The sequence below is a fragment of the Ruegeria sp. YTSB088 genome, assembly GCF_059609825.1.
In genome coordinates, this window is sequence record NZ_JBXWMM010000004.1 from 230,686 (window position 1) to 286,050 (window position 55,365).

At 55.4% G+C, this 55,365-nt stretch carries 59 protein-coding genes and 8 pseudogenes (2 of these 67 cut by a window edge); 52 read left to right on the plus strand and 15 right to left on the minus strand.

Annotation, left to right across the window (positions count from 1 at the left end; all coding sequences use genetic code 11):
• Positions 1-213: the final stretch of a ParB/RepB/Spo0J family partition protein gene (locus AC2FFA_RS08510; protein ID WP_496851149.1), read on the plus strand. Its footprint begins 897 nt before the window's first position; only the last 213 of its 1,110 coding nucleotides appear in the window; its start codon lies beyond the left edge, outside the window; its stop codon occupies positions 211-213.
• 190 nt (positions 214-403) lie between these two features.
• Here AC2FFA_RS08510 and AC2FFA_RS08515 read toward each other — a convergent pair whose 3' ends face one another.
• On the minus strand, positions 404-577 hold the full coding sequence (locus tag AC2FFA_RS08515) for a hypothetical protein (protein WP_496851151.1): 174 nt from the start codon (positions 575-577) through the stop codon (positions 404-406).
• A gap of 204 nt (positions 578-781) precedes the next feature.
• Between AC2FFA_RS08515 and AC2FFA_RS08520 the strand changes: the two are divergent.
• Both AC2FFA_RS08520 and AC2FFA_RS08525 read left to right on the plus strand, forming a co-directional pair.
• Positions 782-1,465, plus strand: a pseudogene (locus AC2FFA_RS08520) (IS6 family transposase).
• 23 nt (positions 1,466-1,488) lie between these two features.
• Positions 1,489-1,935 (plus strand): annotated as a pseudogene (locus AC2FFA_RS08525) (hypothetical protein); the annotation flags it as partial.
• Positions 1,936-2,296: 361 nt separating this feature from the next.
• Here AC2FFA_RS08525 and AC2FFA_RS08530 read toward each other — a convergent pair.
• Positions 2,297-3,051 (minus strand): annotated as a pseudogene (locus AC2FFA_RS08530) (IS5 family transposase).
• A gap of 148 nt (positions 3,052-3,199) precedes the next feature.
• Positions 3,200-4,093 carry a LysR family transcriptional regulator gene (locus AC2FFA_RS08535; RefSeq protein WP_496851153.1) on the minus strand — a complete coding sequence of 298 codons (894 nt, stop codon included), beginning with the start codon at positions 4,091-4,093 and terminating at the stop codon, positions 3,200-3,202.
• A 116-nt stretch (positions 4,094-4,209) separates the two neighbouring features.
• Here AC2FFA_RS08535 and AC2FFA_RS08540 point away from each other — a divergent pair, with 116 nt between their 5' ends.
• The 10 genes and pseudogenes from AC2FFA_RS08540 (at position 4,210) to AC2FFA_RS08585 (ending at position 12,297) form a co-directional block, all read left to right on the plus strand.
• Positions 4,210-5,226, plus strand: coding sequence for an ABC transporter permease subunit (locus tag AC2FFA_RS08540; protein WP_496851154.1), 1,017 nt, complete (start codon positions 4,210-4,212; stop codon positions 5,224-5,226).
• Positions 5,227-5,274: 48 nt separating this feature from the next.
• On the plus strand, positions 5,275-5,910 hold the full coding sequence (locus tag AC2FFA_RS08545; protein ID WP_117873969.1) for a cysteine hydrolase family protein: 636 nt from the start codon (positions 5,275-5,277) through the stop codon (positions 5,908-5,910).
• Positions 5,911-5,936: 26 nt separating this feature from the next.
• Positions 5,937-6,323: pseudogene (locus AC2FFA_RS08550) on the plus strand (IS6 family transposase); the annotation flags it as partial.
• Positions 6,299-6,532, plus strand: a pseudogene (locus tag AC2FFA_RS08555) (hypothetical protein); the annotation flags it as partial. The pseudogenes AC2FFA_RS08550 and AC2FFA_RS08555, both read left to right, overlap by 25 nt.
• Positions 6,533-7,091: 559 nt before the next feature.
• Complete coding sequence (locus AC2FFA_RS08560; RefSeq protein WP_496719340.1) at positions 7,092-7,892, plus strand: DeoR/GlpR family DNA-binding transcription regulator; 801 nt, start codon at positions 7,092-7,094, stop codon at positions 7,890-7,892.
• Between the two features lie 52 nt (positions 7,893-7,944).
• On the plus strand, positions 7,945-8,919 hold the full coding sequence (phnD, locus tag AC2FFA_RS08565; RefSeq protein ID WP_299897604.1) for a phosphate/phosphite/phosphonate ABC transporter substrate-binding protein: 975 nt from the start codon (positions 7,945-7,947) through the stop codon (positions 8,917-8,919).
• A gap of 60 nt (positions 8,920-8,979) precedes the next feature.
• Positions 8,980-9,768 carry a phosphonate ABC transporter ATP-binding protein gene (gene phnC, locus AC2FFA_RS08570; RefSeq protein ID WP_117873977.1) on the plus strand — a complete coding sequence of 263 codons (789 nt, stop codon included), beginning with the start codon at positions 8,980-8,982 and terminating at the stop codon, positions 9,766-9,768.
• Positions 9,765-10,580, plus strand: a complete 816-nt coding sequence (gene phnE, locus AC2FFA_RS08575; RefSeq protein WP_496851156.1) for a phosphonate ABC transporter, permease protein PhnE — start codon at positions 9,765-9,767, stop codon at positions 10,578-10,580. The genes phnC and phnE (AC2FFA_RS08575) overlap by 4 nt, the downstream gene beginning before the upstream one ends.
• The gene (gene phnE, locus AC2FFA_RS08580; protein WP_117873982.1) at positions 10,580-11,395 is read left to right on the plus strand and encodes a phosphonate ABC transporter, permease protein PhnE; all 816 of its coding nucleotides are present in this window, start codon (positions 10,580-10,582) and stop codon (positions 11,393-11,395) included. The genes phnE (AC2FFA_RS08575) and phnE (AC2FFA_RS08580) overlap by 1 nt, the downstream gene beginning before the upstream one ends.
• Positions 11,392-12,297, plus strand: coding sequence for an HAD-IIA family hydrolase (locus AC2FFA_RS08585; RefSeq protein WP_496851157.1), 906 nt, complete (start codon positions 11,392-11,394; stop codon positions 12,295-12,297). Before phnE (AC2FFA_RS08580) ends, AC2FFA_RS08585 begins: the two co-directional genes overlap by 4 nt.
• A gap of 286 nt (positions 12,298-12,583) precedes the next feature.
• On the opposite strand, the pseudogene AC2FFA_RS08590 reads toward AC2FFA_RS08585, so the two are convergent.
• Together AC2FFA_RS08590 and AC2FFA_RS08595 are read right to left on the minus strand one after the other, a co-directional pair.
• Positions 12,584-13,263: pseudogene (locus AC2FFA_RS08590) on the minus strand (IS6 family transposase).
• Between the two features lie 332 nt (positions 13,264-13,595).
• Positions 13,596-14,477 (minus strand): LysR family transcriptional regulator, encoded by an 882-nt coding sequence (locus AC2FFA_RS08595; protein WP_496851159.1) that lies wholly within the window; start codon positions 14,475-14,477, stop codon positions 13,596-13,598.
• Between the two features lie 98 nt (positions 14,478-14,575).
• Here AC2FFA_RS08595 and AC2FFA_RS08600 point away from each other — a divergent pair, with 98 nt between their 5' ends.
• From AC2FFA_RS08600 to AC2FFA_RS08610, 3 genes are read left to right on the plus strand one after another with little or no spacing between them, the layout of a single operon-like run.
• On the plus strand, positions 14,576-15,556 hold the full coding sequence (locus AC2FFA_RS08600) for an NAD(P)-dependent alcohol dehydrogenase (protein WP_496851160.1): 981 nt from the start codon (positions 14,576-14,578) through the stop codon (positions 15,554-15,556).
• A 12-nt stretch (positions 15,557-15,568) separates the two neighbouring features.
• A complete protein-coding gene (locus AC2FFA_RS08605; RefSeq protein ID WP_496670266.1) occupies positions 15,569-16,069 on the plus strand; it encodes a DoxX family protein in 501 nt (166 codons plus the stop codon).
• Position 16,070: 1 nt separating this feature from the next.
• A complete protein-coding gene (locus tag AC2FFA_RS08610; RefSeq protein WP_496851162.1) occupies positions 16,071-16,460 on the plus strand; it encodes a YybH family protein in 390 nt (129 codons plus the stop codon).
• Between the two features lie 119 nt (positions 16,461-16,579).
• Here AC2FFA_RS08610 and AC2FFA_RS08615 read toward each other — a convergent pair whose 3' ends face one another.
• The 3 genes and pseudogenes from AC2FFA_RS08615 to AC2FFA_RS08625 all read right to left on the minus strand — a co-directional run.
• On the minus strand, positions 16,580-16,870 hold the full coding sequence (locus tag AC2FFA_RS08615; RefSeq protein WP_496851163.1) for a DDE-type integrase/transposase/recombinase: 291 nt from the start codon (positions 16,868-16,870) through the stop codon (positions 16,580-16,582).
• 138 nt (positions 16,871-17,008) lie between these two features.
• Positions 17,009-17,704, minus strand: coding sequence for a LysR substrate-binding domain-containing protein (locus tag AC2FFA_RS08620; RefSeq protein WP_299898359.1), 696 nt, complete (start codon positions 17,702-17,704; stop codon positions 17,009-17,011).
• Between the two features lie 24 nt (positions 17,705-17,728).
• Positions 17,729-17,968: pseudogene (locus AC2FFA_RS08625) on the minus strand (helix-turn-helix domain-containing protein); the annotation flags it as partial.
• A 74-nt stretch (positions 17,969-18,042) separates the two neighbouring features.
• Here AC2FFA_RS08625 and AC2FFA_RS08630 point away from each other — a divergent pair.
• From AC2FFA_RS08630 to AC2FFA_RS08730, 21 genes and pseudogenes are all read left to right on the plus strand, one after another.
• The gene (locus AC2FFA_RS08630) at positions 18,043-19,098 is read left to right on the plus strand and encodes a dipeptidase (protein WP_496670271.1); all 1,056 of its coding nucleotides are present in this window, start codon (positions 18,043-18,045) and stop codon (positions 19,096-19,098) included.
• Between the two features lie 35 nt (positions 19,099-19,133).
• Positions 19,134-20,729, plus strand: a complete 1,596-nt coding sequence (locus tag AC2FFA_RS08635; RefSeq protein ID WP_299897627.1) for an ABC transporter substrate-binding protein — start codon at positions 19,134-19,136, stop codon at positions 20,727-20,729.
• Positions 20,730-21,788, plus strand: a complete 1,059-nt coding sequence (locus AC2FFA_RS08640; RefSeq protein ID WP_299897630.1) for an ABC transporter permease — start codon at positions 20,730-20,732, stop codon at positions 21,786-21,788.
• Positions 21,785-22,696 carry an ABC transporter permease gene (locus AC2FFA_RS08645; protein ID WP_299643393.1) on the plus strand — a complete coding sequence of 304 codons (912 nt, stop codon included), beginning with the start codon at positions 21,785-21,787 and terminating at the stop codon, positions 22,694-22,696. The genes AC2FFA_RS08640 and AC2FFA_RS08645 overlap by 4 nt, the downstream gene beginning before the upstream one ends.
• A complete protein-coding gene (locus AC2FFA_RS08650) occupies positions 22,693-23,541 on the plus strand; it encodes an ABC transporter ATP-binding protein (RefSeq protein WP_117872988.1) in 849 nt (282 codons plus the stop codon). The genes AC2FFA_RS08645 and AC2FFA_RS08650 overlap by 4 nt, the downstream gene beginning before the upstream one ends.
• 1 nt (position 23,542) lies before the next feature.
• Positions 23,543-24,298, plus strand: a complete 756-nt coding sequence (locus tag AC2FFA_RS08655; protein ID WP_496851166.1) for an ABC transporter ATP-binding protein — start codon at positions 23,543-23,545, stop codon at positions 24,296-24,298.
• An 86-nt stretch (positions 24,299-24,384) separates the two neighbouring features.
• Positions 24,385-24,690 (plus strand): hypothetical protein, encoded by a 306-nt coding sequence (locus AC2FFA_RS08660; RefSeq protein ID WP_496851334.1) that lies wholly within the window; start codon positions 24,385-24,387, stop codon positions 24,688-24,690.
• 355 nt (positions 24,691-25,045) lie between these two features.
• Positions 25,046-25,204 (plus strand): annotated as a pseudogene (locus AC2FFA_RS08665) (IS6 family transposase); the annotation flags it as partial.
• 93 nt (positions 25,205-25,297) lie between these two features.
• Complete coding sequence (locus AC2FFA_RS08670) at positions 25,298-26,224, plus strand: hypothetical protein (RefSeq protein ID WP_496670275.1); 927 nt, start codon at positions 25,298-25,300, stop codon at positions 26,222-26,224.
• A gap of 84 nt (positions 26,225-26,308) precedes the next feature.
• The gene (locus AC2FFA_RS08675) at positions 26,309-27,265 is read left to right on the plus strand and encodes an AAA family ATPase (RefSeq protein ID WP_496851169.1); all 957 of its coding nucleotides are present in this window, start codon (positions 26,309-26,311) and stop codon (positions 27,263-27,265) included.
• Positions 27,262-28,167: a DUF58 domain-containing protein gene (locus tag AC2FFA_RS08680; RefSeq protein ID WP_496851170.1), complete on the plus strand. Its 906-nt coding sequence runs from the start codon at positions 27,262-27,264 to the stop codon at positions 28,165-28,167. Before AC2FFA_RS08675 ends, AC2FFA_RS08680 begins: the two co-directional genes overlap by 4 nt.
• Positions 28,164-28,535, plus strand: coding sequence for a hypothetical protein (locus AC2FFA_RS08685; protein WP_496684701.1), 372 nt, complete (start codon positions 28,164-28,166; stop codon positions 28,533-28,535). The genes AC2FFA_RS08680 and AC2FFA_RS08685 overlap by 4 nt, the downstream gene beginning before the upstream one ends.
• Entirely contained in the window at positions 28,528-29,487 is a 960-nt protein-coding gene (locus AC2FFA_RS08690; protein ID WP_496851172.1) for a VWA domain-containing protein, read from the plus strand. Before AC2FFA_RS08685 ends, AC2FFA_RS08690 begins: the two co-directional genes overlap by 8 nt.
• Positions 29,487-30,386 (plus strand): VWA domain-containing protein, encoded by a 900-nt coding sequence (locus AC2FFA_RS08695; RefSeq protein ID WP_496851336.1) that lies wholly within the window; start codon positions 29,487-29,489, stop codon positions 30,384-30,386. Before AC2FFA_RS08690 ends, AC2FFA_RS08695 begins: the two co-directional genes overlap by 1 nt.
• Positions 30,383-31,057: a hypothetical protein gene (locus tag AC2FFA_RS08700; protein ID WP_496851173.1), complete on the plus strand. Its 675-nt coding sequence runs from the start codon at positions 30,383-30,385 to the stop codon at positions 31,055-31,057. Before AC2FFA_RS08695 ends, AC2FFA_RS08700 begins: the two co-directional genes overlap by 4 nt.
• On the plus strand, positions 31,054-32,235 hold the full coding sequence (locus AC2FFA_RS08705) for a hypothetical protein (RefSeq protein ID WP_496851175.1): 1,182 nt from the start codon (positions 31,054-31,056) through the stop codon (positions 32,233-32,235). The genes AC2FFA_RS08700 and AC2FFA_RS08705 overlap by 4 nt, the downstream gene beginning before the upstream one ends.
• 110 nt (positions 32,236-32,345) lie before the next feature.
• On the plus strand, positions 32,346-33,065 hold the full coding sequence (locus AC2FFA_RS08710; RefSeq protein WP_117872997.1) for a response regulator: 720 nt from the start codon (positions 32,346-32,348) through the stop codon (positions 33,063-33,065).
• 9 nt (positions 33,066-33,074) lie between these two features.
• Entirely contained in the window at positions 33,075-34,232 is a 1,158-nt protein-coding gene (locus AC2FFA_RS08715; protein WP_117872998.1) for an FIST N-terminal domain-containing protein, read from the plus strand.
• A gap of 2 nt (positions 34,233-34,234) precedes the next feature.
• Positions 34,235-36,490: a hybrid sensor histidine kinase/response regulator gene (locus AC2FFA_RS08720; protein ID WP_496851177.1), complete on the plus strand. Its 2,256-nt coding sequence runs from the start codon at positions 34,235-34,237 to the stop codon at positions 36,488-36,490.
• 45 nt (positions 36,491-36,535) lie between these two features.
• Positions 36,536-37,210 (plus strand): hypothetical protein, encoded by a 675-nt coding sequence (locus tag AC2FFA_RS08725; protein ID WP_496851179.1) that lies wholly within the window; start codon positions 36,536-36,538, stop codon positions 37,208-37,210.
• A gap of 32 nt (positions 37,211-37,242) precedes the next feature.
• Positions 37,243-37,593, plus strand: a complete 351-nt coding sequence (locus AC2FFA_RS08730; RefSeq protein ID WP_496851338.1) for a hypothetical protein — start codon at positions 37,243-37,245, stop codon at positions 37,591-37,593.
• Between the two features lie 18 nt (positions 37,594-37,611).
• Here AC2FFA_RS08730 and AC2FFA_RS08735 read toward each other — a convergent pair whose 3' ends face one another.
• Positions 37,612-38,424, minus strand: coding sequence for a quinoprotein dehydrogenase-associated SoxYZ-like carrier (locus AC2FFA_RS08735; RefSeq protein WP_496851181.1), 813 nt, complete (start codon positions 38,422-38,424; stop codon positions 37,612-37,614).
• A 122-nt stretch (positions 38,425-38,546) separates the two neighbouring features.
• Here AC2FFA_RS08735 and AC2FFA_RS08740 point away from each other — a divergent pair, with 122 nt between their 5' ends.
• The gene (locus AC2FFA_RS08740; protein WP_496851182.1) at positions 38,547-39,578 is read left to right on the plus strand and encodes a quinoprotein relay system zinc metallohydrolase 2; all 1,032 of its coding nucleotides are present in this window, start codon (positions 38,547-38,549) and stop codon (positions 39,576-39,578) included.
• Positions 39,579-39,583: 5 nt separating this feature from the next.
• On the opposite strand, the gene AC2FFA_RS08745 is transcribed toward AC2FFA_RS08740, so the two are convergent.
• The gene (locus tag AC2FFA_RS08745; protein ID WP_496670286.1) at positions 39,584-40,363 is read right to left on the minus strand and encodes a pentapeptide repeat-containing protein; all 780 of its coding nucleotides are present in this window, start codon (positions 40,361-40,363) and stop codon (positions 39,584-39,586) included.
• A gap of 29 nt (positions 40,364-40,392) precedes the next feature.
• Positions 40,393-41,007, minus strand: coding sequence for a hypothetical protein (locus AC2FFA_RS08750; RefSeq protein ID WP_496670287.1), 615 nt, complete (start codon positions 41,005-41,007; stop codon positions 40,393-40,395).
• Between the two features lie 165 nt (positions 41,008-41,172).
• On the opposite strand from AC2FFA_RS08750, the gene AC2FFA_RS08755 reads away from it, so the two are divergent.
• From AC2FFA_RS08755 to AC2FFA_RS08785, 7 genes are all read left to right on the plus strand, one after another.
• Positions 41,173-42,285 carry an S-(hydroxymethyl)glutathione dehydrogenase/class III alcohol dehydrogenase gene (locus tag AC2FFA_RS08755; RefSeq protein WP_117873003.1) on the plus strand — a complete coding sequence of 371 codons (1,113 nt, stop codon included), beginning with the start codon at positions 41,173-41,175 and terminating at the stop codon, positions 42,283-42,285.
• Between the two features lies 1 nt (position 42,286).
• On the plus strand, positions 42,287-43,120 hold the full coding sequence (gene fghA / locus AC2FFA_RS08760; protein ID WP_496719366.1) for an S-formylglutathione hydrolase: 834 nt from the start codon (positions 42,287-42,289) through the stop codon (positions 43,118-43,120).
• 22 nt (positions 43,121-43,142) lie between these two features.
• Positions 43,143-43,532: a c-type cytochrome gene (locus AC2FFA_RS08765; RefSeq protein WP_299638896.1), complete on the plus strand. Its 390-nt coding sequence runs from the start codon at positions 43,143-43,145 to the stop codon at positions 43,530-43,532.
• 134 nt (positions 43,533-43,666) lie between these two features.
• Positions 43,667-45,469 carry a lanthanide-dependent methanol dehydrogenase XoxF5 gene (gene xoxF5, locus AC2FFA_RS08770; protein ID WP_117873005.1) on the plus strand — a complete coding sequence of 601 codons (1,803 nt, stop codon included), beginning with the start codon at positions 43,667-43,669 and terminating at the stop codon, positions 45,467-45,469.
• Between the two features lie 69 nt (positions 45,470-45,538).
• Positions 45,539-46,042, plus strand: coding sequence for a c-type cytochrome, methanol metabolism-related (locus tag AC2FFA_RS08775; protein ID WP_117873006.1), 504 nt, complete (start codon positions 45,539-45,541; stop codon positions 46,040-46,042).
• A complete protein-coding gene (locus AC2FFA_RS08780; RefSeq protein ID WP_496851186.1) occupies positions 46,026-46,868 on the plus strand; it encodes a substrate-binding domain-containing protein in 843 nt (280 codons plus the stop codon). The genes AC2FFA_RS08775 and AC2FFA_RS08780 overlap by 17 nt, the downstream gene beginning before the upstream one ends.
• On the plus strand, positions 46,868-47,419 hold the full coding sequence (locus AC2FFA_RS08785; RefSeq protein ID WP_496670961.1) for a PQQ-dependent catabolism-associated CXXCW motif protein: 552 nt from the start codon (positions 46,868-46,870) through the stop codon (positions 47,417-47,419). Before AC2FFA_RS08780 ends, AC2FFA_RS08785 begins: the two co-directional genes overlap by 1 nt.
• A gap of 1 nt (position 47,420) precedes the next feature.
• Here the strand turns inward: AC2FFA_RS08785 and AC2FFA_RS08790 are convergent, their stop codons facing one another.
• Genes AC2FFA_RS08790 through AC2FFA_RS08800 form a run of 3 tightly spaced genes read right to left on the minus strand, consistent with a single transcriptional unit; the run spans position 47,421 to position 49,706 of the window.
• Complete coding sequence (locus AC2FFA_RS08790; RefSeq protein ID WP_496851188.1) at positions 47,421-48,239, minus strand: quinoprotein dehydrogenase-associated SoxYZ-like carrier; 819 nt, start codon at positions 48,237-48,239, stop codon at positions 47,421-47,423.
• Positions 48,236-49,180, minus strand: coding sequence for a YncE family protein (locus AC2FFA_RS08795; RefSeq protein ID WP_496851189.1), 945 nt, complete (start codon positions 49,178-49,180; stop codon positions 48,236-48,238). The genes AC2FFA_RS08790 and AC2FFA_RS08795 overlap by 4 nt, the downstream gene beginning before the upstream one ends.
• Positions 49,167-49,706 carry an SRPBCC family protein gene (locus AC2FFA_RS08800; protein WP_496851190.1) on the minus strand — a complete coding sequence of 180 codons (540 nt, stop codon included), beginning with the start codon at positions 49,704-49,706 and terminating at the stop codon, positions 49,167-49,169. The genes AC2FFA_RS08795 and AC2FFA_RS08800 overlap by 14 nt, the downstream gene beginning before the upstream one ends.
• Positions 49,707-50,071: 365 nt before the next feature.
• Between AC2FFA_RS08800 and AC2FFA_RS08805 the strand changes: the two genes are divergently transcribed.
• From AC2FFA_RS08805 to AC2FFA_RS08835, 7 genes are read left to right on the plus strand one after another with little or no spacing between them, the layout of a single operon-like run.
• Positions 50,072-51,205 carry an ABC transporter substrate-binding protein gene (locus AC2FFA_RS08805; RefSeq protein ID WP_117874013.1) on the plus strand — a complete coding sequence of 378 codons (1,134 nt, stop codon included), beginning with the start codon at positions 50,072-50,074 and terminating at the stop codon, positions 51,203-51,205.
• Positions 51,206-51,217: 12 nt separating this feature from the next.
• On the plus strand, positions 51,218-52,189 hold the full coding sequence (locus AC2FFA_RS08810) for a YVTN family beta-propeller repeat protein (RefSeq protein WP_496851192.1): 972 nt from the start codon (positions 51,218-51,220) through the stop codon (positions 52,187-52,189).
• 19 nt (positions 52,190-52,208) lie between these two features.
• The gene (locus tag AC2FFA_RS08815; RefSeq protein WP_117873013.1) at positions 52,209-52,646 is read left to right on the plus strand and encodes a cupredoxin domain-containing protein; all 438 of its coding nucleotides are present in this window, start codon (positions 52,209-52,211) and stop codon (positions 52,644-52,646) included.
• Positions 52,647-52,661: 15 nt separating this feature from the next.
• Entirely contained in the window at positions 52,662-52,910 is a 249-nt protein-coding gene (locus AC2FFA_RS08820) for a PepSY domain-containing protein (RefSeq protein WP_117873014.1), read from the plus strand.
• 20 nt (positions 52,911-52,930) lie between these two features.
• Positions 52,931-53,896 carry an ABC transporter substrate-binding protein gene (locus AC2FFA_RS08825; RefSeq protein ID WP_496851194.1) on the plus strand — a complete coding sequence of 322 codons (966 nt, stop codon included), beginning with the start codon at positions 52,931-52,933 and terminating at the stop codon, positions 53,894-53,896.
• 6 nt (positions 53,897-53,902) lie between these two features.
• On the plus strand, positions 53,903-54,652 hold the full coding sequence (locus tag AC2FFA_RS08830; RefSeq protein ID WP_496851195.1) for an ABC transporter permease: 750 nt from the start codon (positions 53,903-53,905) through the stop codon (positions 54,650-54,652).
• Positions 54,649-55,245, plus strand: coding sequence for an ABC transporter ATP-binding protein (locus AC2FFA_RS08835; protein WP_496851197.1), 597 nt, complete (start codon positions 54,649-54,651; stop codon positions 55,243-55,245). The genes AC2FFA_RS08830 and AC2FFA_RS08835 overlap by 4 nt, the downstream gene beginning before the upstream one ends.
• On the opposite strand, the gene pqqE is transcribed toward AC2FFA_RS08835, so the two are convergent.
• Positions 55,242-55,365: the end of a pyrroloquinoline quinone biosynthesis protein PqqE gene (gene pqqE, locus AC2FFA_RS08840; protein ID WP_496851199.1), read on the minus strand. It continues 995 nt past the right edge of the window; 124 of the gene's 1,119 nt are visible here — the last part of the coding sequence; its start codon lies beyond the right edge, outside the window; the stop codon is at positions 55,242-55,244. The two genes, AC2FFA_RS08835 and pqqE, sit on opposite strands and share 4 nt — an antisense overlap.

Consider the following 55,365-nt stretch of genomic DNA (forward strand, 5'->3'; position numbering starts at 1 on the left):
GTTCCCGTTGAAAGTGCCGGCAAACCACGACGTGCAAAGACCACGTTTCAGGTATCTGGGCGGGCAGGGATCGCGAAATGCTCTGCTTCCAGCGGCCGAATTGAGTTGCGATACGATTTGGACTTTACGCGTGTCGACCGCAGCAAACTTGAGGCGGCGATTGCTGCTCTGATTGCTGCTCTCCCTGAAGAAGATGATCTTACCCATGGGTAAGATTCTGTTCGAAGGTTCGAAAAAGGGCGCCGGATCAAACCGACGCCTGAGTCTTTTCGCAAAAGCATAGCGGGTACCAACAAAAGCTTCCTGCCCACAAGGCTTCTAGGTTTGATCCAGTGCCCCGGGGCGAGCGTGACGAGGGGCTTGAGAGAGAGAGGCTTCAACCATTTGTTCAGAAGTAGTGGTTTCACGGGATGTTGTAGCTGCCTAACAGCACAAAGTTCAGGTCGACGCGAGTTTGTTTTTGTTGGCGAAGGGTCTCCGGCAACTGCTTGAGCTTGCCGCTTGCAAATGATGGAACGGAAGGTGCCAAGGTCACATGACAGCCAGTCTGCGCCAGATGTTCGGCGAGGTAGATCACACCTGATAAGGGATACTTATCGAATGCAATTGGGAGTCTGAATGGCTGCGAATGTAGTGCGCAAAAACTACTTTTTTTGCGCATAAAAAGGGTGGGGCATTTGTATCACGGTACACGGATGTGTCGCAAACTATGAGGTCAAATTGACGAACATGGGTAATCTGACGATTGTTCCCGCCGAATAGTTTTCGAACAGGTTTCAGTATAATCTCACTGAAAGGCTGCCATTTCCCCAAGGATGCGGTTACGTACGCTGTGTACTTCTATCTGCGGTACACGGTGTCATATCGCGATTTGGATGAGATCATGGCTGAGCGCGGTGTGCAGGTTGACCACACTACTCTCAACAGATGGGCTGTAAAACTCTCACCCATGGTAGCCGCCCGAGCGCAATCGAAGAAGCGCCCAACACAGAAATCCTGGAGAATGGACGAGACTTACATACGTGTTCGCGGCAAATGGATGTATCTCTGTTGAGCAGTCGACAAAGCAGAAAACACCCTTGATTTCATGCTGTCTGAGCGAAGGAACCGTCCTGCAGCAGCAATGTTCTTAGCCAAAGCGCTGTCGTCAAACGGATTCCCGAGCAAGATCGTCATCGACAAAAGCGGCGCTAACGCGGCCTGTATTCGAGAAATGAACAGAATCCCGAGGCGATTTGGGTGCCCAGCCAAAGCACAGTCAATCAGGTCCAAGTATCTGAACAACATGATCGAACAGGATCATCGGTTTATAAAGCGGCGTGTTCGGCACATGCGTGGGTTTATGCCGTTCGAATCCGCCTCAGCCACATTGGATGGCATTAAGGTGGCCAGTATGATCCGGAAGCAGCAATTCTCTAGCACTACTACCTCGGGATTTCGGACGTTTGCTGAGATCGCAGGATAGATGCGTCCAATAAATCGCCACCTCTGGCCGTTCAAAAAGTTTGCGACACATCCGATGAGGATGCTTCGGAAGACAATCTCTGGTTCCTGCCGGGACCGGTTGAAGAACAACCAGATTATCTGCTTCCCGGGGCGCTGGCGGAACCACCCGATACTTTGGTCATGGACGACTGGGCTAAGGCGGAAGCGGCTCACGCTGCGCGCCTCGCAAGGGTGGCTTGACGCTTGGGTGCGCTGGATGACCGGTTGCTGCGCGGCCCAGAAGGCTGGCGGCATAGACTAGCTTTGATCGAGGCTGCAGACCTCAGCTGGTTCGCGGGTGATCGGGTGAGCCCAGATCGCGTGGGCGGATGGCTGGACGTAACGGCTGCGGCTGCCAATCTGCACCCTATCACGCGCGCCTGCATGGGGTTTCACTTCTGGAGCCTAGCGGGCCTCGGCCAACATGGAGACCGGATGGCGGCCGCTGTGCAGCGCAATCTGGCCTGGCTGGAAGAAAGGGGCTGAAACGCGAGATGACGGGGCAGGGGCGAATTAGGATGTGGCGGTTCGACATCTAGGTGCTTTGAAAAACTCTGCGCCACTCCGGTTTTGCGTGACAGCAGTCATTCGTTCTGCGTGCAGAGAACGACGGAAGAGAGCCCAAAGTGACGGATGCTGCGAAATGCACGAAGAACTGATAACCACTGGTAGCCATCATTGATGGGCTGAGGACGATACAATCCGGGCTTTGAGCGCACTGTTCGTCGAGGTAGACGTTCGCAGCATGGTCGGCGCCAATATCGCAGTGAATTCACAGGCTACGCGACAAAGCTGTTATTAAGATTGGCTTTCAAAGCCAGAACAGGACGGTTGCCGCGAGTGCGATTGCCGACAGGAAGACCTTCGGGCATCCGTTTTATCGGGTCGCCACGCGCCGCCAGTCTTTGAGCCTGCCGAACATGATCTCGATCCGTTTACGCCGTTTGTAGCTGCGCTTGTCGTATTTCACGGCTTTCTTGCGTTGCTTTCGGCCTGGGATACAGGCGCGTATCCCTTTGTCTTTCAATGCTTCCCTGAACCAGTCGGCGTCATAGCCGTGGTCCCCGAGCAACCAATCGACATCCGGCAGGCTACTCAGCAATCCCCGTGCGCCGACATAATCGCTGACTTGACCAGCGGTGACGAACAGATTGAGCGGTCGTCCCTGGCTGTCACAGATGGCGTGCAACTTGGTGCTCATACCACCCCTAGTCCGGCTAATCAGGCGACGACGTCCCCCTTTTTTACGCCCATACTGGTCGCTGTTCGATGGGTTTTCAGTTAGGTTGCGTCGACCATCACGGTCTTCACTTCGCTGTGCTTGGCAGCCAGACCTGCCATTATTCGGGCGAAGACGCCCTGTCACTCCACCGTTTCCAGCGGGTGTAGAGCGTTTTGTGTGGCCCATAGGCCGCGGGTGCCTCGCGCCAGCGCAAGCCATTGCGATTGATGAAGATAATCCCATTCAACACACGCTGGTCATCGACGGGGGGTGCTGTGTGACTCCGGAAAGAAAGGCTCAAGACGCGCCATCTGCGCGTCCGTCAGCCAGAAAAGGTCAGACATGTTCGCCGCTTGGTTTTCCAACCGTGAATCATGACACCAAGCGGAAATCAATGGGTCCTGACCCTTCTGTATCCCGGAACTGGTATCCTGCCCCCGTCACGGGTCCTGGCCGGGACCCGTGACGGGGTTGTGCGCGACGGGCTCGGTTTCATTCGCGAAGGTTCTGGGTTTGACCCAATAACCAATCTCTGAAAAACGCTGACGCACCTGACTTTGATGTGCCTCTGGGTATTGCGATCTGATACCAGATGCATCGCACCGAACGATCGTCCAGACGCACCAACTGGCCCGAAGAAATCTCGCGTTGGCAAAGTATGTCGTCTGCAAGGATGACGCCTTCCCCGTCCACCGCTGCATCGATTGCAAGCGACAGGTCCGAATGGATGCGGCCTTTGCGCCAACCCTCGCTTTTGGGTTCGTGCGCTGCATACCACTTGTGCCAGGTCTCCTTTCCATTATCGTGCACCAGTTCAGCGCGCTGCCAGTCAATGGCGGAACCCTCAGTTGGCAACGCATCGCGTAGGTCTGGTGTTGCTGCGGGATAGCCGTCAATCGGGAACAGGTTGTCCCGTTCCACCCCGCGTTTGGGAACCCGGGTCTCGAAGTGAATGATCATGTCCGCTTGGCCTTCGCCAATTTGGGCTGGCGTCCATGCCGGCCGCAGATCGATTTCTATCCGGGGAAATTGACTGCAGAACTCGGTGATCCGCTTGCGCAGCCAAAGTGAGGCCAGCGCGGGCTCGGCGCTGACGACCAGGGTGCCGGACCTTGTCTTTCGCAACAGGATTTCACTGGCATCTGTCAAGGTCTGCATGCCGCTCGCGATCTGGGGATGCAGGTCACGACCATCGTCGCTCAGTTCGACCCGATTGCCGTGCCGAATGAACAATTCGGTGCCAAACCACAGCTCGAGGTTGCGAATGTGCTGGCTGACGACGCTGTGACTGACATTCAATTCGACCGCGGCCTTGGCAAAACTGGAGTGCCGGGCAGCAACCTCGAAAACGCGCAGCGCATTCAGATGCCGGAGGGTGTTTTCCATGAGTTCAGCGTAGGTAAAAGCTTCGCTGAGGGCAAGTTAAACCCGTTTTTCAGAAGGCCGTGGGAAAGTTAGGATTAAATCGAATTTCCCGCTTCCCGCGACCCATTGGAACCTGAATGACCACTCCTACGCCCTTTGCGGACCCGAATGCCTCGCTTGTGGTGCGTGACCTGCACATGTCTTTCGGCTCGGTTGAAGTCCTCAAGGGCGTATCGCTTAGTGCCTGCGAAGAGGATGTGATTTCACTCCTGGGGTCTTCAGGTTCTGGAAAATGTACGTTTCTGCGTTGCATCAACCTGCTCGAAACCCCTACCTCCGGTCTGATTTCCGTTCACGATGAAGACATCATCATGGCCAAGAATCGCCATGGCATGTCCCATCCGGCGGATGCCAGACAGGTCGAACGCATCCGTGCGCGTCTGGTTATGGTGTTTCAATCCTTCAATTTGTGGTTGCGCATGACAGTGCTGGAGAACGAGATTGCCGGGCCAATACACGTGCTGAAGCAGCCACGAGCAGAGCCCATTGCACGCGCCTGTTGCAAACCGTTCCTAAGTCCCGCCATCCGGGTCTATACCTACGTCTTCTGCGGCGCGCTGCTGCTGGTGCAGGTCTATCTGTTCTATTTCGGTCTTGGACAGTCTAAGGCCGTGCATGAAAGTTTCCTGTGGGATCCGATACTGAGCAGCCCGTGGTGGCGCGTGTTCACCGCGTTTGCGCAGAACACGGCAGCCTACACGACCGGCTTTTTGCGCGGGGCGATCGAAACTACGCCGCGCCGCGAAATCAAGGCAGCAAAAGCCTGCGGCATGTCACCCTTCACCCTGATGCGCCTCGTGGTCCTGCCCAACGCTTTCCGCCGCGCTTTACCGGCCTATTCGAACGAGGTCATTTTCACGCTGCACGGCTCCGTGATTGCCAGCACGGTTATCTTGCAAGACGTGCCGGACGTCGACCGATGGCTGAACAGCCACTACTATCTTGCCTACAAGGGCTTGCTGACGGCAATGGTCTTTTACATGGCAATCGTGTTCCTGATCACTTTCGCCTTCAGATTGGCCGAAAAGCGCTTTCTCGGACACCTGCGACCCCGTGAAACATCTGAGTCTGGCACCGCACGGGTCGCCGCCTAGCCACGATCTCAACACATCCTTCCGCAACCGCTATTGAAAGGTAATCCCATGACCCAGTCCAGGAAAAGAGACCTGATCGAAGGCCGCGCCGCACTTATCGTCATCGACATCCAGAAATCGACCTTTGCACCAATCCCCGATGACAAGCGCGCCATCGCCCACATGCCGGACTATGCCGACCGCATGGCCCGTTCGAAGGTGGCCATCGACAAGGCGCGCGAGGTGGGTATTCCCGTCATCTTCATCCAGGAGATTCACCGTGCCAATCTGATTGACATGGGCCGCGAAACAGACGGGGACGAAGATGTGCACTGCCTCGATAGCAATCCACTGACCGCCTTCGCGGAGGAAGAATTGGGCATGCGCCCCGATGACTATCGCATCTCCAAGCGCCGCTATTCTGCCTTCTACGGCACAGATCTTGAAATCCTGTTGAAGGGTCTCAAGGCCGAGACGCTGATCCTTGTTGGCGGGCTGACGGATGTCTGTGTGCACTACACCTTCGTCGACGCACACCAGGGCGACTACTTCTGTCGCGTGATCGAGGATTGCGTTGCGGGATCCAGTCTCGAGGCACATCAGGCGTCCCTCAAAGCGGTGGAATACCTCCAGCACGGGGCGGTCCGCAGCCTGGACGAGGTCCTGTCGGCGATGCAGGGACAAGCGGAAACAAATGCAGGTTAGCCAGACCCTGATGGCGGCCGGGCTGCCTTCGGCGGGCCGTGGATGCGAACGGTGAAACTCTTGATGTCCTCGTCCAACCACGGCGGAGTGCCAAGGCAGCCCGGCGCTTTCTGAAGCGGCTGATTTCGCAATTTGGCGAACCCCGTGTTGTGACCACGGATAAGTTGCGAAGCTATTTCAAGCCGGTCCGCGATCTTGCGCCGGGTTCGGATCACCGAGCACACAAAGGGTTGAATAGTCGGATCGAAGGATCACACAGACCCACTCGAAGGCATGAAAAGCTCATGGGGCGCTTCAATTCGCCTAAGCAAGCGCAAAGGTTCCTTGCCGCTCACGACCAGATCAACACTGTCTTTCGCCCTCGCCGCTATCAACCCTCCATCGTCTCATACCGTCACGCCAGAACCGATGCTCTCAGAACACCGCGCACGCGGTGTGGCTGTACATTCGTTTCAATCTGGGCTTGCGGGAAGTCGAAGAGATACCGCTTCAGCACGGGATCTACGTGTCTCAAGAAGCTGTCCGGCGTTGGGTGATAAAATTCGGGCCGGGGGTTGCTCGAAACCTGCGGCAGAGACGGAAATGTCCTGATGATGTCTGGCATCTGGATAAAGTTGCCGTGTGAATCTCAGGTCGCAAGTATTGGCTTTGGCGCGCTGACCAGCATCGCGTCGTGCCGCACTGAAACTGACTCGCAGGGCATCAATGGTTCGCTCACTGGTCACCAAGGATTTCTCCCGGCTGCGTTTGGTTTCTTCGCTTTCAGGGCCTTCGATTTATTCTTCGGTTACAACATCCGGAATTGCACGGGTGCGCTGTTAAACCCATTTCTCGAATGTTCCTTGGGCTCAGCTTCATGGTTACAAAGCAAATCATTGATTGCCAAATTGCTTCTGGATCTACGGCGATTACCGTCATCCAATTCTACCAGTGCCCGACCGGCTTTCCGGCGAAACTCCAACCCAAGCATTCCGATTTCGCTTGCGAAGTCATCCATCCCGTCCAGTTCCAACGCGCCACGGGCAACCAAATTGATGAGCCCAGTACCCAATACGATTTTCGGTATGTGCAGAACTCGCACATTGAAACGTGGGTTAAGCAACAAAATTTGTTGCAAAACGTCCGAAAGACCACAAAGCTGTAGCTGAAGCCGAGTCAGTCGTTGTATGTCCAAATCAAAAATGCGCAGCAAAAAAACGGATAAGGGTCAGAAGCGGGTTAAGAAATCCGACCGCCTGCGCGAGATATTGTTGGAACTGAAACTGCGACCTCATGTGCGTATCAGTGAACTGGCACGGCGGTTCAACGTATCAACAGAAACCGTCCGCAGAGATGTTGACGCTCTGTCTGTTGATGGTTTGATTGCGCGGGCGCATGGGGGGGCATCAGCCCCGGTGCAAGGTCATTACCCAAGCCTTGATGAACGCACAGGCGCCAGAATGGAAGAGCGCGAGAGGATCGGCATAACTGCTGCCGCTCTGATACAGGACGGCGAGTCAGTAATGATCGATTCTGGTTCCACCACCATCGAGTTGGCGCGTGCCCTGGCGTATCGAGGAATCCATTGCACGGTCATAACAAATTCGATTCCAGTAGCTATGACCCTCGGCCACGGTGCTGCTGAAGTGCTGCTTTGTCCTGGCGAATATCTTGCAGCCGAGGCGGCAACAATCGGTTCGGAAACGCTGGCGTTTCTGTCCGGTTTCAATGTCGATCGCTGTTTGATTGGCTCGTCTGGCTTTTCAGAGGAAGGGCCATCAGAGTCGATACGTGGTTTTGCGGCCATCAAACGCATGATGCTGGCACGGGCCGCTACAAGACATCTGCTGATCGACTCAGACAAATTCGGCCGCAAGGGTCTGGCCCATGTAGGCAATCTTGAAGGATTGGATTCCGTTGTTACCGATACAAAACCAAAAGGAGAACTGCAGAGCGCAATATCCAGTGCCAAGGTCAAGATCCTTGTCGCTGATCAACTATAAGGAAGAATGATAATTGGTGGCCGCAGAGGCTACGCATGATTGGGAGGAAGACATGAAGATCGATATCAAACTACTGATTGGAGCATCAGCAATTGCGCTCTTGTCGCTTGGCGGCACTGCTTCGGCGCAGGATTGTCCACGCGGTGATCTGGATGAGAGGTTCTGCGACGCGGACGGTGATCTGATCGCGGACATTCCCACAGACCCTTCCGAGCAAATAGATCCTGACACATTGATTTTTGCCTACACCCCGGTTGAAGACCCAGCCGTATACAAAACGGCTTGGTCGGATTTCCTTGACCACTTGAAAGCAGAAACTGGCAAGGACGTTGTCTTTTTCCCGGTTCAAAACAATGCCGCTCAAATCGAAGCGATGCGTTCGGGACGTTTGCATATCGCCGGATTCAATACGGGCTCGAACCCATTGGCAGTGAACTGCGCCGGTTTCCGACCCTTCACAATTATGGCCTCGAAAGATGGGAATTTCGGTTATGAGATGGAAATCATCACCTATCCGGGTTCAGGCATCGAAAAGGTCGAGGACATCAAAGGAAAGCAATTAGCCTTTACGTCGCCTACATCGAACTCTGGGTTCAAAGCGCCCTCGGCAATCCTGAAAAGCGACTTTGATCTTTTGCCGGAACGCGATTTCGAGCCCGTTTATTCTGGCAAGCATGACAACTCGATCCTGGGAGTTGCCAACAAGGATTACCTGGCGGCTTCAATTGCAAACTCGGTAAAATCGCGGATGATCTCGCGTGATGTGATCAAGGAAGATGATGTTGTAACGATCTATAAGTCGCAGACCTTTCCAACCACTGGGTTTGGCACCGTTTACAACCTGACGCCCGAGTTGCAGGAGAAGATCCGCAATGCCTTTTTCAGTTTCGAATGGGAGGGCACGACACTTGAAGCTGAGTTCTCGAAATCGAACGAAGGCCAGTTCCTTGAGATGACCTATCAGGAATTTTGGGATGTCATTCGGAAAATTGACGCTGCCAACGGTGTTTCCTACGCCTGCCAATGAACATTGGAAAATCCGGCGGGCCTGACAGGGCCCGCTATTCACCCTAACTCGGGGCATCTTATGCTGCGTCTTCAAAAGCTGACGAAAACATACAAGACCGGTGATCAGGCCTTGAAGGCCATTGATCTTGAGGTTCCAAAAGGACAGGTTCTTGCATTGATTGGGCCTTCGGGCGCGGGCAAATCGACCATGATCCGTTGCATTAACCGTTTGGTTGAACCCACAAGCGGGGGTGTCCTTCTGGATGAGGTTGACCTGACCAAACTCGGCTCGGGCGCGTTAAGGAAGGCACGCCGCGCAATGGGCATGATCTTTCAGGAATATGCCTTGGTTGAACGCCTCACGGTTATGGAAAACGTTTTGTCGGGACGGCTGGGATATGTGGGGTTCTGGCGCAGCTTCCTGCGGCGGTACCCTCAGTCGGATGTCGACGAGGCCTTCCGCCTGCTTGATAGAGTCGGGCTGTTACACATGGCTGACAAACGGGCGGATGAACTGTCGGGGGGTCAACGCCAAAGGGTCGGTATCTGCCGCGCTTTGATTCAGAACCCGAAACTTTTGCTGGTCGATGAGCCAACTGCGTCGCTGGATCCAAAGACCAGTCGTCAGATCATGCGCCTAATCACTGAGCTATGTCAGGAGCGCGGGTTAGCGGCCATTATCAATATCCATGACGTGGCGCTTGCCCAGATGTTTGTTCCCCGAGTCGTGGGTCTTCGCTTCGGCGAGATAGTATATGACGGCCTTCCAACAGGCCTGACCCCCGACAAGCTGACCGAGATCTACGGTGAAGAAGACTGGGAAGCGACAATCGAAAAAGTGGATGAAGATGTCGAGGCTGCGGAATGAGCCATCGAGAGTTAGACGACATGTTGGGAAAAGGCTGGCGTAAACCTGCCTTTGTGAAAAAACCATTGCTCCGATGGGCTTTGATCCTGGGCTTTTTTGCTTACCTGGTCGCGGCTTTCATGACCATCGATGTTGATTGGGGCCGGGTTTATGAAGGGCTGGACCGGGGATGGGCGTTTGTGCTGGCATTTACCAGCCCGGACTTCGTTTCGCGGTGGTCAGACATTTGGAGCGGTCTGCTGGAGAGCATCATTATGACCGTAACAGCGTCGGTCGTGGGCATCCTGATTTCGATCCCAATCGGTTTGGGGGCTGCACGCAATATCGCCCCTTTGCCAATCTACATAATTTGCCGTGGCATTGTCGCGATAAGTCGGGCTTTGCAAGAGATCATCGTCGCAATTTTGCTAGTAGCCATCTTCGGCTTTGGTCCTCTGGCCGGATTTCTGACGCTGTCCTTCGCCACCATTGGTTTTCTCTCCAAACTTCTGGCCGAAGACATCGAAGCCATGGACAAGGTACAGGCCGAGGCGATCAAAGCCTCTGGAGCGCGTTGGACTCAATGGATCAACTATGGAGTACAGCCGCAGGTGATGCCGCGGCTTGTAGGGCTTTCAATGTATCGTATCGACATCAATTTCCGAGAAAGTGCAATCCTCGGACTGGTTGGAGCTGGTGGAATCGGCGCGACGTTGAACACCGCGTTCGACCGCTATGAATACGACACGGCAGCAGCCATTCTTATCCTCATCATTGGGATCGTCATGGCCCTTGAATATCTTTCGGGAATTATCCGCGCGAGGGTTCAATAATGCCGGTACTTGAACGCAATGAAGTACAAGTCTGGCGACGTCGGACAACGGGTCAGAGTCTGGTTCGATGGTTCGGCTGGTTAATAGGCGTAGCGGTTTTTGTTTACTGCTGGCAACTCATCTCGGAATCGACGACCTGGTTTTTTGTCTGGGACGCGCCCCGCATCGCGAACGATATCTGGACCCGGGCAACACCTCCCAAATGGAGCTACATCACCCAGTTGGGCCGACCGATTTGGGACACTCTGAACATCGCGACCCTGGGGACAATCATCGCGTTGTTCATGGCGGTGCCGGTTGCCTTTCTGGCGGCCCGAAACACCACACCATCGGCTTTGTTCATCCGACCGATTGCCTTGTTAGTCATTGTCTCGACCCGCTCAATAAACTCACTGATCTGGGCGTTGCTACTGATCGCGATTATTGGTCCGGGCGTCTTTGCTGGTGTAGTAGCGATCGCCATCCGTTCAATTGGGTTTTGCGCCAAGCTGCTGTATGAGGCGATCGAGGAAATTGATCACACGCAGGTCGAAGCAATCACGGCAACCGGTGCTTCGCGCTGGCAAGTCATGGCTTACGGGATCGTTCCGCAAATCCTGCCCGCTTTTGCAGGCATTGCTGTCTTCCGTTGGGATATCAACATCCGCGAATCCACAGTGCTTGGGTTGGTTGGAGCTGGAGGAATCGGTTTGCAATTGTCGGCCTCGCTCAACGTTCTGGCCTGGCCACAAGTCAGCCTGATCCTGATTGTCATCCTTGTCGCGGTAATGATTAGTGAATGGGTCTCGGCGAAAGTTCGAGGAGCGATCATTTGACCGAATTCTCAGCGCGAGAGGCTTTTGATGCCTACGAGGCTGTACGCCACCGCCTTCCTGAAACCACACCGTCTGAAGTGAGCTTGCGCAAGGCAGCGACGTTGGAGGAAATAGCTGATGAGTTCGACGTTTTCCTTCTTGATGCTTTCGGTGTTCTCAATATCGGCGATACGGCGATTCCAGGCACACCGGAACGGGTCAGGTCACTGAAAGCCGCTGGCAAGCGTGTTCTGGTCGTGTCGAATGCCGCATCAGTCCCGCACGAAGCTCTTTTGGAAAAATATACCAGGCTTGGTTATGATTTCGCACCGCAGGACGTAATCACCAGCCGGGCAACTTTGTTGGGTGAACTAAACGGCCAAAGTAAGCTGCATTGGGGATTGATGGCGACACCAGGTGACGGTCTTCGCGATCTGGAGGGGTTGCAAGTATCCTATCTGGAAGATGACCCGAAACCCTACGAAACCGTCGACGGATTTTTAATGATCGGGTCAGCGGTCTGGACCGAAACGCGGCAAGCCATGTTGGAAACTGCCTTGTTAAAACGTCCCCGCCCGGTAATGGTCGGCAACCCTGACATAGTCGCGCCTCGCGAGTATGGCTTTTCCAAAGAGCCCGGTCTTTTCGCGCACAGGCTGGCAGACCGAACAGGTATTGCGCCTCAGTTTTTTGGAAAGCCTTTCGGCAACATTTATGATCTTGCTTTCCAACGCCTCGGGCACATCGACAAATCCCGCGTGCTGATGGTTGGCGACAGCCTGCACACAGACATCGTGGGGGCACGCAATGCCGGGATAGTATCGGCACTCATCTCAGGATTTGGATTCTTCGCCGGGCATGATGTTGAAGCCGCCATCAAGAAGGCAAAGATTGTACCGGACTTTGTCGTAAACCGGCCTTGATGAGACTGTTGCATTGACGGAGTGACGTAACGATTTTTGATTTTTGAATTCGCTCATTCCGCGCATGTCGCCTTTCAAGCATCATCGTTTTCCACGTGACATCATCTTGTACGCCGCCCGGTGATATCTCATCTTCACTCCTTGGTGGTTAGGATGAGACAGAAATCCTCTCTTATAAAATCGACCCAAACTGTCCCATTGGCGCTGACGTCAGACACAAGGTGTCCCCAATGGTTTTTGTTGCGAAGCTTCTTGCTGACTGAAGAGGTTACGTTGGATCTGCGAGTTAAGCAGCCAGTTCCGCAAATTGACGAAGCGGGCAGAGGCCGGGCGTGAACTGACCTTTGCGAACCATGTTCGCAACTTCGATCCCATCCAAAGTTGCCGATTCAAAAACAAAGGCCTTGAAGCACTGAATCGGTCGAGTACGCCTCTTGATAAACCGGTGGTCCTGCCCCGCGATATTGTTCAAGTAATTCCGCTTCGCCATCTCGATTGGGATCGGGCAGCCAAAGTTTTTTAGCATTCGTTGATGGCCTGGATGCCTGCGGTGTTGGCTCCGCTTTTGTTGATCACAATCTTCCTCGGCAATCCATTCGCGTCCAGCATCTTAGCGAAGAACTTGGTGGCGGTAGGTTTGTTAAGACGTCGCAAAAGCATGAAATCAAGGCTCTTGCCGTGCTTGTCGACAGCTCAATAGAGGTAAACTCACGCGCCTTTAACTTTGATGATAGTTTAGTCCATTCTCCACGAACGATCACATGGCGCTTTTCGACGACGCGCTGTTTCAGCGATCGCGCCGGAATACCATGTGACCCAACGGCTCAGTACAGTGGGATCAACAGAAATGCCGTGCTCGGCCATGATTTCTTCAAGGTCTCGATGGGAAACAGCGTAGCGGACATAAAAGAACACCGCGAACAGGATCACATCCTTCGGATACTGCGAATCTTTGAAAGAAATCATAGACCAACCTTCAACTGGATAACGCCGTTTGCTACACAGGCGATCCCGCCACGAAGGTCAGTGGTCAAAAGTTTGCAACAGATCCCGAGCGGATCATTACCGCGGTTGCCATCGCCATACTAGCGGCAGTCACCTTTTCTGTTTTGTCGGCTGATGGAATTTGGCCAGGCTGGCCCCGCTGGACCGGGTGGGCGACAGTCGGCGCCTTCTTCGTTTCACCCACCTTGAACTGGATCATGCCATCCGCGACGGAACGCAAGTCCCGAAGACCAATCATGACGGTGATGTTCTTTTTCGAGATTGCCGTCGTCTGGCATTAATCAACAGACGTCTTACTGACCAATGAAGTCCGCACGTCGCTCCAAAAGGGCTGCGCCCAAATAATCCACGAGAAGCCGGGCGCGTTGAACCCGCCGCAGCCCGCCGTGCATAAGAATCCAGGTTGAGCGACGTTGATCCAATTGGGTTCCAGGCACGCGCTGCAATTCCGGAAAGACGCTGGGAACCCAATTGGACAGGAATGTCATGCCAGCCCCGGCGCGGGCCAGATGCAGGTGCATTTGTGGGTCCGTGACGATGTGCCGAACGCGGGCCTCGGCAAAAGGCGTGGCCGCGATCATCTTTTGCAACTCGGGCACGTCCCCGTAGCCGATCCAGGTCAGACCTTTACCTTTCGATCCAGCGTTCGGTAGGTGCGCATCAATATAGCGACGTGACGCAAAGACCCCCAACGACAAGGGAAAGAGTTTGCGTCCGACGGCATCCTCCTCAACCTCAAGAACATGGCGGATTGATACATCCGTCTCGTCCTTCTCGATCGAATCGAGAAGATAGGACAGTTTCAGTTCAATCTCGATCTCCGGGTAAAGCGCGGCAAAATCCGCCAGAACCGGTGCGAGCAGATAATGCGCCGTCAACGGATCGGCCGACAAACGGATGCGCCCCGACGCTTCCCGGTCGAGACCTTTGACCGCGCTGAACCCTTTGAGCAGCGCCGTTTCCGCCTCGATTGCCAGTGGTAGCAAACGTCGTCCGGCCGCCGTGAGTGTCAGCCCCCCCGCGTTCCGGCGAAACAGCGTCGTTCCAAGCTGCGCCTCCAACCCTTCGATCTGTCGGCGCACAGTGGCATGCGTGCCATCCATCTGCTCGGCGCCAGCGCGAAGAGTTCCTGAGCGGGCAACTGCGAGGAAGGCGGGAAGTGACTTCCAATCCATTTAGCGTAACGTTTTTGAACCATTCCGGTTCAATATAGACAATTATTGGATCGAAAGAAAACCGATAACTCCATCATCGTACAATGAAGGAGATCACCATGGAAACGACACTCAACGCCTGGAGCGTCAGCCGCTACGGTGGACCCGACGTTCTCACCGCGGTCTCGCGCCCGGTTCCAGCGCCCGCCACAGCAGAGGTTCTGATCCGCATTCGCGCCTCTGCAGTTTCTCGTGCCGATGGGATGATGCGGGCTGGGCAACCGAAGTTTGCCCGCCTCTTTATTGGATTGAAGCGCCCTCGCGCGGGTTTGGCTGGCACCTGCTTTTCGGGCGATGTTGTCGCCGTCGGAGACACTGTAACGAAGTTTCACGTCGGCGACGCCGTCTTTGGTGAAGCCGGCCTTCGGTTTGGTGCCAACGCGACGCACATCAGCGTCGACGAGGAAGGCAGTCTTCTAAACAAGCCGGACACGGTAAACTATGGAGAAGCTGCCACGCTCTTTGATGGTGCGATGACATCTTGGCACTTCTTGACCCGCGTGGCAAAGGTGCAACCAGGTGAACGCGTGCTAATCCTTGGTGGGTCCGGGAGCCTCGGGACCGCGGCGGTCCAATTCGCCAAAGCACTCGGCGCAAAGGTCACTGCCAGCGCAAGCGCACGTAACACGGAGTTACTCCGCTCTCTCGGCGCTGACCATGCTGCGGACTACAACGTCGAAGACCCTCTCAAGCACGGGGCCGATTATGACGTTGTCTTCGACACGCTCGGGGTTTCGTCCTTTGGCGCGGCCAAACCCGCGCTTGTTGAGAACGGGCGCTATCTGTGTCCGGTGCTTGGGTTGGCGCTTTTGCGCGACACGATCCTGACCGGGCTATTCAGGCACAAAAAGGCGATGTTTGCTGCTGCCGGTATGACGAAACCCGAGGTCCATCGAGAAGAGTTGTCGGAAGTTCTGACGCTCATGGCCGAGAACAAGTTTTCGCCGGTGATGGATCGCGTCTATTCACTTTCCGACCTGGTCGAAGCGCACGCTTACGTCGAAACGGGCCGCAAGCGCGGCAATGTCGTCGTTGTTTAGCGAGTTGGAAAGATGACAACGCCCCTCATCATACTCTGCCTGCTTTTCATACCTCTTCTTGTCGCGCGGGCAATCGGCGGCACAGGTAAAACGCGCTTAGGTGGTACCATCGGCATCGCCCTTGCCTTCGCTTTCTTTGGCGTCGGTCACTTTGTCGAGACCAAGGCAATGACCCGGATGATACCACCGTTCATTCCCTTTGCCACGCCGCTCGTCCTGGCAACCGGACTGCTCGAACTTGGCGTTGCCGCCGGACTCATAAATCCTGCCAACCGTCGCCTGGCCGGACTTCTCGGCATCGGCGTCTTGGTCGCATTCTTTCCAGTCAATGTTTATGCCGCGTTCAATCACACCGGCATGGGCGGGCATGTTCAGGGACCGATCTACCTCCTGATCCGCGCACCGCTTCAGTCGTTGCTGATCTGGTGGGCGTGGTTCTTCGTGGTTCACCCCGGAGACGCGGTACAGTCAAACAGCCTCGGCATGATGCAAATTTTCCGGAAAGGACATTAAGATGCAGGAACATGACGTTCTCAACCTGATCAAACTGGCGGACACGGCAATAAATGCCGAAGACTTCGATACCCTCGTGGAGCTTTATGCTGACGACGCCGTTCTTGTGGTTCAGCCTGGCCAGATCGCACGCGGCAAGGTCCAGATCCGGAAGGCCTTCGAGGCAATCGCCAAGCATTTCGGGAACACGCTGACCGTCACGCAAGGTAAAGCACAGGTGATAAAGGGTGGTGGTACGGCGCTGGTGATCATGGAAACGGTGCTCCACACCGGAGAAGCCAAGGAACCAATTGACCGCCGTGCCACCTACGTTTTCGTACAAGACGAAACACGTGGATGGCTCTGTGCGGTCGACAACTCCTACGGTACCGATCTGCTCGACGAAGACTAACTTCGTTGTGGCGTGGCATCATCACGGAGACGTTTCCGGCGGCGCTGGTTGATCTGGCGCCGCCCTTTTTTGCTCCCAAGGCATACCGGCTGCATTGGCACCGCTCTTGTGAATCACGATCAATTCTGGAATTCCGTTGGTGGATAACGCTTTGGCAAGGAATCTGATGGCTGCCGGACGATTCCGTCGCTCAGACCGCATAAATCAAGAGTATTTCCTGCTTTGTCTACTGCTCGATGGAGGTACTTCCACTTCCCACGAACACGCAAATAGGTTTCGTCCATACGCCAAGATTTCAGTGTTGGGCGCTTTTTCGAACGGTCGCGTGCTGCGACCAACGGTGAATGTTTCGCCACCCAACTGTTCAAGGCAGTGTGGTCAACCCGCACATCGCGTAAAAAAAACCGCATCCTTGGGGAAGTGACTGCCTTTCGAAAAGAACATGGTAGTACCTGTTTGTGATCTATCCAAAGGCAACATACGCGGGACCCAGTGCTCTTTTCAAACCAAGTCCACAATGTGCGACACAACCCACTAAAATAGACGAACTAGCCTGGGTCTGAAAACGGATCGGGAGGTGTATTCAATCGAAGATGTCGCATGAAGGCCCGCGCGATTCTTGGAACCGGTTTTTGATCTGATACGACAAAGTGACCGCGATACCGCATCGGAGACTCAAATCGGACAAATGCCAAGTCGGGAGATCGATAGTGGTACACTGGAAAGGGGTTGATAACGGCCAGTCCCAACCCTTCACGTGCCATGTCCGCAGCGGCAAAAGAGGTGGAGACTTCTGCAACTATTTTCGGCTCGGCGCGAACCTGATGAAGCAATCGGTCAAGTTGTCCGCGCCGTCCATGTCTATACGTTAGGGCGATCAACTCCTGTTCATGCAGGTCAACCGGTTTAAGTATCTTTCGCCCGGAAAGCGGATGCTCGGGTCGCATAACGCAAACTGCGGGAGACTCGCGAAATGGGATGAGTTTGATACCAGCCCGGCTTTGTTCGATCCCGGTTACCGCAAGATCGAAACGGTTCTCAAGTATACCAAGCGTAACCATATCCGAAGTTGTTACCTCCAGGTTAACGAAAAACTCCGGGTTTCCTCGAATGAAGCTTGCGATGAGGGAAACGATATATCTATGCGCATAGCTGGGCGGTGCGACGAGGCGCAGTGTCTCCTGCACAGTTTCGCCCGGACCATCGATACGGTCCAATGCCTCGAATAAGGGATCCAGCCGCATATTGAGCCTCACGGCCTCTTGTGTGGGTCGCAATCGGCCCGCATCGCGCTCAAACAGCGTTCTGCCAAGTCGAGCTTCCAAGCTGCTGACGGACCGGCTTACTGCTGATTGAGACAAGCCAAGTTGTCGTGCTGCCGACGCGGTTGTTCCAGACTGCATGAGTGCGCGTAGTGCTTGATACTCTGGCAGCGAGTGCCAGTTGCGTGGTTTCTTCAATTGCACGACACCCACATGATTACGACTAGCTCTATGAGTAAAACTCATCAATAATTTTTGCAATTATGATGATAGCGTCTGTTAGCGTGTATCGAAATGATACTAGATCGGATGATGCAAAGTTGAGCACATATCCTCTTATCTTCGATGGGCACAACGACGTATTATCGAAGCTTTTTTCGTCGGGTGGTTTGGCTGAAGCTGACCGCTTCGTAACCGGTCTCGAAGGTGCGATAGATCTTACCAAGTCCAAGGTAGGTGGATTTGGGGGAGGTTTCTTTGCCATCTGGGTTCCATCCCCCATGGACGTCGATGCCAAGATGGAAGAGATGGTTCAGCCCAGCTATGATCTGCCGCTTCCTGATCAGATCGATGCGGAAGACGCTTTACCAGCGGCTATGAGCCAGATTGCCATTTTGCTTGAACTGGAACGATTGGGTGCGTTGAAAGTGGTCCGCTCGGTTTCAGATATTCGGGCTTGTAAGGCACAGGGTCAGATGGCGGCCATATTCCATATCGAAGGTGCCGAAGCGATTGACGCCGATCTGCACTCACTCGACGTTTTCCATGCAGCCGGGTTACGTTCTCTCGGGCCGGTCTGGAGCAGGCCGAACATTTTTGGTCACGGGGTGCCGTTCAGATATCCATCGGGGCCGGATACTGGTCCAGGGCTGACAGATCACGGATTGCGGCTCGTGCAGCGCTGCAACGCGCTTGGCATCATGTTGGATTTATCCCATCTCAATGAAAAAGGGTTTTGGGACGTGGCGCGATATTCGGAAGCGCCGTTGGTTGCAACGCATTCAAATGCCCATTCAATCTGTCCACATGCGCGAAATCTAACCGATGACCAGCTACGTGCCATTGCGGAAAGCGACGGGATGGTCGGTCTTAATTTCGCCGCAGCGTTTCTGCGTGAAGACGGACGGATGTTGTCTGATGTGCCTTTGACGCAGGTGCTCGTGCACCTTGATCATCTGATCGGCGTATTGGGCGAAGATCGCGTAGGGCTTGGGTCGGACTATGATGGGGCAGTGGTGCCGGATGAGATAACAGATATCTCAATGCTGCCCAGATTGAGAGATGCCATGGAAAACCATGGATACGGCAAAGAGCTCGTCAAGAAGCTCTGCCATGAAAACTGGTTGCGTGTACTTGAAAAAACCTGGGGATCGTAACCGTTGTTGAGAGATCTGATGACAGAGAGGACAAAATGAACGCATTTAATAGATTGCTTACCGGTGCGGCGCTGGGACTGGCGCTCGCCGTGACCTCGACTTCGGCAATGGCGGAGACACCGCCGAACATGCTGGTGATTGCAAACCGTATCGACGACATCACGACGCTGGATCCTGCGGAAAGCTTTGAATTTGCCGGGTCGGATGTCAGCCGGAATGTTTACCAAAAGCTTGTGAATTTTGACCCGCTGGATCTTGATGCAGGATATCAGCCAGACGTCGCGGAAAGCTGGGATGTGTCAGAAGACGGCAAGTCGATTACCTTCAAGATCAGGGAAGGGCTGACCTTTCACTCCGGTAATCCGGTAACTGCGGAAGATGTTCAGTTTTCTCTGCGCCGCGCGATCATTTTGAATAAAACGCCGGCCTTTATCCTGACCCAGTTTGGCTTCACACCGGAAAACGTCGAACAAACAATAGTCGCGGATGGTAACACTCTGACGATCACGACAGACAAGCCCTACGCAACATCCTTCGTTCTGAACTGTCTGACCGCGACCATCGGTGGCATCGTCGACAAAAAGACGGTAATGGAACACGACAAGGATGGCGATCTGGGCAATGAATGGCTCAAAACCAATACGGCGGGCTCAGGTGCTTACAGCCTGGTGAGCTGGAAGCCCAATGAAAGTGTAACCCTGAAGTCCAACCCTGATTTCTATCTGGGTGCCCCGGCAATGGAGCGTGTAGTTGTTCGTCACGTTCAGGAAAGCGCCAGCCAGCGCTTGCTGTTGGAGCGCGGTGACATCGACGTTGCCCGCAACCTGAACCCCGAAGACGTTGCAGGGGTGTCGTCGGTTGCAGGTGTCAAGATTTCGGATGAGCTGAAGGGCCGTCTGATGTATGTTTCGCTGAACCAGAAGCATCCCGAGCTCAGCAAACCTCAGGTACGTCAGGCGTTCAAATACCTGATCGACTATGAAGGGATGCGTGACAGCTTCCTGAAAGGTCAGTACACAATTCATCAGAATTTCCTGCCACAAACTTATCTCGGCGCATCTGATGAGAACCCGTTCAGCTTTGATGTCGAAAAAGCAAAGGCACTGCTGGATGAAGCCGGTGTTAGCGGACTTGAGATCGAAGTAGGTGTGCGAGAGGCGCAGGAACGGATTGAAATCGCCCAGTCCATGCAGAATGCACTCGCTCAGGTCGGTATCACCATGAACATCACCGTTGGTACCGCGAAGCAAATCCTGGCAAGGTACCGTGCACGGGAACTGGACGTCTATCTTGGTGCATGGGGACCCGATTATCCTGATCCGCAAACCAACGCGGGGACGTTTGCCTATAATCCAGACAATTCGGATGCGGCCAACGCAACTGGGCTGTTGGCATGGCGAAATTCCTGGGACACCGGCGGCCTGACAGAGAAAACGGCCGCAGCCGTTGTTGAGAACGACACCGTGAAACGGGCTGACATGTACAAAGAAATCCAGGCTGAGTTCCGTGAAACCTCACCCTTTGTCATTATGTTCCAGCAGATTGAACAATCGGCGCTGCGTGAAAATGTAACTAACTTCTCGACCGGCCAGGCGATCACGTCGGCATCATACTGGCAGGTGACCAAGTAAATGGCACTGGCCGAAAGACCAACTGAGGGGCGCCGCGCGGCGCCTCTTATCCATTGGATCAAGAGCATCCTTAAAACCGTTGGCACCATTGCTATTACAATGCTGGGCCTGCTGTTCGTGACCTTCATCATCGGTCGCGTCATGCCGATCGACCCGGTACTGGCGATCGTTGGCGAGCGGGCCTCGCAATCGACGTATGACGCGGTCTATCAACAGCTTGGTCTGGACAAGCCGTTGTTGGTGCAGTTCGGATACTATCTTTGGGATGTTCTGCATGGCGATTTTGGCAACTCTCTGCTGAATGCCCGCCCGGTGTCCGAGGATATTGCCCGCGTATTTCCGGCTACGCTGGAATTGGCAACCCTGGGTGTGTTGATCGGCATCTTTATGGGTGTTCCGCTGGGTGTGATCGCCGCTGTCAAGCGCGGATCGTGGATCGACCAGATTGCACGTGTGGTCGCGCTTGTTGGTTATTCGATGCCAATATTCTGGTTGGGGCTTATGGGTCTGCTGGTCTTCTACGGGATACTTGGCTGGGTTGGCGGCCCAGGTCGGCTGGACATTTTCTATGAAGATATAGTTCCTGCGCGAACAGGACTGATCCTTGTGGACAGCGCCATAGCTCAAGATTGGGATGTCTTCCGAAATGCTTTGTCCCATATCATCCTGCCAGCCGCGCTGCTGGGGTATTACTCGCTGGCCTACATCAGCCGGATGACGCGATCCTTCATGCTGGAACAGTTGTCGGCGGAATATGTTATTACCGCTCGCGTCAAAGGCCTGTCAGAGCGGCAGGTTATCTGGCGCCACGCCTTCAAGAATATCCGAGTACAGCTTATTACAGTCATCGCGTTGAGTTATGCTAATCTGCTTGAAGGTTCTGTTCTGACCGAGATCATCTTTAGCTGGCCGGGGATCGGCAGCTATATCACGACCGCTCTGCTAAGCGCTGACATGAATGCCGTTCTCGGAGGAACAGTGGTGGTTGGTCTGATCTTTATCTGCCTGAACATATTCTCGGACCTTCTTTACCGTTTCTTTGATCCGAGGTCGAAATGAGCGACATGACTTTGCGTCAGTGGCTGCTGACCGACGAACCCACATCCCGCCGGCATGCCAGATTGGCCAGCTTGTACAAAGGCTGGCTGACCTTGCGGTCGAACTCGATGGCTATGGTTGGTTTGGCAATCCTTGTGGTTCTCGTTTTCGCTGCCGTCTTTGCGCCTATCCTCGCGCCATATGATCCGTTTGTTCAGAATCTGTCCAGCCGATTGCTTCCCATCGGCGCCGAAGGACACTTGCTTGGAACCGACAGCTTGGGGCGGGATATTCTGTCCCGTCTGATCTATGGGGCGCGAATTACGCTATACATCGTGGCGCTGGTGGCGCTCATTGCCCCGGTCGCGGGTCTTTTGGTCGGGACTGTCGCCGGATATGCGGGTGGATGGGCAGATGTGATCCTCATGCGGATAACCGACATCTTCCTCGCCTTCCCGCGACTTGTTTTGGCATTGGCTTTTGTAGCTGCGCTTGGGGCAGGGATCGAAAACGCGGTGCTGGCAATTTCGCTCACGGCATGGCCGCCCTATGCACGCATGGCGCGGGCAGAAACGCTTACGATCCGATCGACCGACTATATCAACGCGATACGCCTTCAGGGTGCCGGGCCGCTGCGGATCATTACTCGGCATATCTGGCCGCTTTGTATCTCGTCACTGATAGTACGTGTTACGCTCGACATGGCGGGGATCATTCTGGCCGCAGCCGGTCTTGGCTTTCTTGGCTTGGGGGCACAACCGCCAAGCCCGGAATGGGGCGCGATGATTTCAGAAGGCCGCAGGTTCATCCTTGATCACTGGTGGGTCGCGACTGTACCGGGGCTTGCGATCTTTACGGTCTCACTCGCCTTCAACCTGTTGGGTGATGGGCTGAGGGACGCGCTCGACCCGAAGGATGGTGGACAATGAGTCTTTTGGATATCGAAGACCTGTGGGTTCGGTTCCCGACCCGGCAGGGTGTGTTTGATGCTGTGCGCGGTGTCTCTTTTTCGCTGGGGCGAGAACGTTTGGGTATCGTCGGCGAAAGTGGTTCCGGCAAGTCGATGACGGGCCGGGCCATTCTGCGCCTGATCCGCAAACCGGGTATCGTCGAGGCTGATCACATCAATCTGGAAGGTCAAGACCTGCTGAAACTCAGCGAACGCAAAATGCGCGAGGTGCGTGGCAAAAAGATTTCCATGGTCATGCAGGATCCGAAGTTCTCACTGAACCCAGTAGTTACTGTTGGAGAGCAGCTCATGGAGGCCTACCTTCAGCATAATTCCGGTTCAAAGGCACGCGCCAAAAAGATGGCGATCGAGATGCTGGAGAGTGTTTCGATCCGTGATCCCGAGCGTGTGATGCGGGCTTATCCGCATGAGGTTTCAGGTGGGATGGGGCAGCGTATCATGATTGCCATGATGCTAATTCCCAATCCCAAGATACTGATCGCCGATGAACCCACTTCGGCACTGGATGTCAGCGTTCAGCGGCAAGTACTGAACATTATGGACGGGCTGGTCAAGGAACGGGGAATGGGTTTGATTTTCATCAGCCATGATTTGAATCTGGTGTCCGAATTCTGCGACCGCGTCCTGATCATGTATTCCGGGCGGATTGTCGAGGTTTGCGAAGCTGACAAGCTGCACAAGGCCCGGCATCCCTATACCAGAGGGCTGCTGAATTCACTCCCGCGGCTTGATGACAAACGCTCACACCTGAGTGTGCTGGCCCGCGATCCGGCCTGGTCCGAAGCGCCAAGCGTGAGGGGATGAAATGATTGCTCTGGAAATCAGGGACTTGAATGTCTGGTTCGGTCACGCGCACGATCGCGTAGATGCAGTAAGAGGCGCGAGTCTTGAGGTAATGCAGGGCGAGAGTTTTGGTCTTGTGGGTGAGAGTGGTTCCGGAAAGTCGACTATTCTACGTGCAATAACGGGGCTTGCACCGCATTGGTCGGGTACTATCAACGTTGAAGGTCAGCCACTTTCCGGATCAAGACGGGACCGATCGTTTTTTCGAACCGTTCAGATGGTGTTTCAGGATCCATACGCTTCACTACATCCGAGGCACACGGTTGATCAGGTTCTCAGCGAAACAATTCACCTGCATGGATTGGATAATATCGACAAACGTGTAGCCGGGCTGTTGGACGATGTTGGGCTTGGGCAGCGTTTTCGGTACCGCTTTCCGCATCAACTCTCTGGTGGCCAACGACAACGTGTCGCGATTGCACGGGCCTTGGCCGGTGAGCCGGACATCTTGCTATTGGACGAACCCACTTCTGCTTTGGATGTCAGCGTTCAGGCTGAGGTGCTCAATTTGCTGACTGATCTGCGCAAACAGCGCGGGCTGACTTATCTAATGGTTTCCCATGATCTTCCAGTTATCGCGCATATGTGCAAAAAACTGGCAGTTATGCGTAATGGTGAGATTGTAGAGGTAATGTCCTCGGAGACTCTGCGCACGGGTCGTCCCAACCACGAGTACTCTAAGCAATTGCTTACTGCGTCGGTTGCTCCGCACCAGTAAAACCGTTCGCGACTACAGGTACGCTATCTCCGGATTTTACACCGGCGCGTGGACCCCTTTTGCTCCGGGATTGACACGATTTGCAGGTGCAGATGCGCGGTTATGTCTGGTGGCTAGGTGCCGCGGCGCTGGGCCTGATCGGGCTGTTCAGCCTGCTGACACCGTTCCAGGATCCGACCTGCTTCGAACGTTGGTTTAACTTGCCTGGGAGCCTGGTCTCGATGGCCGTTTCGCTGGTCATGCTGGCGTTGACCTGGGTGTTCTTTACGATCCTGAATGATCAGAAGGATCTGCAGCTCTTCCTTTCGGCGCTTGGGTTCTTTGTCGTCAGCTTCGTCGGCATCCGCATCAGTTTCTATCCGATGATAGTTCCGCCGTCGCTCAGCATCTAGCAGGCCGCCGCCCAGGACGAAAGCCTTGCTTTCGCACTGGTCAGAACCCTGATCCTGGTTGCGATCATTCTGACCTACACGGGTTATGCCTATTGGGTGTTCCGCGGTCTTGTGGTTCGCAAGCGTGGTGGGGCGAGCTGCCGTCGCATTTGCCATCCACCTGGTCATCTGAATGTAAGCCCCGCGTAGGAGCAGAGCCGTAGTGTATTGGTCTCTTTCTGCAGTCCTGCATCGCCGAGAAGATTCTCCGGGATATTGCCAAATTGTTGACCGGGATTGATCTGGGTGTGTCAGCGTCATTGGTATTCCGCCTCATATGCCTCGACTGTAAGGCGTCCGCTACCTTCGTGACACCATTGCGCGCGCAGTACGGGTGTACCACTGATTAGCGTCGAGCACGGCTGATGCCGAACACCTGCTGGTGGTGTCGGGCGTCATTGTCAGCCGGGAAGCGATCCGACTGTGGGTCAATCGCCTTGGACGACATTTTCTAGGTTGCGTCCGCCGGGATAGAACGGATCGCCATTTTCATCGAGGTGGCCCTTAAAGATTTTTTGCGAGAGAGCCCTGTTCCGGATACAATACGTGTCACCTGGCGAGGGATTGTATGCGCTATTTATTATTGCAAGTATTGGCGATTGTTGCTTTTGCAGACGCGCTGTGCGCGGAAAAGAGCGATTATATCGAACTTGCACAGAAAGGATGGGGGTATGAGCTTCGGTCCACGATGCTGGGGCGCGATATGGCGATTCCAGTTCACATCAATGGCCGCGATCAGGTTGGTGCAGCCTTGTGCCTGGTCGGCGAACAACCGCATCCGCAAACGCTGGTCGTTCTTGATACTTTTCGAGAGTTGCTGAAACACAGCTTCGGCCACCCGACACCCATGCGGTACGCTGGCCCGTCTGCGCGGGATTGTGGAACCGGTCGAACCGTGGTTTTGCGATTGTATTCCGGGTTCCCTCCCAATCGGGACCTTTCAGCAGATATCGACTGGCTCAGTGAACTCCACCAGCTTGGACTGCCTGCGGGTCGAAACTATGTGGTGACATCACCGGCGATGGCGCAGACCTTTTTTGGCCATCGGGGGCAGGGGACCCATATCGTGGTCAAACAACCGGCCCATGATCGCCCCGGCAAGCTTGAAAGGGACTTTCACAAATCGATTCTGCTGGAAGAGCTGTTTCAGTCCTTCACCTTTGGCATGGACATCCTGCTATATGACAAGTCGTCAGGGTTTTTGTCCAAACTGCAGGAAACGCCGGTAAACTTGCAGCGTCTGCCTTGGAGTTCGCACGACTTTATGCGCGCATTGTTGGCTTCGAACCCAAGCGGTCTTTGTGCCTTTGACATCTTCATGATGCACGCAGTCGCGCAATCCCCGGTGGATCAAACCATAGACCCCGGCTTTATCGAATACATTGATACCCAATATGATCGCCTATGGGCGCAGACGGATGAAACCCTGGCCAATCCCAGATTTGCAGCTCTTTTGGACGAAGGCTGCACCAAGTCGGTTCGTGTGCCCAGGTAATACCATCTGGTGTGTTTCGCTGAACAGGTGACTCCGAGTAGCCTGAATGCAGGCAATGCGCCCTGAGAGTCTATGGGAGGACATATGGATACGAGGCCTGAAAACCTGCCACGCGCCATAGCGGGATTGTCGGAGTATCTGTCGCAGGGGCTTGTTGGTCACGAGCATCTGGTTGAATCCCTTCTAATCGCCCTGCTAGAAGGTGGTCATCTTCTGGTAGAAGGGCCGCCCGGGCTGGCGAAAACACGCGCGGTCAAATGGTTGTCGAACGCCGTCGAGGGCGGCTTTGCCCGCATTCAATGTACGCCGGACCTGATGCCGTCCGATCTGACCGGAACACCAGTGTACCAGCCCCAGGAAGGCCGCTTTGAATTTGTTCCGGGGCCTGTGTTTCACACATTGGTGCTGGTTGACGAGATCAACCGCGCGCCGCCCAAGGTGCAGTCCGCTTTGCTCGAATCCATGGCAGAACATCAGGTTACGGTTGGAAATGAAACATATGCCCTGCCGGATCCCTTTCTGGTCGTGGCGACCCAGAACCCCATTGAACACGACGGAACCTTTCCCTTGCCTGAGGCACAGTTGGACAGGTTTCTGCTGCATGTCGTTTTGACTTTGCCGGATTTGGAAACGGAACGTGAGATCCTCGATCTGGTCATCGCTGAAACACGGAATGGGCCTCCAGTCGCGCAGCAGATGACGCTTGATGAGCTGAAGATTGCCCGTACCCAAGCGCAATCGGTTCACGTTGCGCCAGAGTTGCGGGATTATATCGTACGACTTGTGCTCGCAACGCGTGAAGGTCCGTTTGCCGAATTTATTGAACATGCAGTCTCGCCCCGCGGGTCGTTGGCCCTGGCCTCGGCATCGCGCGCACGCGCCTATCTGCGGGGCCGGGATTTCGCCCTGCCTGAAGATGTAGCCGCCGTCGCGCCCGATGCGCTGGCCCATCGCATGGTGCTGACCTGGAGAGCCGTTGCGGATGGCAAAAAGCCACGCGAATTGGTGGCTGACATTCTAAATGCTGTCGAGCCGCTGTGACGGGGGTACTGGCACATGCGGGGGTTCGCCTGACAACTGAGGCTTTGATTGCATTGCGGCACATCGCATTGACCGACCACAGCAACCCAACAATGACGGCCCTGCCCGGAGGATTTCTGACCCGAAAGCGCGGGCAGGGCGTCGAGGTTGCAGATGTACGTGAATATGTAGACGGGGATGACATTCGTCATTTGGATCGCGGAACAACTGCCCGCACAGGGCGTATGCATATCCGGCAGTTTCAGGAGGAACAGGATCGCGTCGCCCTGTTGGTTGCTGATTTTCGATCGCCGATGTTCTGGGGCCTCCAACGGGCTTTTCTTTCGGTGGCAGCCGCCGAAGCTCTGACCTTGATCGGGTGGTTCATGGTTGAAAGCGGCGGGCGTGTTGGTCTGTTGGCGCTCACCACCGGCACACCCGTTATTGTTCCCTTGCGCGGAAAAACGCGCGGGATGCTGGACGTGATCGGAGGTCTGGTTCAGGCCCACGCGCGCAGTCTGACCGCGCTGCAAAAGGGTGAAGATGAAGGCTGGACGCTGGAACAGGCGCTTGCCGGCGCTGATCGCCTGACCCCGACGGGGGCCGAGATTATCATCGCGTCTGGCTTCGATCAGCAGGGAGACGGCTTTTCAGACGTGCTGGACCGGCTCAATCATCGCCGCAACCCAAGACTACTGCTTGTGACCGAAAGCAAAGCGCACGAGATGCCAAAAGGCTGGTATCCGATCCGCCTTTCAGATGGGCAGCAAAAGCGGGTTTATCTGGCCCAGGCAGAGCCTTCCGGTGAATTTGTGTTTCAGAAGGTCGCAACACATACTGCGCTTGTCTTGAATGCCAGTGACCCGGTCGAACAAACCTCTCGTCGCATTTCGTCGGTCTTCGCGACAAGGTATGTGGCATGAGTGAGAAAGCCCTTTCTGAAGCCACAATGCTGGCCAGCCTGCGGGACATCCATTTGCCCGCCGAGGCTGCAGGCGGGGTGTTTGCCGAATACGCGGCTGTCGTTGGTATCGCGGCGCTGGCCTCCGTTGGCTGTGTTGCCATCTTGCGGTTTCTGAGCATCAAGACCGCAGCAAACATACAGATGGGTCCATCTGATCAGACTGCTGAACGACCGGGTTGGTCTGTGGATCGCCTTAGAGTGGCTCTTTTGCACAGACTGCGAGTTGAGAATCCGAAGCGATATGAAGAGTTGACTGGCGGTCTTTATCAACCTGGCGGTGGACCGGATCTGGAGACCCTGCAAGAGGAGGTCGCGGGTCGTGTTTGAACTTGCTGATCCCTGGGTCTTGCTCGCGCTGCCATTACCTTTTGTCATCGTACGTTTGGTCAAACCTCGGCCGGTTTTCGAGCGGGGGTTCCCAGTCCCTGACCGCATAGGCGGTATGCTTTTGGCGGCCAGTCCACAGAATAAGGCCAAGACCCGGGTTTTGGCGGACCACCTCATATTGTGGATCATTTGGGCGCTCACGATTTTTGCCTTGTCCGGTCCGCGCGAACTTCAACCCGTTAGCGCTTTGAAAGTGTCCGGACGGGACCTTGCGATTGTTTTGGATCTTTCGGGATCAATGGTGCGGGATGATTTTTATCTCGACGGGCGCCAGATCACCCGTTTGGAGGCGGTGACACGCGTTGGATCCGAGTTCGCCAGACGTCGCGCCGGCGACCGGGTGGCTTTGATTGTTTTCGGGTCCGAAGCCTATTTCGCCACGCCTTTCACATTTGATACCGAGGCTGTTGCACGACGGATCGAAGAGGCCACGATTGGTATCTCGGGCCGTGCTACAAACATCTCCGATGGTCTGGGCCTCGCCTTGAAGCGTCTGGCCAAGAGCCAGGCGGCTTCGCGGGTCGTTATTCTGTTGTCGGATGGGGTGAACAACGCGGGTGCAACGAATCCCAGTGGCGTGGCCGAACTGGCGGCTGAGATGGGGGTGCGGGTCCATACAATTGCGCTCGGCCCGAAAGACCTGCAACGCGCCGAACTCGGTGAACGCGGTGTAGTCGATGCAGTCACGCTGCGTGCTATTGCCGAAGTTGCGGGCGGCGAGGCTTTTCGCGTTAAGACCACCGATGATCTTATTGAAGTGACACAGGCACTGGATCGATTGGAGGCGACGGATAGCACGGGCCTTACGGCTGAGGTCCACAGATCTTTTTGGACCTGGCCCGCAGCAATGGCGGCAGCACTTGCCCTGTTGGCGGCGTGGAGGCAAGCGTGATGATTGAGCTGGATGTCACTCTGCTTAGGCCGGTCTGGGGGCTTTTGTTGGTGGTCGTGTGCGGGGCCGGGTGGTGGTTGCTTTCCCGCGCCGGGGGGTTCGGAGCGTGGGACAAGGTCACCGACCCGCAGCTTGTCCAAGCGATGGCTGCGATTGGCCGGATCGAAGGCGGCTCCTTTCCGCTCACAACGGCCGCCTTATTGCTGACCACCGGGATCATTGCAATTGCTCTGACCGGCCCGGCAATCGAACGGCGCGACGCGCAAACCTATCGCAATCTGGATGGCGTATTGTTCCTTGTGGATGCATCAGAAAGCGTGGCTGATGACGACCGCTGGCCACAAATGCTAAGCATGGGACGCTTGGGTGTCAGTGCGCTTGGGTCGCGGCCCGGCGGCATCATCGTATACGCGGGCGATGCCTATGTCGCCACGGATATGACGACCGATCACCGCCAATTGGGTCAAACACTCTCGCTCATCGATGGGCAGACCGTTCCGGACAAGGGATCGCGACCGGAACGCGCACTGGCATTGGCGGATCAGCGGATGGAGGAGGCGGACATCCTGGCCGGGGACGTGGTCATATTCACTGACGGGGACGGGTTTGGATCATCTTCTTTGCAGCAGGTCGCATCTCTTGCCTCACGAGGGGCACGTGTGTCTTTGGTTTCAGTTCACTCACCGACTGCACAAATTCAAACCCACGCCACTGTCGGCGGCGGAGCTGTCTTCACATTGAACCAGTCAGATGATCTGGCCATCTGGTTGGCAGATGATGCCGCAACCCGCTTGAAGCGGGCGGACTATCCGGTGCTGTTCTGGCACGATCTGGGACGGTACCTGTTGTTTTTCGCACTGCTCCCCCTTCTGTTTTTGTTTTGGAGGGCAGGGGCATGAGATGGTTCGCGATTGCGGGTGCCGCATGTATTGTCGGTGCCTTTGCGCTGGGCGGAACTGCCCCCTTTGGCCGCATTGCATTGGCGATTGGTCTGTACCCAATGGCTGCAAATCTGTTTTCCGATCCTGACTGGCAGGGGGTTGCCTTCTACCGTGCCGGAGTTTTCGACAAAGCTGCCAGTGCTTTTGAAAGCGCTGGAAACCAGTATAATCTTGGCAATGCTTACGCCAGGAACGGCCAGCTGGCCGCTGCGCTGGAAGCCTATGATCAGGCCATAGCCAAGGGAAATCCGGATGCTCGGGCGAATTTCGATCTGCTGGCCGCCTTTTACGCAAGGCAGCAGATCGACCCCGAGGCTTTGGGCCTTTTCCCCGAACGCAAATCCGGCCCCAAGGCCGACAGTTTTGTCGCGCGCGGGAATGCGCGGGCGGCGGGAACCGGCAGTGAGGTCACGAACTCGAACACAATGCTGGGATTGGCAGAATTGGACAGTCGTGGACGACTGGGCGTACGGCGCATTTTTGACGACAAGTTCATGGTGGCCGACCAGCGCTGGCTCAATCAGCTTTCCGATGTTCCGGGTGAGTTCATGGCGGCGCGGATCGCGCAGGAACACAAGCGCAGGTTAAAGCTGGGCCTGTCCCCTCCTGAAGCGGAGAGCCCGGAATGAAGTGGTTGGTTTTAATTCTCGTCGCACTTCCTGTTCAGGTTTTGGCACAGTCCAAAACAGTGCTGCCGTCCGAGGCGTCGATAGAGGTTACCATTGCAGACGACGCCCCCGTTCCGTTCACCCGCGAGATGGTGCTGTTGACGATCCGGGGTGTCTACCGTCGGCACATCACGCGCGAAGAACTGATCCAGCCCCTCTTTGATGGGTTCAGCTGGGCACAGCTGGGGCCGGACAGTTGGTCGGAAGAAAGGATCAATGGTCGGAAATACAAAGTGCTTACCCGACGTATGGCGATCTATCCTGTCGAGGCAGGCAAGCTTTCAATTGGTCCGTTTGTGCACAGGTTGACCCTGACAGACGAAAATGACGACTGGTTCGAACATGAGATTCAATCAGATCCGCTGACCATTCAGGTGGCGAAAGCCCCGGCCACGCAGGATTGGTGGTTTCCGGTTCGCAAGTTGCAGATTTCGGATCAGTGGTCGAATGCGCCGGATCAACTTGCACCGGGTGAGGGTGTCTTGCGCGTCATTCGACTTGAAGCCTTGGGTGCGACACCCGAAATGCTTCCGCCAATGCCTGAGTTGACATCGCCGTCAGCCCTGATCTTCGCGCATCCTGAGAAACGGGTTGTCGAACTGACCCCGGAAGGGCCGGTCACCTATGCGTTTTGGCGCTGGACCATACGCCCTTCAAACGACACGTCCGGCATCGTTGAGCCCCTTCAATTCAGTTACTTTGACACTGTGGCCCGCGAAACCCGAGAGGTCACCATCTCGCCGCAACGCATTGCCTACGGCACGGTTACCCAAGAGGAAGGCCGCGACAGATCGGAGAAAGATGTCGCACAAGCAAAGCTGTTGGGTGGGCCTGGCGCCGCAATCGCCAGTGTTGTTTTTCTGGCCGGTTTGGTATTGGGCATGTCCGGTCACAAGGTGGCCGCTTCAAGGGCACTGCAACGCTTTGGTATTTTCGATCCACTGGTTCGTGATTTGCAGAGCTGTGCCAAGACCGGTCGTGCAGACGGATTGCGACAAGCTGCTTCTGCCATCTTGCACCGCGACGGACCCTCATCCAGACGCCTTAAACAAATGCAGGACTTTGACAGGCAGTATTTTGATCCCAAGGCCGCAGCGCCTGATTTGAAGGAGTTTGCCAGAAGTTTCCTCAAGAATTAGGTCATCTGAGTCATCAAGCTTTTGTTATCTATGGTATCTTTCGCTTGTATCAAAACGAAACAGTTGAACTGATCCGGAAATGCTGTACTTTTCCCTTTGGAGGAGAAGCAATGCAGATTGCGGGATGCCCTAAACCGGTGGACCAGGTGTCCAGTGTGCTGATAGTGGATGATCATCCGCTGTTCAGTGACGCGCTGGCCGCGGCATTGAAGCTGAGCTTCGAGAACTGCCGAATTGAAAAAGCCGATACGCTGAAGCAGACACTTGAGATACTTGGCGCAGGCTTCAAGCCTGATCTGATCATGTTCGATCTGAAATTGCCGGACGTGACGGGTATCTCGGGTTTTCAGCAGCTCCGGCAGCGCTGTCCGAATGCGCCGGTTCTGGTAATATCGTCCCTGGCATCCGGAGAGTTGGTGCGATCGTTGCTTGACCACGGTGCGATGGGATTTCTGCCAAAAGACACGCCGGCGCAAACCCTGAAACACGCCATTCAGGAGATCACCTCTGGACGTAGATACGTGCCCACCGAATACAACCGGGTCGAAGAGCTGAAGCCATCCGAAAGCACCGTTTATCAGTCCAGCCCCGAGCTTTCATCATTGACGCCGCAGCAGGTCAAAATTCTCAAGCTTATCTGCGTGGGCCAATCCAACAAGCAGATTGCATATGAGCTGTCGCTGGCCGAGGCGACGGTCAAGGCGCATATCACCGCTTTGCTGCGCCGCCTTGGGGTGCGCAACCGGACCCAGGCCGCTGTTCTGGTCGATTCAGTTGTCGCCCGACAGTCGCGACATGAGCCGGAGGTTAAATCCTTTCTTCAACACTAGGGGGCGCGCATGCGGGATCTGGAGCATGAACCGAATTTCATTGCGATTGGCCGTTCCGTTGACTTGGACCCGACGACCGCTGTTGAAGAAGCCTGCGCGGAAATCGATTGCCTGCTGTCTTGCTTTGTCCTGGCCTTTATTCCCAGCACTCTTGATCCAGTCGAAGTGTCGCGTTGCCTGAACAGGAAACTCGCGGGTGTTCCTGTTTTCGGCTGCACCACGGCAGGACAAATCACGCGGTCGGGTTATGAATCGCATGCGCTTTTGCTGCTGGCCTTTCCGAAGTCCAACTTTCGATGCTCGTCCATTTTGTTCGAATCGCTCAGACCGCTCAATTCAACGGAAACCGCTGCCACAGCGCAGCGACTGGCCGAAAGATTCCGCCATACGGCGGGGTGGAATAGGCTGGCGCTGGTTTTTACGGATGGATTGTCTAAGCAGGAAGACTTGTTGGTCTCAACGCTGGAAACCGTACTGGATGGATTGCCGATATTTGGCGGTTCTGCCGGGGATGGCCTTCAATATGAAGAGACGTTTGTTTTTCACGGTGGCAAGGCGCACAACAATGCTGCCGTCCTGTTGTTGATTGAAACCAACCTTGGTTTTCAGGGCATAGGTTTTGATCATTTCCTGCCCATCGGATCAGAGATCATCATCACCGACGCCAACCCGGAAGAACGCGTGGTTTATGAGATAAACGGGGCACCGGCGGCGCAGGAATATGCCCGATTGGTCGGGTGCGCTGCCGAGGATCTTTCGCCACTGGTATTTGCAGAAAACCCTCTGCTTCTCAGGCAAAACCTCAACTACTATGTACGTGCCATTCGTGAACCGATGGAGGGGGGGTCCCTATCCTTTCTCGCGGCGATTGATGACGGTCTGATCATGACACTGGGGCGTGGGAAGGAGATCATTGAAACGCTCAAAGCTGGGCTGAATGTGCGCGACAACACCGGAACCGCCCCGGATTTCATTCTTGGGTTCGACTGTATTCTGCGAAAACTGGAAATCGAACAGAAACAGTTGAGCAAACAGGTTTCGGATGTTTTGCAATCTCACCGGGTGGTTGGCTTCAATACCTACGGAGAGCAGCAATCCGGCGTACATATGAACCAGACCTTTGTGGGGGTCGCTTTCTTTGAGCCCGAGAAGCGAGACCTGAGCTGACCATGCTGAATCCAGACGACCCGCCAGAGATCCAGATATCCAAACAGGCCAAGATCATCGATGCGTTGATGCGGCGCGCCAACCGCCAGAAAGATGTGGGTCCGTCCGCCTTTCTGGCGTTTCAGTCGGCGATAGAGTTGCAGCAGCAGGTGATGGAGCAGAGCCGCGATCTGGAACGCGCGACCACCGAACTTGAAAGCGCCAGGTACGAACGCGAACAAACCCGCAAGAGCCTCGTCAAGGCCTTGTCTTCCATGGAAGAAGGGTTCGCGCTGTTCACAGATGGTGAATTGAACCTGTGTAACGATTTGTTTCAGGCGATCTTCCCGGACATGTCTGACGTTGTCGGGCCCGGCCTCAGCCTGGGTCGGTTTTTTCTGTTGGTGCAGAACAGCCCCGATTTCGTATCGTCCGACCATGGAATATCGAAAATGTTGGATACGCTTGAGCGCAATTGCCATACCGGGATGGTGTCCAGCGACGTGATCGAATTGCGTGGTGACCGTTGGTATCAACTCAGCGCACAATACACGTCGCCTCAGAATGTGGTCATTCTGCTAACCGATATCACATCCGTTGTTCGCAGGAACCGCGATGAAAAAGAAACCCTGATTGACCGGCAAGAAGACTACCTTCAGGCGGTTTTCCAAAACATGAGCTCTGGCGTTTGTACATTTTCATCAGATACGAAGATCATGATGCACAATGCGCGGTTCCGGGAAATACTGAACCTGCCGCTATCCGTCTTGCAGGGAAACATACCTGTTCAAACGCTTCTGGATCTTATGCGGACACGCGGGCTGATCAAGGCCGACGATGAACTCAGGATCGACAAGTGGCAACACGAGCTCAAAAGCCGCGGCTGGTTGCGCAAACGTGTACGCGATGGATCAGACCGCGTATTGGACATTCAGGTCAACCAACTGCCGGATGGTGGTTTTCTGGTCGAATTGAAAGACGTGACGTTTGAAGCACGTGCGACCGAAACCCTGGAAAACCGGGTTATGGAACGCACGGCAGAGTTGACCCATGCCAACGCCAAGCTGGTTCAGGAATACGAAGAAAAAGCGCGGGTGGAAGAGGCGCTGCGGATCGCAAAGGAACGAGCCGAAGCTGCAGTCTCCTCCAAGACACGATTTCTTGCGGCGGCCAGCCACGACCTGCTTCAGCCGATCAATGCCGCAAAACTCATGATCTCGACCCTGCTGGAGATTACGCGTGAGACCGAGCTTCATGAGATGATGGAGCGGTTAGAGGGTGCCTTTGGATCTGCTGAACAACTGTTGCACTCATTGCTGGATATATCGCGGCTTGAAACTACCGATCCGGACACGGTCTCACCCACAGAAGTTAGTCTCGCTACGATAATTGCAGGGATACAGGGCGACCAAACGCTTGTCGCCGAGAACAAGAACGTGAGGCTTGATGTGGTTCCGTGTTCGGAAATCGTAAAATCCGATCCGGTCTACCTGTTGCGCTCGATCCAGAATCTGGTCGTGAACGCCATCCAGTACACCGAACCCGGAGGTCGGGTTCTGGTGGGGTGTCGCAGGCGTGGCGACAAGGTCATTTTGCAAGTCTGGGATACAGGTATCGGGATTGCACGCAAGGACCAGGAACGCGTGTTCGAGGAATTCACGCGGGCCGAAAACGTGCCATTGGGTTCCGGCATGGGATTGGGTTTGTCTGTAGTAGACCGCGCCTGCCGACTTTTGGGCCACAAGCTTTCGCTTCGATCCAAACCCCGCATTGGTTCGGTGTTCAGCATAGAAATGGACAGGGTAGAAACAGAGAAAAGCGCCGTCGAACCGTTGGACCTTCTGGCCAATACGGGCGATGTGCCGTTGGATTTCATCATTCTGGTGATCGAAAACGACCGTGATGTTTTGTTTGGGACAACGCAGTGGCTGGAACAAAACGGTGCCAGTGTTCTGCCGGCCCGGTCGCCGAAGGAAGCAATGCAATTCACAAAAGACATTGGAATGCCGCCGGATATCATTCTGGCCGACTACCAATTGGATGATGGGGAAACCGGCGTTAATGCAATTCACCGGATCCGAGAGATGACGCAGACCCAAGTTCCGGCAATTCTGATCACCGCTAATCGCAGTGAAGCCTTACGCAAAGACGGATTGCGGCATGAGATTTCGGTTATGGCGAAACCAGTCAAACTGCCGCGGCTCCGGTCTTTGATCATCTGGAAAATTCAGAATGCTTTGCACACGCAAACGCTCAATACCGACAAAAGTCGGCGGTGACATGGGGCGATTAGCCCATACTCTCATCGCGGGGAGGACAAAATCATGAGAAGGCTTCTTTGCGGAATTGCCGTTTTGGTTTTGAGTTTGATTTCGGTTTCCGCGGCATCGGTTGATGCCGAGCAAGCCTATGATTTGCTGTTCCAAGATGGCGTTCTGGACACTATCTCGCGTGACAAGGAACTCATTTATCAGCGTACCGTCACAAACCAGATAAGACCGGATACGGCTGAACGTGATACCGGTGTTATTGCGCTCAGCTTTACGAACGACGGGAACGAAATGGCACATCTGGAATTTCGCCAAGATGACAAACACCGCGCTATGGGTGTTTTTCCGGCCAACGTCGGCAATCCGATGATTATGGTTTTCTATGAAAGCGCCATCCGGGATATGGCCGAGTCCGCCGGAGGTAGCCCGTTTTATATCCGAAACCGTATCAAGGATGCGCTGGTTCAACCTGCCGAGATCGTCGAGAGCGAGGCGGTGGTCGATGGCAAAACCATCCCCGTACAGATCATCTTTATGCGCCCTTTCGCTGAAGATCCGAACCGGGGCCGGATGCAAGGTTTCGGAGACCTCGTTCTCCGCGTCTCAGTGTCAGAGGAGATACCGGGGTGGTATTTAAGCCTTGTGGCGGAAGCTGTTTCTGAACGTGACGGCATGGCCGTTTATCGATCGGAAATGCGGTTTGGAGGAATGCAGGAGGGTCGCGAATGAAAACGTCAGGCCAAATTCGGGAACGCAGCCGCATGACCCTTGCAGCTTTGATCACGGCCGTTCTGGCCGTGCCCGTCGCAGTGTCGGCTCAAAGCGTTGCGGAACGGCTCAATGACTACCCGACCGCAGCGCGTGCGGATTACGTGTTCGCGTGCATGGTCACCAACGGCCAAACTCGCGAGTTGCTGGACAGGTGTTCATGCTCGATCGATTTGATCGCTTCGATCCTTCCCTATGAGCAATATGAACAGGCGGAAACTGTTCTGTCTATGCGTCGGGTCGGAGGAGAGCGCATGGCGTTTTTCAAAAGTGCGGTGCTGGCCGAAAACATGGTGGCCGACCTGCGCCGGGCGCAGGCTGAAGCCGAGGTTGTCTGTTTCTGATAAACGCAGTCTGGTCCGTCAGCTGGCCGCGGCTTTGGGCAAGTCTTTCTCGAACGTGTTGCCCTCGGTATCCGTTGCCTTGACCGTCAACATGGTCGAGCCGTTGTCGTTATAGGCAAAACGGAAAGCCGGGTTCTCCGAGATCGAAATGCCGCCGTCCATAGTGAACAGCAACTCATCCCCCTGCCAAACTTCGATATGGTCGATGAAGTGCGCAGGGATGAATAGTTGCGTAACCTGATCGCGCTGCAGGCCGGAATAGTTCGGGTGACGGATCATGATCTGAGCTTCTCGACGCGGCGCGGAAATCTGCGCCTCTTGCCCAAAGCTGCGCAGCTTCATCTTGCCCATGGACTCCAATGCGACCTCTGGATCTTTGCTGGCTGGTGCTGAACAGCCGCCCGATGCTTTGACAAACCGGCCGGTCATATGAAGCCCGTCAGGCGTTTCAGCAATCACGCGGACATTCGAATATTGGTTCACGCGGACTCGCATCTCGAAATCCAATTGACCCATGGCTGGTGAAAAAGCAAAGACGCCTGCGATCGGGGCCGGGTTTTCGTCGATCACGACAGTGGCAGCGGAAATCCGGGCATCGGGATCAAGCTGTTTCAAAACGATCGGCACCGTTGCGGCATCATGCGCCCGGTAAGGGGCGTCCAGCGAAAGCAGCGTGCCCGCATTTCCGATCCGGGCATCGCCCACGACATCGTATTGCAGGTCCTTCCAGGTCTCGCTGCTGACCAGCGGATTTTTGATTGGCTGCTCTGCCCAAGCAGGCAGGGCTAGTGCAAGTGAAAGGATTGCTGCGGGTGCTAGTGCTCTGGCCATGTTGATTCCTCCGGCAACCGGTAGCGAAAAATGTGCCACAAAACGCAAGGAAAATAAATGCCGACGAAAGGCGTGGTGGTTCTGTCAGAGATCTGTGCCACTGTTCTTGTCGGAGGGCTGCTATGTTTGAAGCCGTGATTTTGCTATGCGCTCAGGTTGCGACAGAGCCTTGCAGAGAACAGCTTTTGCCGGGTTACGAAGCCCGATCACAGGCTGAATGCGAGCAGAAGCTGAAAACAACTCTTCCGCCGCTTTCCGATTGGCGCCGCGGCGAACCGTTTTGCCAACACATTGGTCAGGCACTGGAATTTGAAGAAGCTGCGCCAGGTCTGTTCGTGCATCGCGGTTTGATAGCGGAACCCGCCGCGGACAATCTGGGCGATGTGTCCAATATCGGATTTGTCATCGGCCAGGACAGTGTTGCGGTGATTGATACGGGAACGGCACCTTGGATAGGAGAGGCTGTCTGGCGGGCCATTCGGGCCGAGACGGACAAACCAGTCAGTCACGTAATTTTAACCCACATGCATCCCGATCATACACTGGGGACTGAGTCTTTGACCCTTTCAGGTGCGCAGGTTGTCGGCCATGTGGGGCTGGAGAGAGCGTTGCTGGACCGGTTGGGCAACTATGTCGAAAGCCTGAGCGCCGCGATCGGCGATAGCGCCTATGTGGGCGTCGGGCCAGTTTCGGTCGACATCGCTGTCGAAACCACGGACGAGATCGACCTAGGTGGGCGTAAACTGATCCTGCGGGCCTGGCCCCGAGCACATACCGGGAATGACTTGACCGTCATGGATGCAAACACCGGCGTTATGTTCACGGGCGATCTGGTATTTCACCGGCATACCCCGGCATTGGATGGTCAACTGATCGGCTGGCAACGCGTCCTGAAGCAGATGACCGGGCTTGACGTCACCCAAATCGTACCCGGCCACGGTGGGCCGATCCTGGCGTGGCCTGAGGGCGCCGAGGATATGAGGCGCTATTTGAATGTGCTGGAAACCGACACGCGCGAAGCAATCGACAGTGGTCAGCGACTGGGCGATGCGGTTGAAACGATCGCTCAGGAAGAAGCGGCGCACTGGGAATTGTTTGACGCCTACAACCCGCGCAATGCGACGGTCGCATTCACCGAACTTGAATGGGAATAGCCCTGTCAGCGAATAGCCCGATCCAAGTTTTTAGCGGCGCCCAGATTGGTCTGATCTGCGCCCCCAACGTCAGTCAGCCGCGTTGCCGTCAAATCGGCATTCGTAAAATCGGCACCGGACAATGTGGCCCCTGTCAGGTCCGCCCCGCCCAATGTGGCCATCGACAAATCCGCATTGGTGAAATTTGCGTTGGGCAATTTGGCAAATTCCAGATCGGCGCGGGACATTTGCGCGTCAGTGAAATCCACGTCCGATCCGCGAGCCGAGGACAGAACGCCGCGCATAAGCCCCATGGATTGGTTGCGCATGTCGGCCGAAAAATCCGCCCCTTTGAATACTGCCCGGTTCAAATTGGACTTGGTGAAATCGGCGGCTGTTCTGGCATTTGTGAAATCCGTATCGCTCAGATCTGCCTGGCTGAGCTGGGTCTGGAACAGCTCGGCCCCGACAAGAGATGCACCGGAAAGGTCGGCGCCGATCATCCAGGATTGGCTGAGAATCGCGCCGTCCAAAGTCGATCCCGATAAATTGGTGCCGTTCAATGACGTCGCTCGCAGGATCGCGTTGCTGAAATCCAACCCGGACAGGTCGAGATTGTTCAACCAGACCCGGGTGAAATCTGCGGGGGCGTCGGCCGTGGCAGCGGCAAGCCGGGCCACGACATCGGCGCGGGACATTTGCGCTTGGGTCATTTTGGGCAGAGTCATGTCAACGCCGCTGAGTGGGGACTGGCCTAGGGCCGAGAGGGGCGACAGCGTCAGAAAGACGATCAGTAGGTGTTTCATATTTCCCTCCTTGCCAAGAGGCCGCTGCATTAACCTTGATCTGAGGTCAACTGTTGCAGCATTTGCGAAATCGCGAACAGGCGTCGCTCGATTATTTGCGGTGTTTCGCAAAGATAGGTGATCGAGCGTTGACGGTCAGAATAGATCAGCTGATCCCAATCCAGCTGCTCCTCCAGGGCGTCGATGCGGTCATAGTCCGGCGAGTCGGAAGACAGGGCTTGCTCCATTTCCACCCGGGCCAGATCAATCTTTTCAGCCATATCGATCTGGTTCAATGAAAACTCTCCGATCCCCGCAATGATGCGCTTGCGCCTTTTGGACAAGGTGTCAAAGACGCGCTGGAACACCTGACCCAGAATATCCGGATCACCGTTGTACCGCGAGGCAAACTCTGCAACTTGTGGCCGAAGATCCTCCAGGTCGATCCGCCTCAGCGCCAACAGGCCAGCAATTTCATCGATGTCGGCACTATCTTCGGTGGTTTCGCTGCCAGGGACCTGGTACGGCCACATGAGGCCCAGCGACAGGTCCTCGACTTTGCGTTGGATGCACGGCCAGGTTGGGTCGGAAAAATCCGCTGCCAGGCCTGGGCCAGCCGCGCCGAGCCAAGCCAGCGCCGTAATTATTAGCTTGCCGTTAGACATCGCAGCTCTCCTCCACGCGGACATCATGCATGGAATCTGCGCGCGAAGTCCATTCAACCCAATACACACCATTGTCTTAATTGTTTGCACATGGCGCTCACCCTCATACTCGACCCAAGCTGCCGGACTACGGTTGATTCCGGTGCCATGGGAGGAAAGACAGAGATGAGAACACGCGCGGCGGTTGCTGTGGCGGCAGGCCAACCCCTGGAAATCATGGAGGTTGAGCTTGATGGCCCGAAAGCAGGCGAAGTCCTGATTGAGGTCAAGGCGACCGGTCTTTGTCATACGGATGAGTTCACTCGTTCAGGTGATGACCCCGAAGGGATTTTCCCTGCAATTCTTGGTCATGAAGGCGCCGGAGTGGTTTTGGAAGTAGGGGAAGGTGTCACCAGCCTTGAGGTTGGAGACCACGTGATCCCTCTTTACACCCCCGAATGCCGTGAATGCGAGTATTGTCTGAATCCCAAGACAAACCTGTGTCAGAAAGTTCGTGCCACGCAGGGTGCGGGCTTGCTGCCAGATGGTACGACCCGGTTCAGCATGCTGGACGGGACACCCATCCATCACTACATGGGCTGCTCGACTTTTGCCAATCACACCGTTGTGCCCGAGATTGCGTTGGCCAAGGTGCGCAAGGACGCGCCGTTTGACAAGATTTGCTACATCGGCTGTGGCGTCACCACCGGCATCGGGGCCGTCATCAACACCGCCAAGGTCGAAATTGGTTCACGTTGCGTGGTCTTTGGTCTGGGCGGAATTGGTTTGAACGTCATTCAGGGCTGTCGAATGGCGGGCTGTGATCAGATCGTTGGTGTCGACCTGAATGACGGCAAGGCCGAAATGGCGACTCATTTCGGTATGACCGATTTCGTGAATCCCTCGAAAGTCAGCGGCGATATCGTGGCACATCTGGTCGAACTGACCGGCGGTGGCGCAGATTATACCTTTGACGCGACTGGCAATGTTGGCGTGATGCGAACCGCTTTGGAATGCGCACACAAAGGTTGGGGAGAAAGCATTATCATCGGTGTGGCACCTGCTGGCGCCGAGATTTCAACGCGTCCTTTCCAACTGGTCACCGGCCGGTCATGGCGTGGAACCGCGTTCGGCGGAGCCAAGGGCCGGACGGATGTTCCGAAGATCGTTGATTGGTACATGGCCGGCAAGATCGAGATCGATCCCATGATCACTCACAAGCTGACTCTTGATGAAATCAACCACGGCTTTGACCTGATGCACCAAGGTAAATCAATCCGTGCGGTAGTGGAGTACTGACATGGAGTTGAAAGTCATCTCGCAAAATCGCAGTTTCGGAGGTGAGCAGACTGTCTACTCCCACTCGTCCGAGACGTGTGATTGCGAGATGACCTTTGCTGTCTACCTGCCGCCTCAGGCCAAATCCGGGCCGGTGCCGGTGTTGTGGTACTTGTCCGGCCTGACCTGCACCCATGAAAACGCGATGACCAAGGGCGGATTTCAGGAGGCAGCCGCAGATTACGGCGTCGCGGTTGTGTTTCCCGATACGTCACCGCGTGGGGACAGTGTTGCCGATGACGACGCTTATGATCTGGGGCAGGGGGCCGGTTTTTACGTGAACGCCACCCGGGACCCATGGCGGGCCCATTTCAGGATGTATGACTACATCGTCGACGAGCTGCGCGACATTGTACTGAAGAATTTCCCCGTGCAGGATCGTCACGGGATAACTGGTCATTCCATGGGTGGCCACGGCGCGATTACCATCGCCATACGCAACGCCGACAAATTCGGATCTCTTTCGGCATTTGCGCCGATTGCGCACCCGACGCGGTCGGATTGGGGCCGTAAACAGCTTAGTAGCTATCTGGGTGACGACGAAAATACCTGGGTCGAGCATGACGCCACTCTGCTGCTTGAAGAACATGGCTGGAAAGGTGACCTGCTGATCGATCAGGGCGCCGATGATCAGTTCCTTGATCTTCTTAAACCCGAAGCACTGGCCAATATGATGGCCAAGCGTCGCCAGCCCGGACAGATCAGAATCCAGGAAGGGTATGACCACTCGTATTTCTTCGTAAACAGTTTTGCGCGCGACCATGTCGAATGGCACGCGGAACGCCTCAACCAATGAAAACAGCAAGGAAAGATTAATAGTGATCAGAACGGTATTTGCAGCAACCTGCCTCATGCTTTCCCCCGCCTTCGCAAGTGCCGAAGGCGATCCCGAAGCGGGCGAGAAAGTCTTCCGCAAGTGCAAGGCGTGCCACGCGGTGGGCGAGGGGGCTGAAAACAAGGTAGGGCCGATGCTGAACGGTATTGTTGGACGTCAGGCCGCAAGCGTTGAAGGGTTTGGCTATTCACCGGTGTTGATTTCCCTGTCCGAAGAGGGGCTGGTCTGGACACCGGAAGAACTGAACGCGTTTCTGACAAAACCACGCGACTACGCGAAAGGGATCAAGATGACCTTCGCGGGGCTGCGAAAAGAGGACGATCGAGCGAACATCATCGCATATCTTGCGACCTTTGAGGACAACGGGTCGTAGGAGAGCGCATTGCTCACCCACCGATGCGACCGGAAAACTACCGGTCCGGGCGAGCATTAACAGACACCGTAATCCGACCTGGGTGAGGTGTTGCAATGCAGAGAGAGATCTCTGCACGAAAGGGAGGAGATTGAATGAAAAATCTATCGCTTTGGACCTCCGGGATTGCCATTGCACTGGCCACCGCGGCCTATGCAAATGACGACCTGGTTGCCCAGATGGAGAACGCGAAACAGTGGGCGATCCAGACGGGTGACTACAAAAATCAGCGCTATTCCGCACTGGATCAGATCAACGCAGACAATGTTGGTGATCTACAGGTCGCATGGACCTTCTCGACCGGCGTTCTGCGCGGTCACGAGGGTTCGCCGCTGGTGATTGGCGACATGATGTATGTCCACACGCCGTTCCCGAACATTGTCTATGCTCTGGATCTGGCCAATGACGGCAAAATCGTCTGGAAGTATGAGCCTAAGCAGGACCCGGACGTGATTCCGGTTATGTGCTGTGACACGGTGAACCGTGGCGTGGCTTACGCTGATGGCAAGATTTTCCTGCATCAGGCCGACACTAAGGTTGTGGCGCTGGATGCCAAGTCCGGCGATGTCGTGTGGGAAGTCCAGAATGGTGACCCGGCGATTGGTGAAACCAACACAGCCACAGTGTTGCCGATCAAGGACAAGGTCATTGTCGGTATCTCGGGTGGTGAATTTGGTGTACGCGGGTCGGTTACGGCCTATGACATGAACTCGGGCGAGCAGGTTTGGCGCGCCTATTCCATGGGACCGGACTCCGATATCCTGGTTGATCCTGAAAAAACCACCCATCTGGGCAAGCCGGTTGGCGCGGATTCCGGAACCAACACGTGGGAAGGCGATCAATGGAAAATTGGTGGCGGCACCACTTGGGGTTGGTATTCGGCCGATCTGGACGAAAACCTGATGTACTACGGCACCGGGAACCCGTCGACATGGAACCCGGCGCAGCGTCCGGGCGACAATCGCTGGTCGATGACAGTCATGGCCCGCGATATCGATACCGGTATGGCGCGTTGGTTCTATCAGATGACGCCACATGACGAATGGGACTATGACGGCATCAATGAAATGATCCTTTCGGAGCAGGAAATTGATGGCGAGCAGCGCAAACTGCTGACCCATTTCGACCGGAACGGTCTTGGTTACACCATGGACCGGGTGACGGGTGAATTGCTGGTGGCCGAGAAGTTCGATCCGGTGGTCAACTGGACCACGGGCGTCGACATGGATCCCAACAGCGAAACCTACGGTCGTCCTGCTGTTGTTGCTCAATACTCAACCGAGCAGAATGGCGAGGACGTGAACTCGACCGGTATCTGCCCGGCTGCTCTGGGCACCAAGGACCAACAGCCCGCAGCCTATTCGCCAAAGACCGAGCTTATGTACGTGCCGACAAACCACGTCTGCATGGACTATGAGCCGTTCCGCGTGTCTTACACCGCCGGTCAGCCCTACGTGGGTGCGACGCTGGCGATGTATCCGGCGCCGGACAGCCATGGCGGTATGGGCAACTTCATCGCCTGGGACAACACCGACGGTTCCATCAAGTGGTCGATCCCCGAGCAGTTCTCGGTTTGGTCGGGCGCTCTGGCAACGGCAGGTGACATCGTGTTCTATGGCACGCTTGAAGGGTATCTGAAGGCTGTGCATGCCGAGACAGGTGAAGAACTGTATAAGTTCAAGACGCCCTCAGGCATTATCGGAAACGTGATGACCTACGAGCAGGGTGGTAAGCAGTATATCGGCATCCTGTCGGGTGTTGGTGGCTGGGCCGGTATTGGTCTGGCGGCTGGTCTGACCAATCCCAATGACGGTCTGGGCGCCGTGGGTGGCTATGCTGCTCTCAGTGATTACACCGCGCTGGGCGGTCAGCTGACGGTGTTCGCACTGCCGAACTAAGCAAAGGAAATGCCCGGCGCGACCCGTGATGGCCGCGCCGGAACTCTACTTTAAGCAAATGAGATATCCATGAACCACGTTACACGTCTTTTGGCACTTTCACTCATGTCATGCCTTCCTTGTGCCGTGGCAGCGGATAACCTGACTGCCGCATACACCGAGGATGGACGGTATTACACCGAAGACGATATCCCGACTTTCAACGTGGCCGAGGATGGAACCGTGGACTGGATGACATTTTCAGGTTTCCGGCGGTATCACGCGGAATGCCATGTTTGTCATGGTCCGGATGGCGAGGGTTCGACCTATGCGCCGGCTTTGAAAGAGTCAGCGCTGGAAATGGATTATTACGACTTCGTTGATATCGTCACAAATGGCCGCCAGGTGGTGAACGCCGCTGAAAACTCGGTAATGCCGGGATTTGGCGACAACCCGAATGTGATGTGCTTTCTGGATGACATCTATGTATACTTGAAGGCTCATGGGTCGGGTGCGATCCCGCGTGGACGGCCGCCCAAGAAAGAGGCTAAATCTGACGTGATCCGCGAGGATGAAGATGCGTGTATGGGCTAAGGCCTGCCTTGCTATTTGCGGACTTAGCGTCTGGCTCGGTCTGACGCTGCCGGTGCAGGCGCAGACCTCTGATCTGGTTTCAAAAACAGCTTTTCGCGTGTGCGCGGATCCTGCCAATTATCCAGTGTCATCCGAGGATGGAACGGGATATGAAAACAAGCTGGCGGAATTGATTGCGGCAAAGCTTGAACTGCCCGTGCAATATGTTTGGTTTCCTCAGGCGACGGGCTTCATACGGAACACGCTTGCCGCAAAGCGTTGCGATGTGGTGATCGGCTATGCGCAAGGTCATGAGTTGGTGCAAAACACCAACCACTACTACACGTCTGCTTATACCTTAATTGTACCAAAGGATGGCGACCTGGCTCAGGTCGACACGTTGAACGATCCGATGCTCAAGGGGCGGCGGATCGGCATTATTGCCGGCACACCGCCTGCGGCGCATATGGCGCGGAACGGACTGATCGGACAGGCCAAGCCTTATAACCTCTTTGTTGACCGACGTGTGGAAAGCCCAGCCATCGACATGCTGGATGATCTGCAATCGGGTGAGATTGATGTGGCCATTCTTTGGGGTCCACTGGGCGGGCCTTTGGTCAAGGCAGACTACCCTGATTTCAAGGTGATCCCGCTGGTCAAAGAAGAGCTGCCGCCGCGTCTGTTTTACCGCATCACCCTGGGCGTGCGTCAGGGTGAGAAGGTTTGGCAGCGGCAGTTGAACTCGCTGATCCGCCGTAATCAGGATGAGATCAATTCAGTATTGGCCGAGGCAGGCGTTCCACTTGTGAATGATCTTGGGACCGAGGTATTGGACCTGTCTCAATGATGCGGGCCACGGTAGCAATTGCGCTAATCTCGACTGCGGCAACAGCGCAGACAGTTCCCGAGCCAAGTGACTACCGCATGGATCACTACCGCGCACCGGTGCCGGATCAGATAACCGGTGGAACAACCATCGGTCCGGAAGAGGCGCACGGCCTGTGGCTGGATCAGAGCGTTGCGTTCATCGACGTTTTGCCGCAGCCGCCCAAACCAGCCAATTTGCCTGAAGGCACGATCTGGCGGGACAAGCCGCGCGACAGTATTCCAGGAGCAATCTGGTTACCCAATGTCGGCTACGGAGCAATCGCAGAGGTCACTGCAGACTATTTTCGATCCGGTTTAGAGGCCAGCACCAATGGCGATATCAACCAAGGTGTCGTGTTCTTTTGCCTGGAAGATTGCTGGATGAGCTGGAATGCCGCCCGACGCGCAATCGAATGGGGATACGCAAAGGTCTACTGGCTTCCAGAGGGTACCGACGGCTGGGCATTGTGGGGCTATCCGCTGGATCGGGTCGAGCCGGCCCCGGGCCAACCCGTTACCGGAGGCGGTTGATCTAGAAGCCCGCCAGTTTCTTGTGCAAATGACTGACCGTACCGTCAGTATCCGTCATGGTCACATCGACCGCTTGCGCCCTGCTTGGAACAGATATGCCAACCCTCGGATTTTCGGACAGTGAAATCGACCCCGTCATCTGGATATACCCGGCACCATCAAGATCGATATCCACGGTTTCAACATATCGCATCGGTATGAAAAGCAAAGAAATCTGATCCATCTGCATTCCGGAATGCGACGGGTGATCAATGCTGAGATCCATCTTGTTGGCGCGATCCGCACCCAGTTTGGACAGCCGCTTCAGCGTGTTCAGCGCAGGCACACGGCCGACCAGTTCGGCCTCCATCGTTCCAAGGTTAGCCAAGGCCAGTTCCGGGTCAGTCCCAGGAGGCGCCGCGCAAGCGCCAACACCAGAGGTCTTGACGAAAGTTTCTGACACCCACAGGCGTCCATCGGTGGTCTCGGCGACGACGTGCATCGGGGTCGGACCGTTCACACGCATGGTCACATCGAAGTAGAAGCTCGGCAGTGGCTCTTCCAACTCGAACACGGCGGAAACCGGCATCGGGTTTTCATCCAACACCAAAGTCACCTTGGCCACTTTCGCCCCCCGAGGGGCTACGACCTGAGCCGCCAGTTGAGCCCGCGCGTCATCGAGTGTGCGATAAGGTGCATCAATCGCGATCAACGCATCTCCGTTCTGCATCGGTCTGTCGCCATAAAGCAGAGCTCGGACATTTTCCCATGCCTCGTTGGATGCCCAAACCGGGGCCGCCAACACACTGAACACGGCCGCAATCAGATGAGATGCTTTCATTGTTGTTCTCCTTGCAGGAACCTGCCAAAGGCACGTGGTCCATCACAGGTTTCTATTGTTTCTACCACCGACAGTGCCTGCGGGTCCACGATGCTGACGGTGTTGTCGAACCAGTTTGCAATGACCACCAGATCTTCGCCTGCCGTCGTATCAATGCCTTCGGGATATTCTCCAACATCAATCACAGCCTCATGTTCGAGCGTCTCAAGAGACATGACGCTGAGGGTATTGGCATATTGGTTCGTGACGAACACGCGACCATGGGCGAAGGCGATGCCATATGGGCGTTCACCAACTGGGATCGTTGCGGTGACGGCGCCGGTTTCAGCATCGACCAGGCTGACATCGTTGCTGCCGACATTGCCGACGAACAGACGCTCATCGGGGGCAAAACGCAGTCCGAAGGGGCGCGTTCCAACCGGGCTGCGGTGCAGTAGCTGAAGAGTGTCGGCATCAAATACCGACACTTGATCCGCGTCCTTGTCGGCCGACGCCAGAAAACGCCCGTCTTTCGATATCGCGATACCCGCCGGGGCGGCTCCGGTGGATAACTCGGTTTGCACCTTCAGAGTTTTGCTGTCCAGAACCCAAAGACGGGCGTTGTACCAATCCGAGACAAAAACCCGTCCGCGTTCTTGATCCAAAGCGATTCCGATTGGCCCCCCTTCAAGAGTGACTTGCGCTATCGCTTCACCGGTCTCAGCAGACAAACGCCTCACTGTTTTGCTGTCCGGGGACACGGTGAACAGCGTTTCATCCAAACCAACCGCCACACCCGCAGGCTTTCCGGGTAATGGCCAACGGGCTGTTTCCTGCATTTGTGCAAGATCGATCCGACTTAGTTCCTCACCGTTTTGACAGGTGATAAACGCTGTCTCTGCCAGTGTCGGGCTGCCAGAGAGCGCCAAGAACAACATCAGCGGGTGGTTAACTTGCCGCACCAAACCGCTCGATCAGCGCGTCGAGACCTGCCTGATAGACGCCGGTTACGGCGGCAACGGCGGCTTCGTCATTCAACTCGGCCGGAGGATCGTTGTTTGGATACCCGCGATAGAAAGCCCCGCGCCATTCGATGATCGAACCACCTCCGTCGCGCGGTTTTACCGTCAGATGCGACGAGTAGTTGGTGACAGGCAGTACCTCTACCGCGACCTCGGTGATCCGGTAGGAGTAGCTCATTTTGTCTTCGCTGTACTTGTAAAGGATTTCATTGATCGTTGGCCCGGCTTCCTGACCAAGTGTCAGCAATCGGGTCGCATCAATCGCGTTGCCGCCGTTGCCTTCGGTCGCAAACACAGCCGGATGCCAAGACATGTCATCAAAGTTCCCGACAACGGCCCAGACTTCCTCTGGTGAGGCTGCGACCTCGGCAGACAGCGTGACTTTCTGCCTGGTAGGCCCATGGGCCCAAACCTGACCCGGAACCAGCAGAGCGGCGGTTGCAGCAAGAAGAAGTCGTCGATTCATTCCATGTCCTCCCTGAATGCGCTGAGCGTTTACACGCCGGCTCCGTCACAGCGTGCCTCCTGTCAGAATTGACGTGCGAGCTCACGTTATCGGTCACCCGTGACACCCCCTGAGAAATCGAGGGAAGCCGCGGGAAACCATAGCAAGATCAACCGTATACGCGCATTCTTATAAAATAAGAATCGAGCTCAATGATGAAGCTGTTAGGCTTTGTTTTACAACACGGCCAAAAGTATCGGTTCCGTTTTTCGGGGCGCTATGCCCCGGTTGGTTCAACTTGAACTCTGACATTCAGGCAACGGGAGGACATCTTGAGTATTCGCCTGCTGTCGCTGCTTGCGGCGCTTCTTTGGTATGCATCTGCGATGACCGCGGCGGCGCTCGATGTAAAGGCTGCGGTGCTGCGGATCGACTATCCATCGCTTCTGCCTATCTCGCGATATGATCTGAAACCCGACGATCTGGGGTTTGCTGGTGCGGCGCTTGGGGATGAGGATAACGGAACTACGGGCGGATTTCTGGGACATACCTATGAGACCGTCACTATTGCCGTTTCGCCGGAAGAGGCCGACGCCGCAATGGACCGGATCCTTGCCGGCGGCGTACGCCTGATCGTCCTTTTGGCCAAAGCCCCTGACGTACTGCGCCTGACGGACAAGGCGGCAGAGTCCGGGGCGCTTGTTTTCAACGTGTCTGCGCCTGATATCGACTTGCGCGACGCAAACTGCCGGGGCAACCTGCTTCATATCGCACCGTCCCGTGGCATGAAAGCCGATGCTGTTGCACAGTTTGCCGTCTGGAAGAAATGGGGCGACTGGTTCCTGTTGGCCGGATCCAACCCCGAGGATGTCAAGCTCGCCGACGCGTATCGCCGCGCGGCGAACAAGTTTGGCGCGAAGATCACCGAAGATCGGACCTTTGCGGATACAGGGGGATCTCGCCGAACGGATTCCGGTCATGTCCTAGTTCAGCGACAATTGCCACTGGACACACAGGATGTACGAGACCACGATGTTGTGATCGCCGCTGACGAAACCGACTATTTTGCGCGCTATCTGTCTTATCACCTTTGGACTCCGCGTCCTGTGATGGGTTCCGGCGGTCTGCGCCCGACGACGTTTCATGGAGCCCATGAAGCTTGGGGCGCGACGCAGTTCCACACCCGTTTCGAGGAAATGACGGGTCGATACGTGCGCCCGGAAGATTACAATACGTGGCTTGCTTTACGGGTTATCGGTGAGGCCGTGACCCGTGCCAGCACAGCCGAACCGGAAGGTGTACGTGATTATGCCCTTTCGGACCAGTTCGAACTTGCGGCTTTCAAAGGACAGAAAGTGACGTTCCGCGACTGGAACGGGCAGCTACGCCAGCCGATCCTTCTGTATGACGGGTCAATCACTGTCAGTGTCAGCCCGCAGGAGGGATTTCTGCACCAGGTCTCGCCGCTCGATTCAATGGGATTGGATCGGGCGGAATCCAGCTGTCACGCTTTTGAGTAACCGGAGGTTTTGATGAAACGACTATTGCTGAGCGTTGCCTTTGCTGCGCTTGCCTCGGGTCCGGCGCTGGCGGGCAAGGCTTTTGTCTCGAATGAGCGGGGCAACACCATTACCGTAGTTGATACCGAAACCTGGGACGTGATCACCGAATTTCCGGGCGGCAACCGCCCACGCGGCATCACTGTCAGCCCGGATGGCAGCAAACTGTATGTATGTGCGTCTGACGACAATATTATTCGGGTGTTTGATACTTCGACTTATGAGGAATTGCCCAGCTTGCCTTCTGGCCCGGATCCCGAGCTCTTCATTCTCGAACCCTCGGGTAAGCGGCTCTATATCGCCAATGAAGACGACAATCTGGTGACGGTTACAGACACCGAAACCCGCACCGTTCTGGCCGAGATTCCGGTAGGTGTCGAGCCCGAAGGCATGGGAATGAGCCCCGACGCCAAATTTGTGGTCAACACGTCCGAGACCACCAATATGGCGCATTTCATTTCCACCGAGGATTATTCCATCAAGCATAATGTCTTGGTCGACCAGCGCCCACGCTATGCCCAGTATACGGCGGATGGAAAACGCCTGTTCGTGACATCGGAAATAGGCGGAACCGTCACGGTAATGGACATTGCAGAAGACGGAACGCCGACGGTTGTTGGCAAAATCAGCTTCGAAGTGGCGGGCGTGCAACCGGAGTGGTTGCAACCCGTCGGTGCCAAGGTGACTTCGGACGGCAAACGTCTGTTCGTTGCTTTGGGGCCCGCAAACCGGGTCGCCGTTGTTGACGCGCAAAGCCTTGAAGTTCTGGACTATATCCTGGTTGGGCAACGGGTCTGGCAGCTCGATTTCACGCCGGACGAAAAATATCTGCTGACCACAAATGGTAATTCAAACGACATCACAATCATTGATGTGGCTGCAGAGAAAGCCATCAAATCAGTACAGGTCGGTCAACAGCCCTGGGGCGTGGTGACCATTGACTGAAGTTCTGGGAGGGACGGGAATGAAGAAATTAGTGATCGCAGTGATGATTGCAGCGTTGGGTGGACCAGTATCGGCGGCGCCACTGTGTGACGATCTGGGATTCGCCGGACTTCTGGCGAAATGCAACCGGGGAGAAACCATAAAGCTGACACTCGCCTCAGGGCAGCCGCTGGGTGAAGACGTGGTTCTGCAATCCGGCGCGTATTACAAGCTTGAGATCACCGCTGATGGTTCAGCGGAACTGGCCATCGAGGGGCCATCGTTCTTTCGCGCGATCTGGATGAACGAAATCGTGATTAACAAGATCGAAATTCGTCCGATGGCGGTAGATAGCATCGAGTTTGACAAGGCTGGCGTGGCTGAATTGTCGTTTATCGCAATCAAACCCGGCAGTCATGAAATTCGCATCCCTGGGTCCACGGGTGAAACGCAACGCATCACTGTTAGTATTCAATAGAGAAGGGATAGGTACATGAAAAATATTGGAATTTTTATAATCACCGGACTTTTGGCGGCGCCGGCTTCCGCCGACGAAGTTGATACCGAAACAGTGGAAAGGATTGAGGCCTATCTTGCCTCTATCGAATGCCAGATGGACCCGGATGACATCGAGGTAGAAGACGATGGGTATGATCTGGATGACGTCATTTGTAAGGGTGGCAACCAGTTCGATATCAAGCTGGACAAGGATTTGAATGAAGTCAGCCGAAAAGCGGAATAGCGAATAAACAGGATTGAGCCATGACCAAACTATTTGCCGCCTGCCTTGCACTTGCACTCATTTCGGGGGCTCTGGCCGCTGAGACCCTGCCGACCATTCGGGCGGCCGTACTCAAGATAGGTACGGTGAATTGGGAACTGGAGACCATTCGCCAGAACGGTCTGGATCGGAAACATGGCTTTATCCTTGATATTCAACCTTTTGCCGACAATGGCGCAACGCGCATTGCGGTTGAAGGCGGCGAAGCCGATCTAGCCGTTGCCGATTGGATCTGGGTTGCTCGACAAAGGGCTGCGGGCAAGGGCTATGTTTTCATTCCCTATTCCAAAGCAGTTGGTGGCGTGGTTGTACCCGCTGACAGCCCTGCGACCAGTTTGAGGGATCTGGCCGGTGGCAAGATCGGCATCGCGGGTGGCCCGCTGGATAAATCCTGGCTGATTTTGCGCGCCTATGCAGCACGGGAATATGGGATGGACTTGAAAGCCGACACCGAGCAGGTGTTCGGTGCGCCCCCTCTGATCTTCAAATCTGCTTTGAACGGTGACTATGCCGGCGCGATCAATTTTTGGCATTTTCTGGCCAAGATGAAAGCGTCCGGCATGAAAGAGCTGATCTCGGTTGAGGGTGCTGGGCAGGCTTTGGGGCTCGACACAAATACACCCCTGCTGGGTTATTACCTGAAAGAGAGTTTTCTGAACGAACACCCCGACCTTGCGCAAAGCCTGTTTGCCGCCAGCCGCGATGCCAAGGACCTGCTGGCCAATTCGCCTGAGGCGTGGGAGGCGATCAGACCGCGCATGAACGTCACGTCCGATGCACAGTTTGAACAACTCAAGTTCGATTGGATCGCCGGTATTCCCGATCGCCGCCCGGTAGACGAGGTTGCGGCCAACAAGATGCTGGAACTTATGGCCGAATTAGGCGGGGCTGAACTGGTGGGCGCTGCGACGACTGTGCCACCGGGTCTTTTTGCTGACGTGGAATAGGATCAGATGCAAAACGCGCGCCTTACGCCGCTTATGTCTATCGCAGGCCTTGTCGCGTTGTGGATTGTTTCAGCGTCTCTGACCGCTGATCCTCAGATTCTGCCGCAACCTTGGGATCTGATTCCCCGGTTTCAGCAAGAACTTGCGTCAGGCGAATTGCTACGCAGCCTTGGCGCGACTCTGTTACGCGTGATCTGGGCCTTCGTGTTGGCGATGACCTTGGGAACGATCATTGGCCTGGCCATGGGGCGGTCGGATGCGCTGAACCGCTGGCTCGATCCATGGCTGGTTATCTTCCTGAACCTGCCCGCGTTGGTTCTGATCGTGCTGTGTTATCTCTGGATCGGGCTGACCGAAGCTGCGGCGATCACCGCAGTTACGCTGAACAAAATTCCCAATGTCGCAACGATCCTCCGAGAGGGCGGCAGGGCCCTAAGCCCAGATCTGGATGCGATGGCACAGGTCTACCGGATGTCGTGGCAAACGCGACTGCGTCATGTGATCCTGCCGCAGCTTGCCCCGTTTATCGCCGCTGCTGCACGGTCTGGGCTTTCTCTGATCTGGAAAATCGTGCTTGTGGTCGAATTTCTTGGGCGATCATCCGGTGTCGGGTTCCAAATCCACTTGTATTTTCAGCTGTTTGATGTGGCTATGGTGCTGGTTTACGCATTCTCGTTCATTGCGGTCATGCTGGTCGTTGAGTGGTTGGTTCTACAGCCTTTGGAGCGTAACGCTCGACGGTGGAGAACTGCATGATCCAAATTGACATCCACAAAAAGCACTTTGAAAACGATGCCGTTCTGGGCCCCATTGCCTTTGAAATCGCTGTCGGGGAAACAGTCGCTCTGACCGGGCCCTCGGGCATTGGAAAGACGACGCTGCTGAGATTGGTGGCAGGCATTGACCCGAACTTTGAAGGCCATATCGTTCGGCCGGATCGACTGGCCATTGTATTTCAGGAACCCACTTTGCTGCCATGGCGTTCGGCTATCGATAATCTGACCCTGATTCATGGCGACCTGTCGCAGGCTGAGGCCGACGCCGCGCTGACTGACGTGGGTTTGGAAGGAAAGGGGGATTTGTTTCCCGGCCAGTTGTCACTGGGTCAGCAGCGCCGGCTTTCTTTGGCACGCGCATTTGCCGGGCAGCCTGAGTTTCTGATTATGGACGAGCCCTTTGTGTCTCTGGATTCTGAAACAGCCGAGACGATGCTGACCCTGACCGAGGACCTCATCATGCGGCACCGACCGGCGACCCTGTTCGTGACGCATTCCAGACCAGAAGCAAATCGGCTTTCCGACCGGATCCTAAACCTGATATCCGGGCCAGACGGGGCCGTTCTGGGTTAGGGGTCATTCGCAGACTTCGTCGCGGCACCGGGTGCGGTACGATAGATGAAAGGCGCATCCGCTTTGGCGGCATGTTCGTTTGCCTGGTTTTGCAGGGTCTGATGAAGGGGTGATTTGATG

Bases quoted from the DNA above. Each gene is read 5' to 3' on its own strand.
- AC2FFA_RS08535 (WP_496851153.1), bottom strand. From the start codon at position 4,093: ATGGAAAACACCCTCCGGCATCTGAATGCGCTGCGCGTTTTCGAGGTT.
- AC2FFA_RS08540 (WP_496851154.1), top strand. From the start codon at position 4,210: ATGACCACTCCTACGCCCTTTGCGGACCCGAATGCCTCGCTTGTGGTG.
- AC2FFA_RS08545 (WP_117873969.1), top strand. From the start codon at position 5,275: ATGACCCAGTCCAGGAAAAGAGACCTGATCGAAGGCCGCGCCGCACTT.
- AC2FFA_RS08560 (WP_496719340.1), top strand. From the start codon at position 7,092: ATGCGCAGCAAAAAAACGGATAAGGGTCAGAAGCGGGTTAAGAAATCC.
- phnD (WP_299897604.1), top strand. From the start codon at position 7,945: ATGAAGATCGATATCAAACTACTGATTGGAGCATCAGCAATTGCGCTC.
- phnC (WP_117873977.1), top strand. From the start codon at position 8,980: ATGCTGCGTCTTCAAAAGCTGACGAAAACATACAAGACCGGTGATCAG.
- phnE (WP_496851156.1), top strand. From the start codon at position 9,765: ATGAGCCATCGAGAGTTAGACGACATGTTGGGAAAAGGCTGGCGTAAA.
- phnE (WP_117873982.1), top strand. From the start codon at position 10,580: ATGCCGGTACTTGAACGCAATGAAGTACAAGTCTGGCGACGTCGGACA.
- AC2FFA_RS08595 (WP_496851159.1), bottom strand. From the start codon at position 14,477: ATGGATTGGAAGTCACTTCCCGCCTTCCTCGCAGTTGCCCGCTCAGGA.
- AC2FFA_RS08600 (WP_496851160.1), top strand. From the start codon at position 14,576: ATGGAAACGACACTCAACGCCTGGAGCGTCAGCCGCTACGGTGGACCC.
- AC2FFA_RS08605 (WP_496670266.1), top strand. From the start codon at position 15,569: ATGACAACGCCCCTCATCATACTCTGCCTGCTTTTCATACCTCTTCTT.
- AC2FFA_RS08610 (WP_496851162.1), top strand. From the start codon at position 16,071: ATGCAGGAACATGACGTTCTCAACCTGATCAAACTGGCGGACACGGCA.
- AC2FFA_RS08615 (WP_496851163.1), bottom strand. From the start codon at position 16,870: ATGCGGTTTTTTTTACGCGATGTGCGGGTTGACCACACTGCCTTGAAC.
- AC2FFA_RS08620 (WP_299898359.1), bottom strand. From the start codon at position 17,704: ATGCGGCTGGATCCCTTATTCGAGGCATTGGACCGTATCGATGGTCCG.
- AC2FFA_RS08635 (WP_299897627.1), top strand. From the start codon at position 19,134: ATGAACGCATTTAATAGATTGCTTACCGGTGCGGCGCTGGGACTGGCG.
- AC2FFA_RS08640 (WP_299897630.1), top strand. From the start codon at position 20,730: ATGGCACTGGCCGAAAGACCAACTGAGGGGCGCCGCGCGGCGCCTCTT.
- AC2FFA_RS08645 (WP_299643393.1), top strand. From the start codon at position 21,785: ATGAGCGACATGACTTTGCGTCAGTGGCTGCTGACCGACGAACCCACA.
- AC2FFA_RS08650 (WP_117872988.1), top strand. From the start codon at position 22,693: ATGAGTCTTTTGGATATCGAAGACCTGTGGGTTCGGTTCCCGACCCGG.
- AC2FFA_RS08655 (WP_496851166.1), top strand. From the start codon at position 23,543: ATGATTGCTCTGGAAATCAGGGACTTGAATGTCTGGTTCGGTCACGCG.
- AC2FFA_RS08670 (WP_496670275.1), top strand. From the start codon at position 25,298: ATGCGCTATTTATTATTGCAAGTATTGGCGATTGTTGCTTTTGCAGAC.
- AC2FFA_RS08675 (WP_496851169.1), top strand. From the start codon at position 26,309: ATGGATACGAGGCCTGAAAACCTGCCACGCGCCATAGCGGGATTGTCG.
- AC2FFA_RS08685 (WP_496684701.1), top strand. From the start codon at position 28,164: ATGAGTGAGAAAGCCCTTTCTGAAGCCACAATGCTGGCCAGCCTGCGG.
- AC2FFA_RS08695 (WP_496851336.1), top strand. From the start codon at position 29,487: ATGATTGAGCTGGATGTCACTCTGCTTAGGCCGGTCTGGGGGCTTTTG.
- AC2FFA_RS08700 (WP_496851173.1), top strand. From the start codon at position 30,383: ATGAGATGGTTCGCGATTGCGGGTGCCGCATGTATTGTCGGTGCCTTT.
- AC2FFA_RS08705 (WP_496851175.1), top strand. From the start codon at position 31,054: ATGAAGTGGTTGGTTTTAATTCTCGTCGCACTTCCTGTTCAGGTTTTG.
- AC2FFA_RS08710 (WP_117872997.1), top strand. From the start codon at position 32,346: ATGCAGATTGCGGGATGCCCTAAACCGGTGGACCAGGTGTCCAGTGTG.
- AC2FFA_RS08715 (WP_117872998.1), top strand. From the start codon at position 33,075: ATGCGGGATCTGGAGCATGAACCGAATTTCATTGCGATTGGCCGTTCC.
- AC2FFA_RS08720 (WP_496851177.1), top strand. From the start codon at position 34,235: ATGCTGAATCCAGACGACCCGCCAGAGATCCAGATATCCAAACAGGCC.
- AC2FFA_RS08725 (WP_496851179.1), top strand. From the start codon at position 36,536: ATGAGAAGGCTTCTTTGCGGAATTGCCGTTTTGGTTTTGAGTTTGATT.
- AC2FFA_RS08730 (WP_496851338.1), top strand. From the start codon at position 37,243: ATGACCCTTGCAGCTTTGATCACGGCCGTTCTGGCCGTGCCCGTCGCA.
- AC2FFA_RS08735 (WP_496851181.1), bottom strand. From the start codon at position 38,424: ATGGCCAGAGCACTAGCACCCGCAGCAATCCTTTCACTTGCACTAGCC.
- AC2FFA_RS08740 (WP_496851182.1), top strand. From the start codon at position 38,547: ATGTTTGAAGCCGTGATTTTGCTATGCGCTCAGGTTGCGACAGAGCCT.
- AC2FFA_RS08745 (WP_496670286.1), bottom strand. From the start codon at position 40,363: ATGAAACACCTACTGATCGTCTTTCTGACGCTGTCGCCCCTCTCGGCC.
- AC2FFA_RS08750 (WP_496670287.1), bottom strand. From the start codon at position 41,007: ATGTCTAACGGCAAGCTAATAATTACGGCGCTGGCTTGGCTCGGCGCG.
- AC2FFA_RS08755 (WP_117873003.1), top strand. From the start codon at position 41,173: ATGAGAACACGCGCGGCGGTTGCTGTGGCGGCAGGCCAACCCCTGGAA.
- fghA (WP_496719366.1), top strand. From the start codon at position 42,287: ATGGAGTTGAAAGTCATCTCGCAAAATCGCAGTTTCGGAGGTGAGCAG.
- xoxF5 (WP_117873005.1), top strand. From the start codon at position 43,667: ATGAAAAATCTATCGCTTTGGACCTCCGGGATTGCCATTGCACTGGCC.
- AC2FFA_RS08775 (WP_117873006.1), top strand. From the start codon at position 45,539: ATGAACCACGTTACACGTCTTTTGGCACTTTCACTCATGTCATGCCTT.
- AC2FFA_RS08780 (WP_496851186.1), top strand. From the start codon at position 46,026: ATGCGTGTATGGGCTAAGGCCTGCCTTGCTATTTGCGGACTTAGCGTC.
- AC2FFA_RS08785 (WP_496670961.1), top strand. From the start codon at position 46,868: ATGCGGGCCACGGTAGCAATTGCGCTAATCTCGACTGCGGCAACAGCG.
- AC2FFA_RS08790 (WP_496851188.1), bottom strand. From the start codon at position 48,239: ATGAAAGCATCTCATCTGATTGCGGCCGTGTTCAGTGTGTTGGCGGCC.
- AC2FFA_RS08800 (WP_496851190.1), bottom strand. From the start codon at position 49,706: ATGAATCGACGACTTCTTCTTGCTGCAACCGCCGCTCTGCTGGTTCCG.
- AC2FFA_RS08805 (WP_117874013.1), top strand. From the start codon at position 50,072: ATGACCGCGGCGGCGCTCGATGTAAAGGCTGCGGTGCTGCGGATCGAC.
- AC2FFA_RS08810 (WP_496851192.1), top strand. From the start codon at position 51,218: ATGAAACGACTATTGCTGAGCGTTGCCTTTGCTGCGCTTGCCTCGGGT.
- AC2FFA_RS08815 (WP_117873013.1), top strand. From the start codon at position 52,209: ATGAAGAAATTAGTGATCGCAGTGATGATTGCAGCGTTGGGTGGACCA.
- AC2FFA_RS08820 (WP_117873014.1), top strand. From the start codon at position 52,662: ATGAAAAATATTGGAATTTTTATAATCACCGGACTTTTGGCGGCGCCG.
- AC2FFA_RS08825 (WP_496851194.1), top strand. From the start codon at position 52,931: ATGACCAAACTATTTGCCGCCTGCCTTGCACTTGCACTCATTTCGGGG.
- AC2FFA_RS08830 (WP_496851195.1), top strand. From the start codon at position 53,903: ATGCAAAACGCGCGCCTTACGCCGCTTATGTCTATCGCAGGCCTTGTC.
- AC2FFA_RS08835 (WP_496851197.1), top strand. From the start codon at position 54,649: ATGATCCAAATTGACATCCACAAAAAGCACTTTGAAAACGATGCCGTT.